Consider the following 40,920-nt stretch of genomic DNA (forward strand, 5'->3'; position numbering starts at 1 on the left):
AACGTCGGCGCTAGGGGAGTGTTTAGAGCGGAGTTGCTCGGTTTTTCCGAGCAACGGCGGAGTTAGAGCAGCGGATAGAGCAGGCGAGGAGCGAAAATAAGGCCGCAGAAGCCGATTAGTCGGCTTTTGCGGCCTTTACTCAATTTCACTTGAACCAGCCCTTCTCCTTGAAGCGGGAGACGGCCTCGATCCGGTTGCTGACGCCGAGCTTGTCGAGGATGACGGAGATGTAGTTGCGGACCGTGCCGCTCGAGAGGTACAGCTGGCTCGCGATCTCCTTGGTGTTTTTGCCGGCGGAGACGAGCTCCATCACTTCCCGCTCGCGTTCGGTGAGCGGGTTGCTCTCGTTGTACACCTCGTCGACGAGCTCGGGCGCGTACAGGCGGCGTCCTTCCATGACGCTGCGGATGGACGTGGCGAGCTCGTCGCTCGAGCTGTCCTTGAGCAGATACGCCTGCACGCCCGCCTTGAGCGCCCGCTCGAAGTAACCGCTGCGGGCGAACGTCGTCAGGATCATCACCCGGCAGCCGCTGTCCTTCAACTGCTCGGCCGCCTCGAGCCCGTTCATGACGGGCATCTCGATGTCCATGATGCAGATGTCGGGCTTGTGCTTGCGCACGAGCGCGACGGCGTCCTCGCCGCTCGTCGCCTGGCCGACGACCTGCATGTCCTCCTCGAGGTCGATGAGGGAGCCGAGAGCGCCCAGCAGCAGCCGCTGGTCCTCGGCAAGCACGATTCGGATCATTGGAAATCCTCCTTTTCTCTGCGGCTGACATTATGCGGCGCAATCATATACAGCGTCGTGCCCGGCCTTCCGACAGCGCCGTCCGCCCCGGCAGCGCGCGTCCCGCCCTTTGAATCGGAGGCTTTCGCGCCGGCGGCCGACTTCGAATCCATACCGGCGCCTTGGCCGATCTGGAGGCTGCCGTTGATGAACTCGAGCCGCTCCTTCATCCCTTGCAGGCCGTTGCCCCGATCCTGGGCGCGCGGCAGCCGCATGCCGATGCCGTTGTCCTGGACGAGCACGCGGAGCAGGTCGGGCTTCTGCTCGATCCGCACGAGGCAGCGGGAAGCCCGGCTATGCTTGACGACGTTCGTGACCGCCTCCTTGACGCACATGCTGAGCACGTTCTCGGTGAACCGGGACGTATGCGCAAGCTTCGGATCGCCGACCAGCTCGAACTCGATCTCGGCCGCGCGCAAAATCTGGCCGACCCGCCCGAGCTCGTCCTCGAGCCGGGCTCCGCGCATATGCGAGACCATGTCGCGCACCTCCTGCAGCGCGATGCGCGCGGTCTGGTGCACGTCGCTCATTTCCGCGCGGGCCCGCTCGGGATTTTTGGAGACGAGCTTGCCGGCAAGGTCGCTTTTGAGGCGGATGAGCGACAGCTGCTGGCCGAGCGTGTCATGCAGGTCGAGCGCGATCCGCTGCCGCTCCTCCAGCACGAGCAGGTCGGCGATGCGTCGGTTGGCATCCTCGAGCTGCCCTTGGAGCCGCTCCTGCTTGAGCCAGTTGTAGCGGCTGAACGGCAGCACCGAGACGCCGATCAGCAGGATCGCGACGAAGGGCGACTGCTGGATGAAGAAGCGGTTATGCATGAAGTAGGCGGTATAGATCGTGGCGGCGACGAGCACGAGATGCACGACATAGAGGCTCGTGAAGCCGGCCCTGCTGCGCGTGTTGCCGATGTAGAACGCCAGGAAGAAGCCGAAGTAAGGGTAGTGGAAATAAATCGTCATCGCCGCCGAAATGGCCATCTGGATCGCGATGCCGGTATACATCCGCCAGCCCCGGCCCTCGCGCGTGAGCCGGTAGCAGATGAAAAAGACGGCAACCATGAGGCTGCCGGCGAGGATGCTGCCCGTATCCGGGTAGCGGAAGATGAAATAGAACGGCAGGACGATGAAGGCCAGCCAGATATACGGTCCGAGCCCGGTGTTGCGGGGCAGGATCTGATTCCATTTTTGCTGCATGCGCTGCTTGCTCCTTGGGCCGGACGGCGGCGCTCAGGCCGCTGTCTTCCGGCAGGGATGGTTAGCCTCATTGTAGCATACTATCCGGCAAAATATCCGTCTCAGGCCGGGCGTCCGGTGGAGCGAAGCGGCGGCTCCGCGGCGCGGCGGATGCCTTCGCGGAACGTGACGAACTGGCGCCGCTCGTCGTCCCACAGGTTGAAGCGCAGCGACTTGAGGCTCGTGAGCAGCGTGATTGTCGTCGCATGCTCGAGCGGCGGCGCGGCTTCATGCGCCTGCTGCAGATGATAGTTCGGCACGCGCGGACTCAGATGATGCACATGGTGGTAGCCGATGTTGCCGGTCAGCCATTGCAGCCAGGCGGGCAGCTTGTAGAACGAGCTGCCTTCTACGGCCGCCTTGACGTAGTCCCACTCTTCCTCATGCTCGAAGTAGGAGTCCTCGAACTGATGCTGGACGTAGAACAGCCAGATGCCGGCGGCGCCGGAGATCCAGAATACCGGCAGCTGCACGAGCAGGAACGACTGCCAGCCGATCGCCCAGATGAGCAGCGAGTAGAGGACGGCGATGCCGGCGTTGGTCAGCCAGGTGTTGCGGCGCTCCTTGAGGCGCGCGCCTTTTTCGTTGAAGCGGTAGGTGATCAGGATGAGCGCGATCGGTCCGACGACGAACAGCACGAACGGGTTGCGGTAGATGCGGTAGCGCAGCTTGGTCCAAGCGGACGCTTCCTTGTATTCCTTGACGGTGAGCAGCCACATGTCGCCCGTGCCGCGGCGCTCCAGGTTGCCGCTGCCGGCGTGGTGGATGTTGTGGCTGTGCTTCCATTGCTCGTATGGGAACAGCGTCAGGATGCCGAGCAGCGTGCCGAGCGCGTCGTTGGCCTTGCGGCTGCGGAAGAACGAGCCGTGGCAGCAGTCGTGGAAGATGATGAAGCTGCGGATGAGGAAGCCGGCCGCGAGCGCGGACAGCAGCAGCGTCAGGGCATACGAGACCTGCAAGCTGGCATAAGCCGCGATCCAGAGCAGGATGAACGGCGGGATCGTATTGAGCAGCTGGCGCACGCTGGCGGTCTTGTCGTTGCGCTCGAAGGGAGCGATCATCTTGCGGAGCTGTTTCGTCTGGTTCATGGCTTCCTCCCGGGTGGCCGTATGGCGCGCGGAGCGCTGCGGCTGATAATTCCAGTATAGGGAAAGGGGCGGGGCGCAGGCAGTCATAGCCGTAAGCGATCCGACATGACAACTGTCATGCCTTGCCGGTCAAGCTGCGATTGGTGTAGCCTTAGGGGAAGAACCTTCATCCCGGAAGCGGGGAGCGTGCATCATGTCCATATTCGACAAAATGAAGCAAGGAGCGGCCGAAGCGGCGAAGGCGGCTCAGCAGACGATGGAGACCGCGCGGCTCAAGTCCCAGGTCGCGCTTCGCCAGCGCGACATCTCGCGGCTCAAGAAAGAGATCGGCGACGCCGTGTTCGCCGCTTATATGAAGGACGACATGGCCGCCTCCCATGAGGCCGCCCATCGGCTCTGCCAGCAGATCGTGTCGGCGCAGGGGCAGATCGACCAGCTCGAGCAGCGCATCCGCGCGCTCAAGGCGCTCAAGGCTTGCGCGACCTGCGGGCGCGAGGCCGACCATGAGGCCCGCTACTGCCCGGATTGCGGCGCCCCCTTCCCCGAAGAGGGCGTGCTGCCGGCGCTGCAGCTCGAGGGCCAGGTGCATGTGCTCTGCGGCCGCTGCAAGGCGGAGAACCGGCTCGACGCCAAGCGCTGCACGCGCTGCGGCAGCGAGCTGGCCTCCTGGCAATAGGCGGCCTCGACCGCAGGCGCTGCGGCGCAGCGCGAGGCTACGAATCCAAGGCAGCCCCCTCTGCCTTGGATTTTTTTTGCTGCCGCCGCGTGGAAAAAACGAGACGTCATCCTGCATAAAAATGGCATATCCAGAGCAGGCTAAGCGGCGTTGCAGGAGGCGGAAAGTGTTGCGCAGAGCCACAAAAAGGCGCATTAGGACAACAATGTTTCTCTAGACCCACTGGGGGATCGGACGGTAAGGTGGGGAGAGTGTTTTTTGAGAGGGGAAAGAAAACGTGTCTACCGAGCAACAATACGCCGATATGCGCCGAGGAGAGCGCGGAGCCTGGATCAGCATCGGCGCGTATGTCGTGCTGTCCATCGCCAAGATCGGCGCGGGCTACCTGTTCGCCTCCAAGGCGCTGTCTGCGGACGGCTTCAACAATCTGACCGACATTGTCGCGTCGTTCGCCGTGCTCATCGGCCTGCGCATCTCGCAGAAGCCGCCGGACGAGGACCATCCCTACGGACACTTCCGCGCGGAAACGATCGCCTCGCTCATCGCTTCCTTCATCATGGCGACGGTCGGCCTGCAGGTGCTGATCAGCTCCGTGCGCTCGCTGTTCGCCGGGCGCGAGGAGGCGCCGAACATCCTGTCCGCCGTCGTGGCGATCGTCTCGGCCGTCGTCATGCTCGGCGTCTATCTGTACAACCGCCGCCTCGCCCGGCAGATCAAGAGCCAGGCGCTGGACGCCGCGGCCAAGGACAATTTGTCGGACGCGCTTGTCAGCATCGGCGCGGCGGTCGGCATCGCCGGCGCTTCGCTCGGCATGCCGTGGCTCGATCCCGTAGCGGCGATCGCCGTCGGCCTCATCATCTGCAAGACGGCATGGGAAATTTTCTACGGCTCGACCCATGCGCTGACCGACGGCTTCGACGACGGCGAGCTGCGCACGCTGCGCAGCTCGATCGAGAAGGTCGAGGGCGTCAAGTCGATCAAGGACCTCAAAGCCCGCGTCCACGGCAGCCATGTGCTCGTCGACGTCATCGTGACCGTCGACTCCAGGCTGAGCCTGGTCGAGAGCCATCGGATCAGCGACGAGATCGAGAGCCGGATGGAGCGCAAGCACAACATCATGAACGTGCATGTGCATGTGGAGCCTTACGAGCCGGAGCCGGCTTGAGCCTGCTTTCCGTCCGTCAGCCCGCTTCCAAGTCCCTTCAGGGACGGAGGCGGGCTTTTTTTTTATGTAAAAAACAGAGCGGCCCTGGAGGCTCGGCGCGGGCGGGCCGCTCGTCCTAGCTTGAGTCCGCGGCGAACTTGGGAGCAGCGGTCCATGCGCTTTTTGCCGGTTTTATTTACAATAGACACCAGAAGCCGCCAGAACATCCCAGCGAGCCGCACGATCGCTCCTCCTTCGACAGAGTCAAGCCTAAATCCGGACAAGCCGGATGCCGATAACCTACCTGTGATCTAGACCATGGACAATCGACATTCAACCAGATGAGGAGTCGTGATCGAATGAGAAAGCCCGTCGCCGCCGTTCTGGCCGCGAGCCTGCTGCTTGCGGGCATGCCCCCGACCGGGGCGGAGGCCGCTCCATCCGCCGCCGCCCAGCTTGCCGTCACCCAGTCCACCGTCAACCTGAGGGAAGAGCCGTCGACCAAGGGCAAGGTGCTCCGCCTGCTCGCCAAAGGGGAGCCGCTCACCGTGCTCGAGCGGGTGGACGGCAGCTGGTACAAAGTCAAGGAACGCGCAGGCAAGATCGGCTTCGTCTCTTCCTCCTCCGCCTACATCAGCCTGATCGAGGAGCCTGCCGCCTCCGCCAAGCCGTCGCTCGCCGCGAACGCGGAGATTGCGGCTACCGTCACGCTGCGCAAGAGCGCCTCCGCTTCCAGCGACCGCATCCGCTACCTGAACAAGGGCGAGCAGGTGCAGATCGTGGCCGTGCCGACCGCGTACTGGTATCTGATCCTGGATGAGCAGGGCAACAGCGGATACATAAGCTCCGACAAGAAATACGTCACCGTAACCGGCGTCTTGCCCGGAGCATCGACGCCGGCGCCGACTGCGACGCCGGCGGCGACGCCGACACCGAGCAAGGCGCCGTCGGCGACCGCGACGCCGACGCCGAGCAAGACGCCGACGCCGACTGCGACGCCGACGCCAAGCAAGTCCCCGGCGCCGACCGCGATGCCGACGCCGACCGCGACGCCGACGCCGAGCAAGACGCCGACGCCGACCGCGACGCCGACGCCGACTGCGACGCCGACGCCGAGCAAGGCGCCGGCGGCGACCGCGACGCCGACGCCAGCAGGCGGCGCGGAGGCGTTCTCGCCGAACGCGAAGGCCGTTTCGGCGGTGGCGTTCCGCGTCGGCCCGTCCACTTCGCAAGACCGCATCCGCTACCTGAAGACGGGCGAGGCCGTGCAGATCGTCTCCACTTCCAATCGCAGCTGGTACCAGATCGTCGACGCATCGGGCCAATCCGGCTACGTCAGCTCCGACGCCAAGTACATCGCCGTGACAGGGACGCTCCCGAGCGCTCCATCCGCGACGCCTGCTCCTGGCGCATCGCCGACGCCGAGCGCGGCTCCCGCATCGCCGACGCCGGCTCCGTCCGGCGATGGGGAAGGCCTCGCCTCGCCGGAGCTGGAGGCGGTCATCGCCGCCGGCCTCAAGTACCTCGGCACGCCGTATGAGTTCGGCTCCAGCCGCAGCGACACGACAACGTTCGATTGCTCGGACTTCGTGCGCCAAGCTTTTCTCGACGCTCTCGGGATCAAGCTGGCAGCCGACTCGCGCGGCCAAGGCCTGCAGGTCAAGAACAAAGGCGCCTATACGCAGGATTGGAACGAGCTGAAGCGCGGCGACCTGATGTTCTTCACGACCACCGCGATCGGCAAGGACATGACGGCCGAGGAGAGCCTCGACGCCTCGCTCATCTCCCATGTCGGCATCTACCTCGGCGACAACAAGATCCTGCAGACGTACTCCAAGGAGTCGGGCGGCGTGCAGGTGACGGACATCCCGCAGAACTCGACCTGGAAGACGCGCTTCATGTTCGGCGGCAGCGCGCTGTAGGGAGCGGAGCTGCTAGTCTGAAAGCCGGCGGGGCTTTCGGATGAAATCGAGCTGGAGGCTTTTTTCCTAAACGGCTGGCACAGACAGATAAGCAAGACATGCAGTGACGAAGAACGTCCTGTTTCTCTTCGAATCTTGTTCTCGGATTCCCTTTACAGGGGACCGGGCAGGAGGCGAGGCATGAAACCGGGCGTTTTTTCGATTTGAATGCGAAGGAGCAGATGGACATGGACAAAAATCGGATGCAAGAATTCGAAGAAGCGCGGAATGCATGGATGGAGCGGCATCTCAGAGCCAGGAGAGGGGAGAGGAAGGATCGTCTGAAGCGCGGGCACGGTCATGGAGAGGCGCTTTTTCTAAAGAACGTCTGGTGGCCGCTGGTCGGGAATTTCGATGATCTGCATCCCGAGTATGAGGTGCGGGATTGGAGAGGCGGGACGCTGTATCTGGATTTCGCGTGGCTGCCGGGCCTGCGTCGTTTCAACATCGATGTGAAAGGCTTCGGCCCGCATGTGCAGCAGGCCGATCGGACGGGATACAGACGAGAGCTGATGCGAGAGCTGTACCTTCACAGCAGAGGGTACACGAATATTTCCATCGCCTATGATGCATTGAAGGAAGATCCGGCGTTGATCCGCGATTTTCTGAAGCCGGACATCATGCGTTATGCGCGTGCCGGCCGCCGGGCCGAGCGTCCATTGGCCGAACAAGCCTTGTTGGATTATGCGAGAAAGCACAGCGAGTGCATCTATCCAAGCAAAGCTGCGGACGAGCTTGGCCTCGATCCTAGGACGGTCATCAAGTACCTGAAGAAGCTGATGCTTGAAGGGAAAGTCCAGTTGATATCCGCAGGGAAACGCGCTCGCCGATATCGTTATGTGCCGGAGCTCGGAGAGCGGGGCTGACCATGCTTAAGCAGAGCCGGGTCCACGGAGTGGAGACGCTTTCGCTAAACGGCAAATTTGGCGTTAAGAAGCGCCGCGACGGGGGAACCGGCCTTGCTAAAGGCAATATTGTCGTTAAGAAGTGCGGCAGCCGGGGAACCGGATGCCGCTGACGGCAAATTTGGCGTTAAGAAGCGCCGCAGCCGCTGGATAGCACGCCCGCTAGTGCTACACGGCCCTAGGACGCGCCGCGGCAGGGGGAAAACGGTCTAGTCCAAAATATACCTGTGCAGATCGGACGTATCTGGTATAAAATGGGCTCCTGTCCGTCCGCGGGCCGTCGCAACCGACCGCCCGTTTGATCATGCGTGCTCTAATCCAAGACGAATTCGTCCGCCCATGTCCAGCATCGATCGTCGCATCCTGTACATGCCAATCCTTCCAAGGTCGGTGAAGCCATGAACCGAATTCAGCTTCTGTTCCGCAGCTACCATCCGATAGTCACGTCGCTGCTCTTCGGCCAGATGATCTCCCGGATCGCGATGTCGATGAGCATGCCGTTTCTCGCCCTGTACCTCGCCAAAAACACCGACATGAGCGCGGCGATGATCGGCTTCGTCGCCGGTGCGGGATCTCTCGCCGGCACGTTCGGAGGCTTCATCGGCGGAGCTTTGTCAGACCGCTGCGGCCGCAGGCTCATCATGTTCATCTCGCTTTTCGCCTGGAGCGCCGTCTTCATCGGATTCGCCTTCTTCATGCAGCCGGCGCTGCTGTTTCTGCTAAGCCTGCTGAACGGCATTTGCCGCTCCTGGTTCGAGCCAGTCTCCCAAGTGTTGATGGGCGATCTCACCGAGCCGGAGCGCCGGTTCAAGCTGTACTCGCTCCGTTATCTGATGGGCAACGTCGGCGTCGCCATCGGACCGCTGCTCGGCGTCTATCTCGGCGTCGGCAGCAGCCCGCTTCCCTTTCTCGTGACGGGACTCATTTTCCTGCTCTACGGCTGCATCCTGTTCGCGATGATGAATGCGTTCGGTATAAAGGAGATCGAGGGCGCAGCCAAAAAGGAGAAGGTCACGATCGGTTCCGCATGGGCCGCCGTCCGCCGCGACCGGGTGCTTCAGCTGTACACGATCGGCGCGATCCTCGTCGCCATCGGCTACAGCCAGCATGCCGTCACGCTCTCGCAACATCTGGAGATGAGCTTCAATCAGGGCGTCTACGTGTTCGGCTGGCTCATGACGGCGAATGCCGTCACGGTCATCGTCCTGCAGATGCCGCTGTCCAGGCTGCTCGAAAAGCATCGTCCCATCTCGGCGATCCATGCGGGCAACATCCTGTTCGCGCTCGGCCTGGTCGGCTTCGGCATCTCTCCGACCATTCCTCTGCTTTTCGTCTCGATGATTCTGTTCACGATCGGCGAAATCCTCAATTACCCGGCAGGCAGCCTGCTCCTGGACCGGCTGGCGCCAGGGGCGCTTCGCGGCACGTATTTCGGCGCGCAGACATTCGGCAACTTCGGTTACTTTCTCGGTCCGCTGCTCGGCGGTTGGCTGCTTGACCGAACCAGCGGCATGATCGTCTTCAGCCTGATCGCCGCGATCCTGCTCAGCTCATCCTTCTTCTATGGAAAGGGAGCGCGGCGCCAATCGAGCCTCGGCTCTACGGAAGCTCCAGCCGCCCGCACGGCCGGCCTCTGACCGCCGGCAAAGCGAAGCGTTCCGCGGCAAGAAAGAAACAAGGCAGAGAGCGAGCTCTCTGCCTTGTTTCTTTTCTAAGGCCAGCCGCAACGGCTGCTTCGTCTGCGCCAGCTGCAGAGCCGCTCTCGCGCGGCGAACCGGCCTTGCTGCCGCCTGCTGTTCCTGCGGATTCCGCCGGGCGACGCCGCTGCCGCGTGCCGCGCGCTATTCCCGCGGATTCCGGCGGGCGACGCCGCTCTCGCGGGCCGCCTGCACGACGCGGCGGCGCACTTCCTCGACGACCTTGGCGTTGAACACGCTCGGGATGATGTAGCTGCGGCTCAGCTCGTCCTCGCCGACGGTGGAGGCGATCGCCTCGGCCGCGGCCAGCTTCATCTCCTCGTTGATCGTCGTCGCGCGGCAGTCGAGCGCTCCGCGGAAGATGCCCGGGAAGCAGAGCACGTTGTTGATCTGGTTCGGATAGTCCGAGCGCCCGGTGGCGATGACCGCGACGATGTCTTCGGCCTCCTCGGGCCGGATCTCCGGCTCCGGATTCGCCATCGCGAACACGATCGGCTGCTCGTTCATCGTGAGCACCATCTCGCGCTTCAGGATGCCGCCGGCCGACAGGCCGATGAATACATCCGCTCCGGCGACGGCATCGGCCAGGCTGCCGGAGACGCGTCCGGGATTCGTATTCGCGGCGTACCAGTTCCACATCGGATGCGCGTAGTCGCGATCCGCCGTCAGGATGCCGTCGCGGTCGACGCCGAGCACGTTGCGGGCGCCGCCGGCGAGCAGCATTTTCGTGCAGGCGGTGCCGGCCGCGCCGATGCCGCAGACGACGATGCGCGCGTCCTCGATCGACTTGCCCGTCAGGCGCAGCGCGTTGAGCAGGCCCGCGTACAGGACGACGGCGGTGCCGTGCTGATCGTCGTGGAACACCGGGATGTTGAGCTCCTCGCGCAGCCGCTCCTCGATCTCGAAGCAGCGCGGCGAGCTGATGTCTTCCAGGTTGATGCCGCCGAAGGCAGGTGCAATCGCTTTCACCGTGCGGATGATCTCCTCGGTATCCTGCGTGTCCAGGCAGATCGGGAACGCGTCGACGTCGGCGAACTGCTTGAACAGCATCGCCTTGCCCTCCATGACGGGCATCGCCGCTTCGGGGCCGATGTTGCCGAGGCCGAGCACTGCGCTGCCGTCGGAGACGACCGCGACCATGTTGCGCTTGATCGTCAGCGTGAACGCCTTGGACGGATCCTCGTGGATGGCCGTGCAGACGCGTGCCACCTCAGGCGTGTAGACGCGGGAAAGGTCGTCGCGGTTGTGGATGGCGGTCTTGGGCTGAACGGTGATCTTGCCCCCGAGATGCAGCAGGAAGGTGCGGTCGGAGGTGTTGATGACCCGGATGCCCGGCAGCTGCCCCAGCGTCTTGCCGAGCCGCTCCGTCGTGCCGGTGTCCTTCACCTTGACCGTCAAGTCGCGCGTCGTGCTGCCTTTGCCCGTCTGGATGACGTCGATGGCGATCATGTCGCCGCCGGCCGCCTCGATGGCGGATACGACCGAGCTGAAGTTGGTGCCGGAGTCGATCTCCAGCCGGACGATGACGGTCTTGCCGTCCAATGCCTTGTTGTTCAATCGGCTCATCTCCTTGGCTTTTGCCTTTAGAGGCGTAGAATACGTGTTGGAGAAAGAAAAGGGGAGGGAGCGTCCTCCCGTCCCCCGTATAGGTATTGCCTCGGCGCATGCGCTCCAAACGCTCGGCGCGCCGTCCGCGCGTCCGTCGCAGTCGCTTGCGCAGATCCTGTCCCTGCGCCTGACGCGGACGTCTCCGCGTCGGCGGTCAGCGCATCAGCCGCAGCACGGCCGACGGGCATTCCTGCGGATCGTACTGCTGGCTGCTCTTGGACTGCAGCCGCTGCCGGCGCCGGCCGGAGCTGTAGGGCTCCTGGATGAGCTGGAACCAGCGGTCGATCGTCGCAGCCGACTGCAGCATCTCGCCGAAGCCGCTGCCGACGAAGTAGTCCAGGTTCTCCTCTTCCTGGCCGGGAATCGGCTTGTAGAACAGCATCGGGATGCCCTTGCTCATGCCCTCGGTGCAGGTCATGCCGCCGGGCTTGGTCACGAGCAGGTCGGAGGCGTCCATCAGCTTGGAGATCTCGCGCGTGAAGCCGAGCACCTGGATGTTCGGATGGTTGAACCGCTCGTCGGCCAGCATGCTCTCCCGCGACTTCTCGTTGGTGCCCGTGCAGAAGATGAGCTGAACCTCCTCGCGCCAGCGGGTCATGTAGGTGAAGAGCTCGTCTTCCTCCTCCATGAGCCCCCAGCCGCCGCCCATGACCAGCACCGTCGGCAGGTTCCGCAAGCCCAGCCCGCTCCGCGCCTGGACCTGGTCCTGGGACTCCCAGAACTGCGGATGGACCGGGATGCCGGTCACCTCGATGCGGCCGGACGGGATGCCGCGGTCCATCAGCTTGCGCTTGACGACCGGCGTGGAGACGAGGTAGTGGTTGACCTCCGGACTGGCCCAGGTGCCGTGCGCGTCGTAATCGGTGATCAGCGTGTAAAGAGGCACGTCGAGGCCGAGCCGCTTGAGCCTGGCGACGGCGGTGTTCGGGCCGGGATGCGTGCAGACGATGATCTCCGGGCGCAGCTGCTGGATGACCTGCTCCGTCTGGGTATAGAAGATCCGGTGAATCGCGAGCTGCGCGAACCGGTTGAACGATCGCTTATAGTTGGTGCGGTACATCATGCCTACCAGCTTGGGCTGCTTGCCGACCGTCTTGCGATAGGCGGACATGATCAGAGGACCGAGCACCGGATTCAGGAATTTGCCCAGCTCCAGCACGCGGGTCTGGACATCCGGAGACAGCTGCCTCAGCCCGGCAGCGAGCGCATATGCCGCTTGGGTGTGTCCGGATCCGAACCCCTCCGATAGCAGCAGCACTCTTTTTTTACGCATGCACTCACCTACTTTTCCACTTCCAATATTACGACGAGCGCCGCCTATAAAACAAGCTTGGCTTGTCCGCTTGTGCTTACCGGCCCGCTTCCTATATTCTTGGGGAAACGATCCGAAGGAGACGATGACCGATGAGCGACGACAATCAGGCCAAGGCCGCGGAGGGCTGGGTGCGCTTCGTCTACAAGACGGGGGAGTATGCGGGCAGGCTGGTCGAGCAGGGCTCGCCAAGAAGCGTCGTGGAGACGCTGGCCGTGCTGCGCCATCCCGAGCAGGGCGACCTGCACCATCCGTACGATCCCGACGTGCCTTTCTTCCATGAAAGGCGGGCGCTGGCCCATCGCGAAAAGGCGCTCGTGCCGAACCGCGACATCCAGCCGCATGCCGCGGCGGAGCTGCCGGAGTACGAAGCCTCCCGCGAGCAGGCCGTCGCCCGCATGCTGGAGGAGCTCGACCGGCTGCAGCGCTGGGCGGCGCGCGCGGCCGACCAGCTGCGGACCGTGTCCGCGGACTACCGGTAGCCGGCGCTCGGCGCGGACTCTCGTCAGTCCGCGCTGTCTGCGCCTCGAGCACGAGTCGCCGCTGTCCTTTGCGCGCGCTCGCGCGGTCTTGTGCCGCTTGGGCACCGTCTGCATCCATGCAGTCTTGCGCCGCCTGCGCCCCGTCTGCGTCCGTGCGGTCTTGTGCCGCCTGGGCATCGATTGCGTCCATGCGGTCTTGCGCCGCTTGGGCATCGATTGCGTCCATGCGGTGTTGCGCCGCCTGGGTGTCGCCTGAATCCATGCAGTCTTGCGCCGCCTGCGCCCTGAGCGCACGCCGCCTGCGTGCATTCGTGCGTTGTCTGCGTTTCGGGCTTGAGTCATTTCCGTCCTTCGCGCGCCCTGTCAGCATCCTGTGACTTCGTCGTTCGCTTCCTCCATGCATCGCCCTATGCAAGTGGACCTACGCCATGCCGTTGTGCGCTGCACCCTCGACAACCCGTATCTGCTGAAGAAGGAGAAGCGGCTGCCGTCTGCTTCTGTTGCGCCGCCCGCACCATGCACAGCGCTAAAGATACTCAGAGACGTTATTTCGCTCCACACCGCCCTTTGGAACTTCTAACGATACTCATAAGCGCTATTGCTCCTAAAACCCGCAAAATCGGCTCTCCAGCCTCCAATAGCGCGTCTCAGTATCGTTACATTTCGAATTGGGCTCTTTTGAGGCCAATAGCGATCGACAGTATCGTTAGCGCTCGGAGCGCTTCGCCTCAGGCGCCCGGCATCCCGTGCCCGCACTCCCGTGTCTGCATCCCGCGCCCGCACTCCCGTGTCCGCATCCCGTGCCCGCACTCCCGTGCCCGCATCCCGCGCCCGCATCCCGCGCCGGCATCCCGCGCCGGCATCCCGCGCCGGCATCCCGCGCCCGCATCCCGCGCCGGCATCCCGCGCCGGCATCCCGCGCCCCGCATCCCGCGCCCCGCATCCCGCGCCCTGCATCCCATGCCCGCGCCCCTGCGCCGGAGCTTCCGGCAAGCTGACAGCGAGACAGCGTTTTCATGAAGCCGCGGCCGCCGCAGTTGCAGTTTTGGTTCAAAAATTTGCATGAGTATACATGTGCCGGCTCACTTTGACCTGACATGGAACGTCATCGTTCGGGCAGATCCGCCATTCCTTAAACTTGGTATACCCAAGCTGCCGAGCCTTGTGATAGGATGAATGCAGAAGCGCCGCTGTGGCGTGGCAAAGCAACGGTTGGACCCGCTTCAATCCCTTGCCGCGCAAGGGAAGGGAGGGATCGGGAGCGAAACTTTTCCTCTCGCGATCAAAAAGATTAAATTGATCTGCGCCGACCCTAGTGATAAAATCGAGGAATAGCTATATAAGCCCCCCTTCCTTTTTCCGGGATCGCCGTCCGGGAGATCCGACCGATTTCTGCCTTTTGAACGACGGGACGGGACGTAATGGATATGTATTAATATGCATCTTTATTCATGAGATGGAATCGGAGAGCTTCCATGCCAGGCGGGAGCCGCTTCCGGAGTGAAGATGTCTATCTAATAGGTAGCCGTTCGCAGCCGTCCGTTCTATATCCATCCTCCGACAGAAAGGTTGCCATCCGATGAACAGGAAAATGACGGGATTGCCGCCGAAACAAGGCCTTTACGATCCACAGTTCGAAAAAGACGCTTGCGGCATGGGCTTCGTCGCGCACATCAAGGGAGTGAAGTCCCATACGATCATCCGGCAGGCGCTGACCGTGCTGGAGAACATGGAGCATCGCGGCGGCCAGGGCAGCGAGCCAAACACTGGCGACGGCGCGGGCATCATGCTGCAGATTCCGCATGGCTTCTTCAAGCGCGAGCTGAGCCGCCAGGACGTCGAGCTGCCCGCCGAGGGCGATTATGCGGTCGGCATGCTCTTCCTGCCGCAGGACTCGGCCGTGCGCGAGGCGCTCGAGAGCAAGCTCGAGGCGATCATCGCCGAGGAAGGCCAGCGCGTCATCGGCTGGCGCACCGTGCCGACCGACGACGCCAAGCTCGGCGAGTCGGCGCTCAAGGCCAAGCCTTACGTGCGCCAGGTGTTCGTGTCGCGTGATGCGGCACTCGCGGACGAGTTGGCTTTCGAGCGCAAGCTGTACGTCATCCGCAAGCGCGCCGAGCTGGCGATCCGCTATGCGGGGCTCGAGGGCGGCGACATGTTCTATTTCCCATCCTTCTCGTCCAAGAAGATCGTCTACAAGGGCATGCTCACGACCGAGCAGGTGCGCTCGTTCTACGTCGATCTCAATGACGAGGCGATGGAGACGGCGATCGCGCTCGTCCACTCCCGCTTCAGCACCAACACGTTCCCGAGCTGGGAGCGCGCGCATCCGTACCGCTACCTGATCCACAACGGCGAGATCAACACGCTGCGCGGCAACGTCAACTGGATGCACGCGCGCCAGTCGCTGTTCGCCTCCGAGCTGTTCGGCGAGGACCTGGACAAGATCAAGCCGATCATCAACCCGGACGGCTCCGACACGGCGATGTTCGACAACACGCTGGAGTTCCTGTACCTGGCCGGCCGCTCGCTGCCGCATGTGGCGATGATGATGGTGCCGGAGCCGTGGTCGAACCACGAGGACATGAGCCCGGAGAAAAAAGCCTTCTATGAATACCACAGCTGCCTGATGGAGCCGTGGGACGGACCGGCCGCGATGGCGTTCACCGACGGCACGCAGATCGGCGCCGTGCTCGACCGCAACGGCCTGCGCCCGGCGCGCTACTACGTCACCAAGGACGACGTCATCATCCTCGGCTCCGAGGCCGGCACCGTGCCGGTCGAGCCGGAGGAGATCCTGTACAAGGACCGCCTGCGTCCGGGCCGCATGCTGCTCGTCGACACCAAGGAGGGCCGCATCGTCTCCGACGAGGAGGTCAAGAGCCTCATCGCCTCCGAGAAGCCTTACCAGCAGTGGCTCGACGACAACCTGATCAGCCTGGCCGACCTGCCGGACGCGCCGGAGCTGCCGGAGCTCGAGCATGCGACGGTGCAGCAGCGCCAGCAGTCGTTCGGCTACACGTTCGAGGACCTGCGCAAGGTGCTCGAGCCGATGGCGTCCTCCGGCGTCGAGCCGGTCGGCTCGATGGGCTACGACTCGCCGCTGGCCGTCCTGTCCGAGCGCCCGCAGCGGCTGTACAGCTACTTCAAGCAGCTGTTCGCCCAGGTGACCAACCCGCCGATCGACGCGATCCGCGAGGAGATCATCACGGCGACCGGCACGTCGCTCGGACCGGAGCGCAACCTGCTCCATCCGGAGCCGGAGAGCGCGCGTCAGATCCGCCTCGACTCGCCGATCCTCTCCAACGAGGAGTTCGCCAAGCTGCGCCACGTGCGCCGTCCGGGCTTCAAGTCGATCACGCTGCCGATCTTCTTCCCGGCGGACGGGGGCGAGGCCGGCCTGCGCCAGGCGCTGCAGACGATGTGCGACGCGGCCGACCGCGTCATCGCCAAGGGGCATAACGTGCTCATCCTGTCCGACTTCGGCTCCGACAAGGACAACTGCCCGATCCCGGCGCTGCTCGCCGTCTCGTGCCTGCATCACCATCTGATCCGCGAAGGCACGCGTACCCGCGTCAGCCTGCTGCTGGAATCCGGCGAGCCGCGCGAGGTGCATCACTTCGCGCTGCTGCTCGGCTACGGCGTGAGCGCGATCAACCCGTACCTGGCGTTCGAGACGCTCGACGACATGATCCGCCAGGGCATGCTGCGCGGCGTGACGCATGACAAGGCCGTCAAGAACTTCATCAAGGCGGCGACCAAGGGCGTGCTCAAGATCCTGTCCAAGATGGGCATCTCCACGATCCAGTCGTACCGCGGCGCGCAGATCTTCGAGGCGGTCGGCCTGCAGGAGTCGGTCATCGACAAGTACTTCACCTGGACGCCTTCGCGCATCGGCGGCATCGGCCTCGACATCATCGCCCAGGAGGCTCTCAAGCCGCATCACCGCGCCTATGCCGAGCAGCAGGGCGGAGAGCGCGAGCTCGACTCCGGCGGCGAGTACCAGTGGCGCAAGGACGGGGAGGACCATCTGTTCAGCCCGCAGACGATTCATACGCTGCAGATGGCTTCCCGCGCTGGCGACTACAAGCTGTACAAAAGGTTCTCGCATCTCGTGCAGGGCGAGGACCGCAAGTTCATGACGCTGCGCTCGCTGCTCGACTTCAAGAAGGACCGCCAGCCGGTGCCGATCGACGAGGTCGAGAGCGTCGAGGCGATCATGAAGCGGTTCAAGTCCGGCGCGATGAGCTTCGGCTCGATCTCCAAGGAAGCGCATGAGAGCCTCGCGATCGCGATGAACCGCATCGGCGGCAAGTCCAACACGGGCGAGGGCGGCGAGGACCCGGCCCGCTTCATTCCGGACGCCAACGGCGATTCGCGCCGCAGCGCGATCAAGCAGGTCGCCTCGGGACGCTTCGGCGTCACGAGCAACTACCTCGTCAACGCCGACGAGATCCAGATCAAGATGGCGCAGGGCGCCAAGCCGGGCGAGGGCGGACAGCTTCCGGGCCGCAAGGTGTATCCTTGGGTCGCCGAGGTGCGCGGCTCCACGCCGGGCGTCGGCCTCATCTCGCCGCCGCCGCATCATGACATCTACTCGATCGAGGATCTCGCGGAGCTGATCCATGATCTCAAGAACGCCAATCCGCGCGCGCGCATCAACGTCAAGCTCGTCTCCGAGGTCGGCGTCGGCACGATCGCGGCGGGCGTGGCCAAGGGCCGCGCCGACGTCATCCTCGTCAGCGGCTACGACGGCGGCACGGGCGCGTCTCCGATGAACTCGATGCGCCATGCGGGCCTCCCGTGGGAGCTCGGCCTGGCGGAGACGCATCAGACGCTCATGCTCAACAACCTGCGCGACCGCGTCGTGGTGGAGACGGACGGCAAGATCATGAACGGCCGCGACCTGGCGATCGCCACGCTGCTCGGCGCCGAGGAGTACGGCTTCTCGACCGCTCCGCTCGTCGTGCTCGGCTGCGTCATGATGCGCGTCTGCCAGCTGGACACCTGTCCGGTCGGCGTCGCGACGCAAAATCCGGAGCTGCGCAAGAAGTTCATGGGCGATCCGTCGCATGTCGTCAACTACATGCGGTTCGTCGCCCAGGAGATGCGCGAGTACATGGCCGAGCTCGGCTTCCGCACGATCAACGAGATGGTCGGCCGCGTCGATGTACTGGAAGCCAAGGAGCTTGTGGACCACTACAAGCTGCGGGGCATCGACCTGACGCCGCTGCTGCATCAGCCTGAGGTGCCGCAGGACGCGGTCCGCTACAACGTGCAGCAGCAGAACCACGGCCTCGAGCTGTCGCTCGACATGCAGTCGCTGCTGCCGGCCGCCCAGAGCGCGCTGGAGAGCGGCGAGCCGGTCAAGGCGACGTTCCCGATCTGCAACACCAACCGCGTCGTCGGCACGATCCTCGGCAGCGAGGTGACGCGCCGCTACGGAGCCAAGGGGCTGCCGGAGGATACGATCCAGATGCACTTCGTCGGCTCCGCCGGCCAGAGCTTCGGCGCGTTCGTGCCGAAGGGCATCACGCTCTCGCTGGAGGGCGACTCCAACGACTACGTCGGCAAGGGCCTTTCCGGCGGCAAGATCATCGTCGCTCCGTCGCCGAAGGCGACCTTCGCGGCGGAGAACAATGTCATCATCGGCAACACCGCCTTCTACGGCGCGACGGGCGGGGAAGCGTACATCCGCGGCATCGCGGGCGAGCGCTTCGCCGTGCGCAACAGCGGCGTCAAGGTTGTCGTCGAGGGTACGGGCGACCACGGTTGCGAATACATGACAGGCGGACGCGTCGTCGTGCTGGGGGGCACGGGACGGAACTTCGCGGCCGGCATGTCGGGCGGCGTGGCGTATGTGCTCGATGAGAACCGCACCTTCTACAAGCAGGTCAACCTGGAAATGGTGCTGCTGGAGCGCGTCGAGGACGAGGCGGACGTGCAGGAGCTGCGCTCGCTGATCGAAGACCATGTCCGCTATACGGGCAGCGCGATCGGCGAACGCGTCCTGGCGAACTGGGAGCAGTCGCTGGGCGACTTCGTCCGCGTCATTCCAAAGGATTACAAGCGGATGTTGGAGCAGATCCGCCATGCCGAGGAGGCGCAAGGCCTGAAGGGCGACGAAGCCCTGCTGGCCGCCTTCGAGGCCAATATGAGAGAGCTGGCGCGAGTCGGAGGCAACTAAGCCTCCGGCGATGCAGCCGGCCGGCATGCAAAGAGCCGCTAGCCCGATTATGGGCTGGCGGCTCTTTGATTTTGTGCTGTTTCTTCGGGGATGCAGCTCGTCCATGCCATACTCACCGTTGGAGAGGGCCGGTCGCGGCGCAACCTTCAAAGGATGATCGAGCCGATCGCTCCGATCAAAAGCAGGAAAGAAACCCCGGCGCAAAGAGAGGCGAGAACGGCCAGGGCAAAGAATTTCCGATCGCTTTCCTTGTTCACGATCGCGCGCATCGCGTAGAGGAAAAAAATGACGCAGAACGTCATCGTGGCCATCGCCAGCAGGTCCATTGATCATGACCTCCTTTCTCGATCAGCATGGCCCCATAACACCGGGAAAATAACCAAAAGACGACCGTATCGGCCGTCATTAAGTGCGGGAGGGCCTATCCTGATGGCTGACAAGCCGGCTCCGTATTGATACAATATGTATCTATACAAGGTGTATCGAGTATGTACCGAGAGACCTTCGAGATGGTAGCGAATGGAGGAAAGCTAGCGGTAGAGATAAGCGATGCCTCGGGTTGGGGGGAGAGGCGTTCAGCGCTTTATTTCTTCGAGGTGCGGTTCTGACGGTCCTCCGAAGGAGGCGGCGAGGTTCGTTCCGGGAACAATTCCTTCAGTGCGGCATCGGGCTGCAACCCCAGCTGTTCGAGCACTTGCCTGACGTCCAATACCTTCACAGGAGATTTTGAGCTGCTTTCTGGTTGATGGCTGTTCATTCCTGTACCCCACTCCCATTTCCTATTTAGTTTCTCTATGTACTGGGAACATAGGATAAAGTATATCCGACTGAAGGTGCAAAGAGTGTCGGAATGTGAAGCGGCAATCAGAGAAAAATAAAGGAGCTTTTGTCGAATCAGGACTATTGGATTAACAAATTGTCTTATTTGATTCCTTTCTCCTACTACCCGTTCTTAAAACAACAAAAAAACCCGCCAACGGCAGGTTTGCAAGCATTACAATATTCCAGATTATCTCATAGACCGGTTCGCCCGAATGAAAGCGATGAACATCTTGGATTCCTCGGGCGTAAGCGGGCTGCCGTCGATGGAGAAGGCGAACTTCTCCAAAAGCTCCTGATCGGACAGCTCGATGCTGCCGGCAAACTCCCTGACGTCCGGATCAAGCGTCGCCTCCGGATTGTCGGTTCTTCCCACCAGGTAGTCGATCGAGACCTGATAGATATCCGCAAATTTCGCAAGCGTATCGGTATCCGGTTCACGCCGGTTCTTCTCATAATGACTCAAGGCTGCGCGGGAAATGCCAAGAACCTGAGACGTATGCTCTTGAGTCCATCCCCGGTCTTCCCTCAGACTTGCAAGCCGTGATCCTATGTCCACTTACGTACCTCCTAACTCCCTCTATATTCAAGTTTAATACGGAAATGCCGCCGCTAAAAGGATTTCTGAAGGCATGATACGAAAAGACGCAATCTTGAAAATTAAGCCTGAAAACCCCTTGACATGTTACGAATTGTATCGTAAAGTTGGAGATGTCAAAGCGATACAAAACGTATCAATTAGTCATCATTCTTCCCCGCCGGAGCTTTTCTCAAACATAGGCCCGGAGGCATTTGTCGGAGGTGAACCGTGCTCTTGCGTCGGAATATGGAGACTTCTGCTGGCGTCATTTCCCGAACCGGCAACAGCCGCGCCTTGCTGGCGGAGCTTGCGATTTCCCAGGTCGGCGGAGAACCGGTCCGATCCGGCGTCCGCAAAGTCTTACTGATTCATATGAACGCAAACGAACTGGAATTCTCCACGACGCTCCGTTTTCCGGTGAACGACCGGTACCGCCTGTCCTTCCAGCTGAAGCTGGGGGAGAAGAGAATCGTCCTCGAAGGCATCGTCGCCTCGCGAGTCAAGCAAGGAAACCTCTATCTGTATGAGCTCCGCATCGCCGGAAGCTCGATTAGCCGCACGGACTGGATCCGGGAGCTGAACGAGTGGCTGCTCCGGCATCAGCCAGCGTTGCCCGAGCATAAAGTCCACTATTTATATCGGAACTGACCACTATACATAACGGGAGGCCCATCACGTGGAGTTGAAAGAGTATCTCAGCATTTTGGCCAAGCGCAAGTGGCTCATCGCCGCGATCGTCCTGCTGGCCTGCGTCGCGACCGGAATCAAAAGCTTCATGTATACGACGCCGATCTACCAGGCTTCGGCCAAGCTCATCGTCAACCAAGCATTCGATTTTCAGGGAACGTCGATGCTGGATCTAAGTACGATGCAGACCAATATTACCGTCATCAATTCCTACAAAGAAATTATACAGTCTTACGCGATCCTGAACAAAGTATCGACCAACTTCCCCGATCTGAAGATGAGCGCCGATGAGCTGCGCAGCGGCCTCAGCATCGGATCCTCTGCGGAATCCCAGGTCATGGACCTGAGCTTCGTCAGCACCTCCTACCCTCAAGCGGCCAAGGCGGTCAACGCGATCGCAGAAACGTTCCGCACGACCAACCCCGACATCATGAAAGTGGACAACGTCACGATTCTCAACAAAGCCGATGTCGAAGCGGCGGCATACAGCATCAACACCAGCCCGATCGTGCTGATCTTCATAGCCTTCGTCTTCTCATTCATGATTGCTGTCTCCATAGTAATTCTGCTCCACTATCTGGACGACACGATCAAGACGGAGCGAGATATCGAAAAAGAGCTTGAGCTGCCGATGCTGGCGCTCATCACCAAAATCGACAAGTACGGCACGCGCTCGAAAAAGCCGTCCGCATCCAAGCCTAAGCCTATAGGGGAGGGATCATATGCCACGCTCAACCAGTGAATCCAGCCTCGTCACCTATTACGATCCAAAATCGCCGATCTCGGAAGCGTATCGGACGCTGCGCACGAACATCCAGTTCTCCTCGTTCGATGAAGCGATCCGGGTCATCATGGTCGCCTCGGCCAATCCGGGCGAAGGCAAAAGCACGACGGCCTCCAACCTCGCGGTGACCTACGCCCAGGAAGGAAAAAAAGTGCTGCTGATCGATGCCGATCTGCGCAAGCCGTCCGTGTTCAAAGTGTTCCAGGTATCCAACCGCGTTGGATTATCGACGGTCGTATCCGGCCAATGCCGCGCCGCGGATGCGGTGCAGGAGACGCTCGTCGACAACCTGTTCGTTCTGCCGTCCGGTCCGGTGCCTCCGAATCCGTCCGAGCTGCTCGCTTCCCAGAGCATGAAGGCGACGCTGGAGCAGTTCAAGGCCGACTTCGATGTGATCGTCTTCGATACGCCGCCGGTGCTGGCCGTCACCGACTCGATCATCGTCTCCTCGCTCTGCCAAGGCGTGCTGCTCGTCGTGCATGCCGGCAAAGTGAAAAGCGAGCTGGTGCGCAAGGCGAAGTCCAGTCTGGAGCATGCGCACACCCGCATCCTAGGCGTCGTGCTCAACAACACGAAAAGCCGCAAAGGCGACAAGTACAACTACTACTATTACGGAGCGGAAGCGAAATAAGTTTTCGAGCCTGCTGAAGGAATCGTATAGGTAATGCCTACTGAACCTTTATCACTGTAGGCACTCGGCCATACTGTGGGTCCGTATGCGGACCTTAGACGCGAGTCGTCGATGGTATGGCGTGAGGCGGGGTTGAATGCCCCACTTTTACCCTTATGGAGAGGGTAAGCATCAAGAAATGCCATAAAAACGGGTTATGTTTCGACAGGGAAACGTAGCTCGTTTTTTTGGCATTTCTTCATGTTAGGGCTGAAGAGCCAGAGAGAAAAAGACAAGGATAGGTGATTGCATGAAAAAAGTGCGCAAGGCCATCATCCCGGCTGCCGGTCTCGGAACCCGATTCCTGCCGGCCACCAAGGCGATGCCCAAGGAGATGCTGCCGATCGTCGACAAGCCGACGATCCAGTACATCGTGGAAGAGGCGGTCCAGTCCGGCATCGAAGACATCATTATCGTGACGGGCAAAGGCAAGCGGGCGATCGAGGATCACTTCGACATCGCGTTCGAGCTAGAGCACAGCCTGATGGAGAAGGGCAAGCTCGGCTTGCTGAGCGAGGTGCAGAAATCGTCCAATGTGGACATTCATTACATAAGGCAAAAAGAAGCGAAGGGGCTGGGCCACGCGGTCTGGTGCGCCCGCAACTTCATCGGCGACGAGCCGTTCGCCGTACTTCTCGGCGACGACATCGTCCAGGCGGACGTTCCTTGCACGCGCCAGCTTATCGAGCAGTATCAAGACACGGGGCGCTCCGTCATCGGCGTCCAGACGGTCGGCATCGAGCAAACGGACCGCTACGGCATCGTCGATCCGATCGAGACGTTGGGACGGCTCGTACAGGTGAAGCGCTTCGTCGAAAAGCCGCCGCTGGGAGAAGCGCCTTCCAATCTGGCCATCATGGGGCGATATGTGTTTACGCCGGAGATCTTCGACTATCTCGGCGAGCACAGCATTGGCGCCGGCGGGGAGATTCAGCTGACGGATGCCATTCAGAAGCTGAATGAGCGGCAAGGCGTCTACGCCTATGATTTTGAAGGCAAACGCTACGATGTCGGCGAGAAGCTCGGCTTCATCCTGACGACGATCGACTTCGCGCTCCGCAACGATGAGCTGAAGCACCCTCTCCTGACCGCACTCGAAGAAATGATCAAAGACCATACGAACCAATCCAATATGATCAAGCTGAGGTGACGATACGATGAGCCTGAACCCGAATGGCAAGGAAGCCGAAGCGGTGCTCGACTCGACCTCCTATTACTCTACTTATGCTGCAGAAGCCAAAAGAAGCCTCAGAGGCTACCTGATGATGAAACGAGCATTGGATATCATCGCGGCATCAATCGGACTGCTGCTGCTGCTGCCGGTTTTTATCGTGCTTGCGGTGCTGATCAAGCTGGAGGATCGCAACGGGCCTGTCTTTTTCTCTCAAGAAAGAGTGGGAAAGGGCGAGCGGGCCTTCCGCATGTATAAATTCCGCTCTATGGTCTCCAATGCGGAGGAGCTGCTGCCGCAGCTGCTCGCTCAGAATGAGATCGAAGGCGCCATGTTCAAGATGAAGGATGATCCGCGCATTACGAGGATCGGCCGTTTCATCCGCAAGACGAGCATCGATGAGCTGCCTCAGCTGTGGAACGTGGTCAGAGGCGACATGTCGCTGGTCGGGCCAAGGCCGCCGCTGCCCCGAGAGGTTGCGGAGTATACGCCATATGACAAGCAACGGCTTAAAGTGACGCCCGGCTGCACGGGGCTTTGGCAAGTGAGCGGACGTAGCAATTTGAGTTTTAAAGAAATGGTGGAACTGGACATCGAATATATCAACACGAGAAACTTATCGAAAGATATTTCCATTGTCCTCAAAACTATTAAAATAATATTTGCATCTTCTGATGCATACTAAAACAGGGGAATGAAATGTGGAAAACAAAAAAGTAATTGAAAGTAAAAGTATTATATCTTTCGTTATAATTTTTTTTCTCTTCAATATACCAAATGTAAAAATATTCAATCTTTCATTTGGCGAGATGAGTATAAATAGATTCTTGATTTTTATTATGTTTGTTGTTTATATTATACAATTTGTATTCGGAAAGAGGAAAATAAATATTTTATCGATTGATCTTGCTATTTGTGCTTTTGTTTTTCTCATAGCAATAAATCATGTAAGTATTGGTTGGCTTGGAAATACAATTTTACTCATTATTATTCCATTCCTTATCGGAAGATTTTTTATGGATGAAGTAAGTCCTAAATTCATTCGAACAACCATTATTATATCAGGATTATTTCAAGCAATGATTGTTCTATTTTCTTCATTTATTAGACCGATCAGGATAGAAATTGAGGGATTCAGACAAATAGAAAATAGTTCTAATGGATTGGCTAATGCTCTACTCGATGGAAGAGCCAGCGGTAGTATTGGTCATCCAGTTGTGTTAGGAGCATTATTGCTTATCTGTTTCATTTCTTGTTTTTATAATATTTTAAGACAAGAAAATCTCTTTTTAAGTACAGCAGCAGCTATTATTGTTGGAACATCTCTCACTTTAACATATTCACGTGGTTCGTGGTTAGCAGCAGCAATAGTATTAACTTTAATGGTTATATTGATTAAATCAAAAAAAGCTTTATTTAAATGGGTGACTGTAGTTCTATCAGTGTTCATTTTTTTGTTTTCTCCAGTTGGAAGTGATGTTGTTGGACGTTTTTCAGGCACGAGCTCTCAGGATTTTTCGGTTAGCCACCGTACTGAAATGTTTTCTTGGACATGGGAAAACATAAATAAAAGTTCTTATCATTTTATATTTGGTAATGGTTTTGGTGGATCATTAGAACTGCTTCAGAAAAACACGCCGAAAGATGGTTTCCCAGTAATCGATAATGTAATTCTCTCCAGCGTTGTAGATTTTGGGTTCATTGGAGTAATCACTCTATTTATTATCATACTCTTCTCTGTTATAAGGAATTTCAATAATAAAAATAGTTGGATTCATTATGTTGTAATAGCTATCCTGTTAAATGGTTTTACATTCGATATATTTTATTGGGAACAAATTTCAATAATTTCATTTTTACTTCTTGGATTCTCCTATCATAAAGTAAGCTATGTTTCGAAGCAAACTAGCTATAAGGAAGTGAATGTATAAGTGAAGATAGCAATTATACACGATTGGCTTGTGACCTATGCAGGAGCTGAAAAAGTTTTAGAACAACTTTTGATTTTATTTCCTGAAGCTAGTTTATATAGTACGGTTAATTTTTTGGAGAATGATGATTCATTTCTAAATGGAAGAAAAGTCAACACGACGTTCATTCAAAAGCTACCTTTTGCAAAAAAAAAATACAGAAACTATCTTGCTTTAATGCCACTGGCTATAGAACAACTGGACTTATCGGAATATGACTTAATTATCTCAAGTTCTTATGCCGTTTCTAAAGGTGTTATAACAGGACCTGATCAATTGCATATATCTTACGTTCATTCTCCGATACGTTACGCTTGGGATTTACAACATCAGTATTTAAGAGAAAGCGGCTATTATGAAGGGGTCAAATCTTTGTTTGTTAAATATCTTCTCCATAAGATTAGGCTTTGGGACAACAGAACAGCGAACGGAGTAGATCATTTTATTACGAACTCGAAGTTTATTTCACGCAGGGTAAAAAAGGTTTATAACAGAAATTCAGTAGTCATATATCCTCCTGTGAATATAAAGGAGTTCGAATTTAATGAAGTGAAAAAAGATTTTTATATGACTGCTTCCAGAATGGTGCCGTATAAAAGAATTGATCTAATCGTTAAATCATTTGTTAATATGCCAGACAAAACACTTATAGTAATTGGGGATGGGCCTGAGTTTAAAAAAATTCAGCATTTGGCGAATGGACATTCAAATATTAAATTATTGGGTTATCAGTCCTTCACTGTTCTAAAGCAATACATGCAAGAAGCTAAAGCTTTTATCTTTGCTGCAGAAGAGGACTTTGGAATTACCCCAGTGGAAGCACAATCATGTGGAACTCCAGTGGTTGCATTTGGTAAAGGGGGAACAACAGAGACTATTATTGATGTGAAATATAAAAATCCAACTGGTATTTACTTTAATGAACAAAACGTTGAATCAATCGTAGAAGCTGTAACTAAGTTTGAGGATCAAATTGATCGTTTTGATCCTATAAATTGCAGAGTAAACGCAGAAAGATTTTCGGTAGAAAGATTCAGAAATGAGATATACGATTTTGTAAAAGAGAAATACAAAGAGCATCAACTTAATATTGGAAAGTCTATTGAAAGTGAGATTCACTATGCAAGATAAAACGGCTATCATACTTTTAAATTGGAATAGTCTAGAGGATACAGTGGATTGCATTAATTCATTAAACAATATGGTTGATTGTTCTTATGATATTTTTTTGGTTGATAATTATTCGACTGATGGTTCTTGGGAGAAGATAAAAACTATTTATAAGGAAAGTCCAAACATTATGCTTTTATCTTCTGTTGCGAACCTGGGTTTTGCCGGGGGAAATAATATAGGAATTAGAGCAGCGATTGAGAGAAATTATTCTTATTATTGGTTGTTAAATGTTGACACAGAGGTACATCCTCTTGCATTGTCTAGACTTGTAATTTCAATTAAGAAAGACAGATCTATTGGAGTGGTTGGATCAAAAATACTGTACCATGGTACTAATAAAATTTGGTATGCGGGTGGGAAAGTCAACTTATTTACAGGTAAAGTATCTCACGTTGGAATGGGAGAAGAGGAAAACAAAGCAAACTATAACCTTGAATCAGAAACAGGATATATCACTGGTTGTAGTTTATTGGTTACTAAAGAGGTAATTGATGAAATAGGATTGATGAGAGAGGATTATTTTCTATATTATGAAGAAACAGATTGGAATATTAGAATTAAGAAAGCAGGATGGAAAACTATTTATTGTCCTGAATCTATAGTCTATCATAAGGTTTCTCAATCAACAGGAGGTGAAAAAAATCCTGCGGGTTTTGTTGCTTACTATACTATTCGAAATGCATTTGCATTAATTATATTTACTCAACCTTTCTATAAATATTTTTCGGCATTATGTTTTTTATTAATTAAATTTTTATACAAACTACTAATTGTTTATCTATTTAATTATAACAAAAAGAAAGAAAGAGTATGGTATATCTATCAAGGCTTAATACACGGATTCAAATTAAGAATGGGAAAGCATCCTATCTATAAGAATTAATAATTTGGGAAGTGATAGATTTGGCAAATAATAATTTGTACGTTGTTCATGAATTTGGGGCACCACGTCATTTCGATTCTTTGCTTTTTTTTAATGAGAGATCTGGAAAATATAAAAAAATAATAATGATTGAGTTTGCTCTTTTGAAAAACTTCTATAAATCAGTTAAGAATTCAGATGTGAAACTTTTTGTGAGAACAGTTAGAAATTTGATTCTGCTATTAAATCTTCTAGTAACACCTAAAAAAGATCTCATTATTGGGGCAGCGCCATATCACCTTTCCATATACTATTTATACCTTTTAAAACTCAAACATAATGTCGTTTACTATTCTTCTTGGCCATTTTGGGATTATTCTCGTTATCCAAGAAAAATTCATCTTAAAAGCCAGCTTAGAGTCTGGGATAAGTTCCTTCATAATATAAAGACAGTTGCAGTTACTGAGGCAGTCCGTATTGGTTTAAACAAATATACTAAAAATGTGATGGTTATTCCTCATTGTATAAATCCTACTATTTTCAACGCTTCAAAGCGAGCGTTAAAGAACAAAAATCAACCTATTAAAATAATATATGTTGGAAGATTAGTACCGGAAAAAGGTATTAATCTACTCTTGAATTTGGCTGGAATACTGAATGATCAATATCCTGAATTATTAATAGAATGGGTGGTTATAGGCGACGGAGAGTTGAAAAGCGAGGTTATAGAATTCTCCAAACAAAATTTGAATTTTTCATATTTGGGCTCAATCAAAGATAATCGGTTACTTGCGAATATATATAATGATGCAGATATTCTTTTGCTTCCATCTGTGATCGGAGACGCTAAATGGGAAGAATTGTTTGGTATAGTGTTAATTGAAGCAATGGCTTGCGGTTGCGTTCCTATTGCGACAGCTTCAATTGGTCCGGCCCAAATTATTGATCAAAATAGATGTGGAATTCTTATACAGGATGCTGAAAATAAAAATGAATTTTTGGATGCAATTATTAGTCTGCTAAATGATGAAGGGAAAAGAGAAGGAATGGCTAAAGAGGCCATTAAAAAAGTTGAAGCTTTTTATACAGAAGAAATTAATTCGGAGCTTTGGAGTGAAGTCTTAACGGACTCTCTTATGATAGCCGATAATAAGGCTGCTCGGGTGATAGGATGAGTCTAAAGCAAGAGGGATTAAAAGGTAGTAAATGGACTTCTTTATCCACTATTAGTGTCTCGGTTATTCAAATTAGTCAACTAATTCTTCTTTCAAGAATTTTGAGCCCTACTGATTTTGGTATTATGGGAATAATTCAAATCGTTTTAGGATTCGCTATGATCTACAGCGATGCAGGAATATCAAATATACTGCTATCTAAAGAAAATCCCTCCAAGGAATTTATATCAACATTATTTATAGGGAATATATTTTTTGGATTTTTAGTAACTTTGGTTTTACTGGCGTTGAATCCTTTGATAGTTTCATTTTATCATGAAGAATCATTAAGAATGCCGTTGTTTCTCATTTCCTTTGTATTTTTAATCATTCCACTCGGGCAGCAATTCCAAGTTCTTTTTCAAAAGAACCTTCAATTTAATGTATTATCAAAGATTGAGATTTCAAGCAATTTCATTGGATTTATTCTTTCATTATCATTGGCTGTTATTCATCCGAATGTTTTAGCTTTAGTATTTGGACAAATAACCATATATACTATGAAAGCTGGTTTGCTTTTCTTTATTGGAAGCAAAAAATGGAGACATGGATTATATTTTTCATTCAATGAATTTAAACAAAGCTTTTCATTCGGTGCATTTCAAATGGGAGAAAAGACAGTTCATTTTTTTAGTACTAATTTAGACAAAATGATTATCGGGAAGTTATTCGGCACAGAAGTACTTGGATTATATAATTTAGCGTATCAAATTATAATCCTTCCTGTTTTAAAAATTAATCCCGTCATCACTAATATAGCTGTTTCATTATTTTCGAGGGTTTCAAATAATAAAGAAAAGTTAAAAAAGGGTTATTTATCTATTTTGGGTTACATATCTTTTATTAACTTTCCTATCTATTTTGGACTGGCATTGGTTTCGCCTTTAATAGTCCCTTTATTCTTAGGTGAAAAGTGGAGTGAATCGATTGAATTAATTCAAGTTCTTAGTATCATGGGGGCGATTCGTTCATTAATTAGTCCTAATACAACACTAACTGTCTCTCATGGGAGAGCAGATATTGGTTTTACTTGGACTATCGTGACTATGATAATCCTGATCCCATCTATAACTGTAGGTGCTTTTATAGGAGGGGCTGTAGCGATAAGTTGGGCGCTTGTTATTTCCCAAGTCATCTTGTTCTTTATAAATTACGGACTAATAATAAAAAGATTTATTAGCCTTACGCTTTACGAATATATCAGAGTTTTCTTTAAACCACTAATGATTTCGTTTGTGATGTTTTTAATTGGATATGGATTGTTGGAATATACCCTTCCCATTAATTATTTTGGGTTATTTTTTTTAATGTCAACCTGTATCTTGTTTTATTTTGTTTTTAATTCAATTCTTAATAAAGAGGTTTTTATGGATTTTTATTCTCTAGTCAAAAAAAATAAGAGGATAAAATTAAACACTTGAGGTGATAGGAAATGAAAGGAATCATTCTCGCTGGAGGAACCGGCTCCAGGCTGTACCCGTTGACCAAGGTGACGAACAAGCACTTGCTTCCAGTCGGGCAGTATCCGATGATCTACCATTCGATCTACAAACTTAAAGCGGCTGGAATCGACGACATCCTCATTGTCACGGGACGTGACCATATGGGCGATGTCGTTAATCTTTTAGGCAGCGGATATGAGTTCGGCGTGAGCTTCTCCTATAAAGTCCAGGATCAGGCCGGGGGCATCGCGCAAGCGCTTGGCCTGGCACGGAGCTTCATCGGTTATGATCCGATGGCGGTCATTCTGGGGGACAACGTTTTCCAGGACGATATGAAGCCATTTGTTGACAACTTCAAGAAACAAGGCAACGGAGCGAAGATTCTGCTGAAGGAAGTTCACGATCCGGAGCGGTACGGAGTAGCCGAGCTGAACGGCTCGCACATCGTTTCCATCGAGGAGAAGCCGAAGCAGCCGAAAAGCAGCATGGCGGTCACAGGCATTTATATGTACGACAACAATGTCTTTGACATCGTCAAGGAGCTGAAGCCGTCCGGTCGTGGAGAACTGGAAATCACCGACGTCAACAACGCTTATATCCAGCAAGGATTGCTGACGTACGATGTGCTGAGCGGCTGGTGGACCGATGCCGGCACGCATGAGTCTTGGGCCCATGCGAACGAGCTGGTCCGTCATGATGCGTTCGATCTGAACTTCGGGCGCAAGCTCACGACGGTATAAAGGAGCCGACCCATGAATCTCATCGAGACAAAGCTTCCCGGAGTCCTGATTGTAGAGACCGACGTGTTCGGCGACAATCGGGGCTTTTTCACGGAGAGCTACAATGAGCAGAAATTCCGGGAAGCCGGAATCGAGCATGCTTTCATCCAAGACAATCATTCCCTGTCTCAGGAAGCCGGCACGCTGCGCGGCCTGCACTATCAGCTCGCTCCCAAGGCACAGACCAAGCTGGTCCGATGCGTAAGCGGGGCTATCTATGATGTGGTCGTTGATCTGCGGCGGCAGTCGACGACGTTCGGCCAGTGGCAAGGCTTCATCTTGAGCGAGTCGAACAAGCGCCAGCTGCTCGTTCCGAAGGGCTTCGCCCATGGCTTTTGCACGCTCGCAGCCCATACACAGGTCATGTACAAGGTGGATGAATACTACTCCAAAGAGCATGACCGCGGCATCCGCTGGGATGATCCTGAGCTTGGCATTGACTGGCCGACGCAGCGTGTGGTCCTGTCCGACAAGGATCGCCAGCATCCCGGCCTGCAGGAAGCGGAACATCATTTTTGACCCCAAGGAGATGTAGAGAGATGAACCTACTGGTAACGGGTGGCGCCGGCTTCATCGGCAGCAACTTTATTCGGCATATGAAGGAAGAGCATCCGGAGTACACGATTGTGAACCTCGACAAGCTCACCTACGCGGGGAATCTGGATAATCTGAAGGATTTGGAGAACGACGCCAATTATCACTTCGTCAAAGGCGACATCTGCAACGAGGCGCTGGTTCGCCACCTCCTCCGTAATCACGCGATCGACGCGATCATCAACTTCGCCGCTGAGTCCCATGTGGATCGCAGCATCAGCGATCCCGGCATTTTCGTCACGACGAATATCTCGGGCACGCAGGTGCTGCTGGAGGCAGCCCGAGCCTACGGCATTCAAAAATACATCCAGATTTCGACGGATGAGGTGTACGGGTCTCTTGGGCCGACGGGCTGCTTCACCGAAGAGACTCCGCTTGCTCCGAACAGTCCGTATTCCTCCAGCAAGGCCGGAGCTGACCTGCTCGTTCGCGCCTACCATGAAACCTACGGCATGAACGTGAACATCACCCGCTGCTCGAACAACTACGGCCCTTACCATTTCCCGGAGAAGCTGATCCCGCTCATGATTACGCATGCGCTGGATGAACAGCCGCTCCCGGTCTATGGCGACGGGCTGAACGTGCGCGACTGGCTGCATGTGCGAGATCATGCGGCGGCGATCGATCTGGTGCTCCATCAAGGCAAGCCCGGCGAAGTCTACAACATCGGCGGGCATAACGAGCGCACCAACATCCAGATTGTCGAGCTGATCCTGGAGCGTCTCGGCAAATCCAAGGAGCTGATCCGCTATGTGGAGGATCGCCTGGGACATGACCGCCGCTACGCGATCGATCCGGCCAAGCTGGAGTCCGAGCTCGGCTGGCAGCCGAAGCATACGTTCGAGACCGGCATCGTCGAAACGATCGACTGGTATCTTGGAAACGAATCCTGGTGGCGGGACATCCAATCCGGCGAGTACCGGAACGCTTATGACAACCGCTTCAGGCAGCCGGTCCATGGATAAGCGGAAGGTCATCGTAACCGGGGCAGGAGGCCAGCTCGGCCGAGATCTGGTTTCTTTGCTGAATGAAGAAGGATGCGAGACGTTTGGGCTGACCCGCTCCGAGCTGGACTTTTCGAAGCGGGAAGAGGTGGACCGGATCGTGTCCCTCTTGAAGCCGGACATCATCATCCATAGCGGAGCTTATACCAAAGTCGATCAAGCCGAATCGGAGCCCGACGTCGCGCACCAGGCAAACGGGAATGGCGCGGGCTACATCGCGGCAGCGGCGGAACGCATCGGCGCGAAGCTGGCCTACGTGAGCACCGATTACGTGTTCGACGGCACCGCCTCCCGGCCGATCCCCGAATCCGCCGCGACAAATCCGGTCAACGTCTATGGAGCTTCCAAGCTGAATGGCGAGGAGCAGTCACAGGCTCATGCCAGCCGTTGCTTCATTGTCCGGACCTCATGGGTGTATGGACTTCATGGAGCCAACTTCGTCAAAACGATGCTCAATCTGGCTCGTCAGGGCAAGCCGCTCTCGGTCGTGGACGATCAAGTCGGCAGCCCGACGTTTACTCGGGATCTGGCCGCTTGCATCCTGCGGTTGATCGAGACGGATCGATACGGCATCTATCATGTCGCGAACTCAGGCGTCTGCTCGTGGCATGAATTCGCGCAAGCGATCTTCGAGGAAGCAGGGCTGAAGGTTGAGCTTAAGCCGGTGTCCAGCGAGCAGTTCGTCCGTCCGGCTCGGCGCCCGGCTTACTCGGTGCTTGAGCAGGGAGCGCTTAGAGAAAATGGATTTCCCGAGATGCGGCATTGGCGGGAAGGCCTGAAGGAATTTGTACGATTGGAATCCGAGGAGGTTGACCATGAAAACCGTTCTACTGTCGGGCGGCTCCGGTAAGCGTCTTTGGCCGCTGTCCAACGATCTCCGGTCGAAGCAGTTTCTGCCGCTGCTGAAGAGGGAGGACGGAGCGGCCGAGTCGATGGTCCAGCGAGTATGGCGGCAGCTGGAGCAAGCGGGACTGGCAAGCGGCAACTATATCGCGACCAGCCGCTCGCAGGTCGAGGTGCTGCAAAGCCAGCTCGGGCATGAGGTGCCGATCATCGTGGAGCCGGAACGAAGAGACACCTTCCCGGCGATCGCGCTCGCGGCGACCTATCTGTACTCGATTGCCGGAGTGCCCCTGGACGAGATCATCGCGATCATGCCGGTCGATCCGTATGTGGACGATGCCTTCTTCGATGTCGTCAAGTCGCTGGAGCCAGCGGTGGCCGCGTCGGATGCCGAGCTGGCGCTGATCGGAGTCGTGCCGGATCATCCCTCGGAAAGCTTCGGCTATATCGTCCCGACCGCCGCCTCCATGCCGCTCGGCCTTAGACAAGTGAATAGCTTCAAGGAAAAACCCCGAAGGGAAGAAGCGCTGGCTCTCATGGAGCTGGGGGCGCTTTGGAACTGCGGGGTTTTTGCGTTCCGGCTGGATCTCATGATCAACCTGCTCATCTCGATGAACCTGCCGATCCAGTACGACGAGATGGTGAAGCAGTACCGCAGGCTGCCCAAGAACAGCTTCGACTACGAGGTCGTGGAGAACTTGAAGCGGCTCGTCGTCACGCCGTACAGCGGCGTGTGGCGCGATCTCGGCACATGGAACATGCTGACGGGCGAGATGACGGAGACGGTCGTCGGCAAAGGCATCGTCACCGAGGACTGCCGCGATACGCATCTGATCAACGAGCTGGACATCCCGATCACGGTGATGGGCGTGTCAGGCCTCGTCGTCGCGGCCAGCCCCGACGGCATCCTTGTCTCGGAGAAGGCGGCCAGCTCCCGCATCAAGGACGTGAACGGCAGCCTCGAGCAGCGTCCGATGTTCGAGGAGCGCCGCTGGGGCTCGTACAAGGTCGTCGACTATGTGAAGTACGACGACGGGCGGGAGGTGCTGACGAAGCGGATCCGCATCGCGGCCGGCAAGAACCTCAGCTACCAGTACCACCAGCGGCGCAGCGAGGTATGGACGGTGACGTCCGGAGAAGGCGAGCTGATCCTGGACGGCAAGCAGCAGCGCCTGCTGCCGGGCGATGTCGTGCTCGTGCCGGCCGGCATGCTGCACAGCGTCCGCGCCGTCCGCGAGCTGGAGATCATCGAGGTGCAGAGCGGCCCGGAGCTGGTGGAGGAAGACATCGTGCGGCTCTGCCTGCACTGGGAAGACATTATGAGCTACGTGCAGCCTATCGGATAAGGAGCGGATAGAGAGATGAAACTTGCTGTGATCGGGACCGGCTATGTCGGTCTGGTGTCGGGAGTATGCTTCGCCGAGCTGGGCAACGACGTGATCTGCGTCGACAAGCTCGAGGACAAGATCGCCAAGCTGCAGGCGGGAGAGGTGCCGATCTACGAGCCGGGCCTGAAGGAGCTGATCGCCTCCAACGCGGCGGCGGGACGGCTCGCCTTCACGACGGACCTGCCGTCGGCGGTGAGGGCGGCGGATATCGTCATCCTGGCCGTGGGCACGCCGTCGCTGCCGAGCGGCGAAGCCAATCTGAGCTACATCAAGCAGGCGGCCAAGGAGATCGGCGAGTCGCTCGACGGCTACAAGATCATCGTGACGAAAAGCACGGTGCCGGTCGGCACGAACGAGAAGGTCGGCGCGATCGTCTCGGAGCATACGATCCATTCCTTCGACATCGCGTCGGTGCCGGAGTTCCTGCGCGAGGGCTCGGCGATCGCCGACACGCTGAATCCGGACCGGATCGTGATCGGGACGGACAGCGACATCGCGAGGGAGCGGCTGAGCGCCCTGCACCGCCCGCTGACGGACAACATCCTGCTGACGGACATCCGCAGCGCGGAGATGATCAAGTACGCCTCCAACGCGTTCCTCGCGACGAAGATCAGCTTCATCAACGAGATCGCCAACATCTGCGAGAAGGTCGGCGCGGACGTGACCCGCGTCGCCGAGGGCATGGGGCATGACCGGCGCATCGGCTCGTCGTTCCTCAAGGCCGGCATCGGCTACGGCGGCTCCTGCTTCCCCAAGGATACGGAGGCGCTCATCCAGATCGCCGGCCATGTGGACTATGAGTTCAAGCTGCTCAAGTCGGTCGTGGAGGTGAACCGCGATCAGCGGTTCGGCGTCATCCGCAAGCTGGAGGCGACGCTCGGCGAGCTCGCCGGCAAGACGGTCGCCGTCTGGGGCCTCGCGTTCAAGCCGGAGACGGACGACGTGCGGGACGCGCCGGCGTTCGAGATCATCCAGACGCTGGTCGACTCCGGCGTCCGGGTGCGCGCCTACGATCCGGTGGCGCAGGAAAACTTCAGCCGCCAGCTCGATCATCCTCGCGTGGACTACTGCGCCAGCGCGGAGGAGGCGGCGGCAGGCGCGGACGCCCTCTGCCTGCTGACGGAGTGGAAGGAGTTCCGCGAGTTCCCGCTCGCCCGGCTCGAGACGCTGCTGCGCCGTCCCGTGCTGATCGACGGCCGCAACCAGTTCACGGAGGAGGAGCTCGCCGGCACGTCGTTCGTCTATTACTCGGTCGGCCGTCCCAATCTGAGCAAGGGCGTCCGCGAGCAGAGCCCGGCTCTGCAATTCTAGCAAGTGGCGGCTGGCCGCCGGAAAGGAGGCGAGGATTCCCATTGAAGCCAAGCGAATCGATGCAGCTGCTGGACCGGATCTATGAGCGAGCCGAGAACGAGCGTTGGGAGGAGGAGAGCTGGAGGCGGGCCTGGGCGGATATCCGCGACTCCTTCACCGGCAGCCAGTTCTACCATCTCCTTCAGGAAAGGGGCTTGCTCCACGAAGCGCCAGCCTGGCTGCAGGCCGAGCTGAAGGCGGAGTCCGAGCGCATTCTGTTCCAGAACATGCTGATCCGCGCCGAGCAGAAGAAGCTGTTCCGCGCATTCGAGCAGGAGGGCATCCCGCTCGTCCCGCTCAAGGGCATCCGCATGGCGGAGCGCTTCTTCGGCCACTTCGCGGCGAGGCCGACGACGGATCTCGACGTGCTCGTCCGTCCCGAGGATCTGCAGCGCGCGTCGGCGCTGCTTCGGCGGCTCGGGTTCGAGGGTGGTGAAATCCCCTATGAAGATCATTTCCATTTACAGTTCAACAAGTTCTACGACAACCCGATGTTCCCGTTCCTGGCCGTGGAGCTGCACTGGAGCCTTCTCCGCTCGCACGGGCATGAGACGGACGTGGAGGCGCTGTGGAGCCGCACGGCTCCGCTGGGCGGCAGCCCGTGCCTGCGCGAGCTGAACGACGAGGACACGCTCTACCACGTCTGCCTGCATGCGTTCAACCATCATATGTCGTCGCTGAAGTACATCGTGGACATCGCGCAGGTGATCGACCGGACCTGGGATACGGTGTCCTACGAGTCGCTGCTCGCCAGGGCCCGCCGGGACGGCAATCTGGCGAAGCTGACGGCGGTGCTGTCGCTCGTCTACCGCCTCTGCCCGTCGCTGCAGTGGGTGAAGCCGCTCGACCGCCGGCGCCGCTGGCCGTTCTGGAGCGAGCGCCTCCTGCGCGAGGCCGGGCTCGGCATCAAAAGCCGGCGGTACTATCTGTTCCGCTTCGCCTCGATCTTCGTCACATACGACAAGCCGTCTGCGATGCTCCGCCATATCCAGTATCTGTTCCTGCCGCCCGCGGATTACGCGCGCTCCCAGTTCCGGGAGGACAAGGGCGGCTCTTTGCTGTCCCTGTACACCCGAATCTACCGGCTGCGGCTGAAGCATCTGCTCGGCAGAAGGCCGCGCGCCGGCGCGAAGGAGCTTGACACCCCATGAGCCTGATTCAGAAACGGGCGCTGATCGCCGTCCTGTCCATCCTGCTGGTGGCGGCGCTGTCGGTCGGCGGCTTCGCCTGGTATTTCTACAGCTCGATCAAAGGCACGGCCCACAAGGTCTACGAGCCGACGCAGCGGCCGGTCTACGTGAGCAAGGATCCTGCCGTCGAGGAAGAAGCGGTGCCGTCCGACAACCTGCCGTTCACGGTGCTTGTGATGGGCGTGGACGAGCGGCTGAACGACGTCGGACGCACCGACACGCTGATGCTGCTCGCGGTCAATCCGCAGAAGAGCGACGTGCTCATGCTGAGCATTCCGCGCGATACGCGCACGACGATCATCGGCCGCGATACGGAGGACAAGATCAACCACGCGTATGCCTTCGGCGGCGTGAACATGGCCGTGCAGACGGTGGAGAGCTTCCTCGACTATCCGGTGGACTACTACGTGAAGGTCAACATGGAAGGCTTCGAGAAGATCGTCGACCTGCTCGGCGGCGTCGAGGTGGACAATTCGTTCGCCTTTACGATCGACGGCCAGACGTACGAAAAAGGCAAGCTGAAGCTCACCGGCGAGCAGGCGCTGCTGTACTCGCGCATGCGCTACGACGATCCGCGGGGCGACTTCGGCCGGCAGAACCGCCAGCGCGACATCATCCAGCAGGTGATGAAAAACGCGCTCACGATCAGCAGCCTGACCAAGGCGAGCGGCATGCTCGAACAGATCGGCAGCAACGTGAAGACGGACATCTCGTTCGACACGATGAAGGACCTGCTGGTGAACTATCGGCCCAAGATCGAGAAGATCACGCAAAAAGAGGTCAGCGGCCAAGGCACGCGCATCGGCGGCATCTACTACTATATCGTCGATCGGGCAGAGCGGGACCGGCTCCACGCGATGATCAAGGAGCATCAGCAGCAAAGCAAGCCCGAGCTCCATTGACGGGCGGATCGCCCGAACCGGGCATGAAGGAGAGAGCGCCGCATGGCAAGCAAAAGCGTGGACGGGACCGCGAGCGGCTCCCGGAACCGGCCTGCGGCCGGACGCGGCACGGCGGCGGAATCGGCAGGCCGGATCGGAGCCGCCCCCGGCTCCGGGCGCGGGACCGTGCCGGCAGGACGGCGTCTTGCCACTTCGACAAGCGCGGCGATGCCGCCTCGCCGGAGCCGGACAAGAGCCCTTTTGTGGGGCTGCCTGCTGTCGTGGCTGCTGCTGATTTTCGTCTTTTCCAGCCAGTCGTATCAGACCCAGTCGATCAAGCCTGCGCTGGAGCGCAAGCTGGATGCGGAGACGGCGCAGAAGTGGCTGCCTCCGATGTCGTTCCATTATAACGGGCAGCTGTACATGCCCTCGTTCAACCCGTATGACGTCATCGAGTTCCTGTTCCGCAAAGCGGCCCATCTGTTCGTCTATGCCGTGCTGGCGGCTCTGGCCTGGGCGCTCGCCCGGCGGTACCGCGTGACGCCCGGCTTGTCGGCGTTCATCGCGCTGTCGCTGACGGCGCTGATCGCATGCCTGGACGAGTACAACCAGCAATTTTCCCTATCGCGTACCCCCAACCCCGAGGACGTGCTGATCGATTGGATCGGCGGCTGCCTCGGGGTGGTGCTTCTATACCTGGTCTCGAAGGCGTTCCGCAGGTCTAACCGCTCGTCCCGGCTCATATCCTAAGGCACGTTATGGGACGAGGAGGGAGCGGATGTTCCGGAGAAAGAGAAGGCTGCCGATCGGCGGACTGCTGCTTGCGGCTTGCTTGGCCGCGCTGCTGTGGCTGACGGTGCGCTCTGCTGCGGGATGGCTCGGAGGCGGCGTCGATTCGGGGGGCGCCCGCGAAGTCGTGTCGGAATTCTACACGATGGAGCGGGAGGGCAACTTCGGAGGGTCCTGGGAACTGTTCCACTCTCAGATGAAGGAGCATTTCGCCAAGGACAGCTATATCCAGAAGCGAGCCCATGTGTTCATGCAGGACTTCGGCGTCGATACGTTCGGCTTCGAGCTCGGCGAGCTTGAGGAAGTCGGCGCTTGGCGGATGGGTGGGGACCAGCCTCAGCTGGAGGAGGTGTTCGCCGTGCCGGTCACGATGACGTATCTCAGCAGCTTCGGGGCGTTCGAGATCAGGCAGGACGTATTCGTCGCGCAGGAGTCCGGTGAATGGAAGGTCCTCTGGTCATATCAAGGGGAATCCGACAAGGAATAACCTTGACATGATACAAAATGTATCGTAAATTGAAGAAAGCGAGGTGGTTTCCATGAAGGCTTACAACCCGCCCAAAGTCATCATGCACGAACAGGTCGAATTCGGCACCGTAAACATCAGCAACAATTTCTTCTACCGCTGGTGCAAGCAGTTCAACTTCCGGCCGTTCATCTGCAGGCTGTTCTTTGGTTCTGGGAGCGTAGGCGGAGGACACGGCTTCAACGAGCCTTTCTCCGGCATCAAGGGAACGCCGAAGTGACGGCCAGTCCTGGCTGAAAACGAGGTGAAGCAGCGTGCTCAAGACCTATGCCGCACCAAGAGTGCTCGTCCATCAGGCGGTTGAATTCGGCACCGTCAATATCAGCAATAATTTCTTTTATCAGTGGTGCAAGTGCTACAACTTCAAACCGTTCATCTGCCGGCTGTTCTATGGCAACATCGGCCCGAGCGGCGGAGGAAAGGGCTTCTCGGCGCCGCTTGACCATCTGGAAGGCTGGACGCCGAAGAAGTAGCAGACTTAGCAGATCCGGATGAGGTGGGTGTCGATGAAGCCGTATTGCGCTCCTGCCGTGCTCGGCCATCAGTCGGTCGAGTTCGGCACGGTCAACATCAGCAACAATTTTTTCTACAAATGGTGCAAAAGCCAGAACTTCGCGCCGTTCATCTGCCGGCTGTTCTACGGGCCGGGCGGACCGGGAGGCCCATGCGGCTGCGGAACGAAGCCGCTCGGCTACCTGGACCGCTACGACGGCGCCAAGTAGGCGCCGTCGCAGGCGGACGAGCGTGGAGGCGTGCGGAGCGAGGTCGAAGCGTGCAAGCCCGCTGCAAGGCGTGCGGAGCGAGGTCGAAGCGTGCAGGCTCGCCGCAAGGCGTGCGGAGCGAGGTCGAAGCGTGCAGGCTCGCCGCAAGGCGTGCGGAGCGAGGTCGAAGCGTGCAGGCTCGCCGCAAGGCGAGCGGAGCGAGGTCGAAGCGTGCAGGCCCGCCGCAAGGCGAGCGGAGCGAGGTCGAAGCGTGCGGGATGGCGGGAAGCTGCCGCCGAGCAAGCGCAGGCAGACTCGAAGAGGGGAACGGGCCTATGGCCGTTCCCCTCTCTCGGGTCGGCGTTGCGGCGAATTGTCACATATGGGGTGATACAATATGTATCTTTATCGAGCAAAAGTAGGCCACCAT

38 protein-coding genes are annotated in these 40,920 nt (G+C 57.2%); 30 read left to right on the forward strand and 8 right to left on the reverse strand.

The window, feature by feature from the left end:
* Positions 1 to 145: 145 nt before the first annotated feature.
* The 3 genes from H582_RS0123150 to desA form a co-directional block, all read right to left on the reverse strand.
* Positions 146 to 745, reverse strand: a complete 600-nt coding sequence (locus H582_RS0123150; protein WP_028600437.1) for a response regulator transcription factor — start codon at positions 743 to 745, stop codon at positions 146 to 148.
* Entirely contained in the window at positions 742 to 1,974 is a 1,233-nt protein-coding gene (locus tag H582_RS29260; RefSeq protein WP_052333586.1) for a sensor histidine kinase, read from the reverse strand. Before H582_RS29260 ends, H582_RS0123150 begins: the two co-directional genes overlap by 4 nt.
* A 101-nt stretch (positions 1,975 to 2,075) precedes the next feature.
* A complete protein-coding gene (desA, locus tag H582_RS0123160; RefSeq protein ID WP_028600438.1) occupies positions 2,076 to 3,101 on the reverse strand; it encodes a Delta(5) desaturase DesA in 1,026 nt (341 codons plus the stop codon).
* 193 nt (positions 3,102 to 3,294) lie between these two features.
* On the opposite strand from desA, the gene H582_RS29265 reads away from it, so the two are divergent.
* The 5 genes from H582_RS29265 to H582_RS29280 all read left to right on the forward strand — a co-directional run bounded on the left by H582_RS29265 (position 3,295) and on the right by H582_RS29280 (position 9,424).
* Positions 3,295 to 3,777, forward strand: a complete 483-nt coding sequence (locus H582_RS29265) for a zinc ribbon domain-containing protein (RefSeq protein ID WP_052333587.1) — start codon at positions 3,295 to 3,297, stop codon at positions 3,775 to 3,777.
* Positions 3,778 to 4,081: 304 nt separating this feature from the next.
* Positions 4,082 to 4,942 carry a cation diffusion facilitator family transporter gene (locus H582_RS0123170; RefSeq protein ID WP_043111868.1) on the forward strand — a complete coding sequence of 287 codons (861 nt, stop codon included), beginning with the start codon at positions 4,082 to 4,084 and terminating at the stop codon, positions 4,940 to 4,942.
* 338 nt (positions 4,943 to 5,280) lie between these two features.
* The gene (locus H582_RS33205; protein ID WP_052333588.1) at positions 5,281 to 6,843 is read left to right on the forward strand and encodes a C40 family peptidase; all 1,563 of its coding nucleotides are present in this window, start codon (positions 5,281 to 5,283) and stop codon (positions 6,841 to 6,843) included.
* 227 nt (positions 6,844 to 7,070) lie between these two features.
* On the forward strand, positions 7,071 to 7,748 hold the full coding sequence (locus H582_RS0123180; protein ID WP_052333589.1) for a hypothetical protein: 678 nt from the start codon (positions 7,071 to 7,073) through the stop codon (positions 7,746 to 7,748).
* Between the two features lie 437 nt (positions 7,749 to 8,185).
* Positions 8,186 to 9,424, forward strand: a complete 1,239-nt coding sequence (locus H582_RS29280; RefSeq protein ID WP_052333590.1) for an MDR family MFS transporter — start codon at positions 8,186 to 8,188, stop codon at positions 9,422 to 9,424.
* Between the two features lie 204 nt (positions 9,425 to 9,628).
* Here the strand turns inward: H582_RS29280 and H582_RS0123190 are convergent, their stop codons facing one another.
* Both H582_RS0123190 and H582_RS0123195 read right to left on the reverse strand, forming a co-directional pair.
* Complete coding sequence (locus tag H582_RS0123190; RefSeq protein ID WP_028600441.1) at positions 9,629 to 11,041, reverse strand: NAD-dependent malic enzyme; 1,413 nt, start codon at positions 11,039 to 11,041, stop codon at positions 9,629 to 9,631.
* A 205-nt stretch (positions 11,042 to 11,246) separates the two neighbouring features.
* Entirely contained in the window at positions 11,247 to 12,365 is a 1,119-nt protein-coding gene (locus H582_RS0123195; protein ID WP_028600442.1) for an MGDG synthase family glycosyltransferase, read from the reverse strand.
* A 131-nt stretch (positions 12,366 to 12,496) separates the two neighbouring features.
* On the opposite strand from H582_RS0123195, the gene kapB reads away from it, so the two are divergent.
* The gene (gene kapB, locus H582_RS0123200; RefSeq protein ID WP_028600443.1) at positions 12,497 to 12,886 is read left to right on the forward strand and encodes a sporulation phosphorelay system protein KapB; all 390 of its coding nucleotides are present in this window, start codon (positions 12,497 to 12,499) and stop codon (positions 12,884 to 12,886) included.
* A 1,579-nt stretch (positions 12,887 to 14,465) separates the two neighbouring features.
* A complete protein-coding gene (gene gltB / locus H582_RS0123205; RefSeq protein ID WP_028600444.1) occupies positions 14,466 to 19,073 on the forward strand; it encodes a glutamate synthase large subunit in 4,608 nt (1,535 codons plus the stop codon).
* Between the two features lie 146 nt (positions 19,074 to 19,219).
* Here the strand turns inward: gltB and H582_RS0123210 are convergent, their stop codons facing one another.
* The 3 genes from H582_RS0123210 to H582_RS0123220 all read right to left on the reverse strand — a co-directional run bounded on the left by H582_RS0123210 (position 19,220) and on the right by H582_RS0123220 (position 20,451).
* Positions 19,220 to 19,399 (reverse strand): hypothetical protein, encoded by a 180-nt coding sequence (locus tag H582_RS0123210; RefSeq protein ID WP_028600445.1) that lies wholly within the window; start codon positions 19,397 to 19,399, stop codon positions 19,220 to 19,222.
* 257 nt (positions 19,400 to 19,656) lie between these two features.
* On the reverse strand, positions 19,657 to 19,830 hold the full coding sequence (locus H582_RS32275) for a hypothetical protein (RefSeq protein ID WP_153783090.1): 174 nt from the start codon (positions 19,828 to 19,830) through the stop codon (positions 19,657 to 19,659).
* A 252-nt stretch (positions 19,831 to 20,082) separates the two neighbouring features.
* Positions 20,083 to 20,451, reverse strand: a complete 369-nt coding sequence (locus H582_RS0123220) for a helix-turn-helix domain-containing protein (protein WP_028600446.1) — start codon at positions 20,449 to 20,451, stop codon at positions 20,083 to 20,085.
* A 393-nt stretch (positions 20,452 to 20,844) separates the two neighbouring features.
* Here H582_RS0123220 and H582_RS0123225 point away from each other — a divergent pair, with 393 nt between their 5' ends.
* From H582_RS0123225 to H582_RS0123310, 23 genes are all read left to right on the forward strand, one after another.
* Entirely contained in the window at positions 20,845 to 21,120 is a 276-nt protein-coding gene (locus H582_RS0123225; protein WP_127464509.1) for a hypothetical protein, read from the forward strand.
* Between the two features lie 28 nt (positions 21,121 to 21,148).
* Positions 21,149 to 21,901, forward strand: coding sequence for a YveK family protein (locus tag H582_RS0123230; protein ID WP_028600448.1), 753 nt, complete (start codon positions 21,149 to 21,151; stop codon positions 21,899 to 21,901).
* Positions 21,882 to 22,574: a CpsD/CapB family tyrosine-protein kinase gene (locus tag H582_RS0123235; protein ID WP_028600449.1), complete on the forward strand. Its 693-nt coding sequence runs from the start codon at positions 21,882 to 21,884 to the stop codon at positions 22,572 to 22,574. Before H582_RS0123230 ends, H582_RS0123235 begins: the two co-directional genes overlap by 20 nt.
* A gap of 289 nt (positions 22,575 to 22,863) precedes the next feature.
* Positions 22,864 to 23,763 carry a UTP--glucose-1-phosphate uridylyltransferase GalU gene (galU, locus tag H582_RS0123240; protein WP_028600450.1) on the forward strand — a complete coding sequence of 300 codons (900 nt, stop codon included), beginning with the start codon at positions 22,864 to 22,866 and terminating at the stop codon, positions 23,761 to 23,763.
* Between the two features lie 7 nt (positions 23,764 to 23,770).
* Complete coding sequence (locus H582_RS0123245) at positions 23,771 to 24,469, forward strand: sugar transferase (RefSeq protein ID WP_028600451.1); 699 nt, start codon at positions 23,771 to 23,773, stop codon at positions 24,467 to 24,469.
* A 16-nt stretch (positions 24,470 to 24,485) separates the two neighbouring features.
* Positions 24,486 to 25,715 carry an O-antigen ligase family protein gene (locus tag H582_RS31455; RefSeq protein WP_084137562.1) on the forward strand — a complete coding sequence of 410 codons (1,230 nt, stop codon included), beginning with the start codon at positions 24,486 to 24,488 and terminating at the stop codon, positions 25,713 to 25,715.
* Complete coding sequence (locus H582_RS30540; protein ID WP_052333591.1) at positions 25,716 to 26,885, forward strand: glycosyltransferase family 4 protein; 1,170 nt, start codon at positions 25,716 to 25,718, stop codon at positions 26,883 to 26,885.
* The gene (locus H582_RS31460) at positions 26,875 to 27,810 is read left to right on the forward strand and encodes a glycosyltransferase family 2 protein (protein ID WP_084137563.1); all 936 of its coding nucleotides are present in this window, start codon (positions 26,875 to 26,877) and stop codon (positions 27,808 to 27,810) included. Before H582_RS30540 ends, H582_RS31460 begins: the two co-directional genes overlap by 11 nt.
* 20 nt (positions 27,811 to 27,830) lie before the next feature.
* The gene (locus tag H582_RS31465) at positions 27,831 to 28,964 is read left to right on the forward strand and encodes a glycosyltransferase family 4 protein (protein ID WP_127464510.1); all 1,134 of its coding nucleotides are present in this window, start codon (positions 27,831 to 27,833) and stop codon (positions 28,962 to 28,964) included.
* Positions 28,961 to 30,424 (forward strand): MOP flippase family protein, encoded by a 1,464-nt coding sequence (locus H582_RS31470; protein ID WP_084137565.1) that lies wholly within the window; start codon positions 28,961 to 28,963, stop codon positions 30,422 to 30,424. Before H582_RS31465 ends, H582_RS31470 begins: the two co-directional genes overlap by 4 nt.
* A gap of 11 nt (positions 30,425 to 30,435) precedes the next feature.
* Positions 30,436 to 31,185, forward strand: a complete 750-nt coding sequence (locus H582_RS0123250; RefSeq protein WP_028600452.1) for a sugar phosphate nucleotidyltransferase — start codon at positions 30,436 to 30,438, stop codon at positions 31,183 to 31,185.
* A gap of 12 nt (positions 31,186 to 31,197) precedes the next feature.
* Positions 31,198 to 31,743, forward strand: coding sequence for a dTDP-4-dehydrorhamnose 3,5-epimerase (gene rfbC / locus H582_RS0123255; protein ID WP_028600453.1), 546 nt, complete (start codon positions 31,198 to 31,200; stop codon positions 31,741 to 31,743).
* A 20-nt stretch (positions 31,744 to 31,763) separates the two neighbouring features.
* The gene (gene rfbB / locus H582_RS0123260) at positions 31,764 to 32,783 is read left to right on the forward strand and encodes a dTDP-glucose 4,6-dehydratase (RefSeq protein ID WP_028600454.1); all 1,020 of its coding nucleotides are present in this window, start codon (positions 31,764 to 31,766) and stop codon (positions 32,781 to 32,783) included.
* Positions 32,776 to 33,672, forward strand: coding sequence for a dTDP-4-dehydrorhamnose reductase (rfbD, locus tag H582_RS0123265; protein WP_028600455.1), 897 nt, complete (start codon positions 32,776 to 32,778; stop codon positions 33,670 to 33,672). Before rfbB ends, rfbD begins: the two co-directional genes overlap by 8 nt.
* The gene (locus H582_RS0123270; protein ID WP_028600456.1) at positions 33,638 to 35,011 is read left to right on the forward strand and encodes a sugar phosphate nucleotidyltransferase; all 1,374 of its coding nucleotides are present in this window, start codon (positions 33,638 to 33,640) and stop codon (positions 35,009 to 35,011) included. Before rfbD ends, H582_RS0123270 begins: the two co-directional genes overlap by 35 nt.
* A 15-nt stretch (positions 35,012 to 35,026) precedes the next feature.
* A complete protein-coding gene (locus H582_RS0123275) occupies positions 35,027 to 36,364 on the forward strand; it encodes a UDP-glucose dehydrogenase family protein (protein WP_028600457.1) in 1,338 nt (445 codons plus the stop codon).
* 41 nt (positions 36,365 to 36,405) lie between these two features.
* Complete coding sequence (locus H582_RS29285) at positions 36,406 to 37,554, forward strand: nucleotidyltransferase domain-containing protein (protein ID WP_052333592.1); 1,149 nt, start codon at positions 36,406 to 36,408, stop codon at positions 37,552 to 37,554.
* The gene (locus H582_RS0123285) at positions 37,551 to 38,495 is read left to right on the forward strand and encodes an LCP family glycopolymer transferase (protein WP_028600458.1); all 945 of its coding nucleotides are present in this window, start codon (positions 37,551 to 37,553) and stop codon (positions 38,493 to 38,495) included. The genes H582_RS29285 and H582_RS0123285 overlap by 4 nt, the downstream gene beginning before the upstream one ends.
* Before the next feature lie 42 nt (positions 38,496 to 38,537).
* Positions 38,538 to 39,224 carry a VanZ family protein gene (locus H582_RS0123290; RefSeq protein ID WP_028600459.1) on the forward strand — a complete coding sequence of 229 codons (687 nt, stop codon included), beginning with the start codon at positions 38,538 to 38,540 and terminating at the stop codon, positions 39,222 to 39,224.
* Positions 39,225 to 39,252: 28 nt separating this feature from the next.
* Entirely contained in the window at positions 39,253 to 39,750 is a 498-nt protein-coding gene (locus H582_RS0123295) for a hypothetical protein (protein WP_028600460.1), read from the forward strand.
* A 52-nt stretch (positions 39,751 to 39,802) separates the two neighbouring features.
* The gene (locus tag H582_RS0123300; protein WP_028600461.1) at positions 39,803 to 40,009 is read left to right on the forward strand and encodes a hypothetical protein; all 207 of its coding nucleotides are present in this window, start codon (positions 39,803 to 39,805) and stop codon (positions 40,007 to 40,009) included.
* Between the two features lie 34 nt (positions 40,010 to 40,043).
* Complete coding sequence (locus tag H582_RS0123305) at positions 40,044 to 40,262, forward strand: hypothetical protein (protein ID WP_127464511.1); 219 nt, start codon at positions 40,044 to 40,046, stop codon at positions 40,260 to 40,262.
* A gap of 33 nt (positions 40,263 to 40,295) precedes the next feature.
* A complete protein-coding gene (locus H582_RS0123310) occupies positions 40,296 to 40,511 on the forward strand; it encodes a hypothetical protein (protein ID WP_028600463.1) in 216 nt (71 codons plus the stop codon).
* Positions 40,512 to 40,920 lie beyond the last annotated feature (409 nt).

Origin of the sequence: Paenibacillus pasadenensis DSM 19293, assembly GCF_000422485.1 — a bacterium.
In the GTDB taxonomy this organism is placed as follows: domain Bacteria; phylum Bacillota; class Bacilli; order Paenibacillales; family Paenibacillaceae; genus Paenibacillus_O; species Paenibacillus_O pasadenensis.

Coding starts and splice junctions, on each gene's coding strand:
- gltB (WP_028600444.1), top strand. CDS start 14,466: ATGAACAGGAAAATGACGGGATTGCCGCCGAAACAAGGCCTTTACGAT.
- H582_RS0123245 (WP_028600451.1), top strand. CDS start 23,771: ATGAGCCTGAACCCGAATGGCAAGGAAGCCGAAGCGGTGCTCGACTCG.
- kapB (WP_028600443.1), top strand. CDS start 12,497: ATGAGCGACGACAATCAGGCCAAGGCCGCGGAGGGCTGGGTGCGCTTC.
- H582_RS32275 (WP_153783090.1), bottom strand. CDS start 19,830: ATGAACAGCCATCAACCAGAAAGCAGCTCAAAATCTCCTGTGAAGGTA.
- H582_RS0123290 (WP_028600459.1), top strand. CDS start 38,538: ATGGCAAGCAAAAGCGTGGACGGGACCGCGAGCGGCTCCCGGAACCGG.
- H582_RS33205 (WP_052333588.1), top strand. CDS start 5,281: ATGAGAAAGCCCGTCGCCGCCGTTCTGGCCGCGAGCCTGCTGCTTGCG.
- H582_RS0123150 (WP_028600437.1), bottom strand. CDS start 745: ATGATCCGAATCGTGCTTGCCGAGGACCAGCGGCTGCTGCTGGGCGCT.
- H582_RS0123310 (WP_028600463.1), top strand. CDS start 40,296: ATGAAGCCGTATTGCGCTCCTGCCGTGCTCGGCCATCAGTCGGTCGAG.
- H582_RS0123250 (WP_028600452.1), top strand. CDS start 30,436: ATGAAAGGAATCATTCTCGCTGGAGGAACCGGCTCCAGGCTGTACCCG.
- rfbB (WP_028600454.1), top strand. CDS start 31,764: ATGAACCTACTGGTAACGGGTGGCGCCGGCTTCATCGGCAGCAACTTT.
- rfbD (WP_028600455.1), top strand. CDS start 32,776: ATGGATAAGCGGAAGGTCATCGTAACCGGGGCAGGAGGCCAGCTCGGC.
- H582_RS0123225 (WP_127464509.1), top strand. CDS start 20,845: ATGAACGCAAACGAACTGGAATTCTCCACGACGCTCCGTTTTCCGGTG.
- H582_RS0123195 (WP_028600442.1), bottom strand. CDS start 12,365: ATGCGTAAAAAAAGAGTGCTGCTGCTATCGGAGGGGTTCGGATCCGGA.
- H582_RS0123270 (WP_028600456.1), top strand. CDS start 33,638: ATGAAAACCGTTCTACTGTCGGGCGGCTCCGGTAAGCGTCTTTGGCCG.
- rfbC (WP_028600453.1), top strand. CDS start 31,198: ATGAATCTCATCGAGACAAAGCTTCCCGGAGTCCTGATTGTAGAGACC.
- H582_RS31470 (WP_084137565.1), top strand. CDS start 28,961: ATGAGTCTAAAGCAAGAGGGATTAAAAGGTAGTAAATGGACTTCTTTA.
- H582_RS0123295 (WP_028600460.1), top strand. CDS start 39,253: ATGTTCCGGAGAAAGAGAAGGCTGCCGATCGGCGGACTGCTGCTTGCG.
- H582_RS29280 (WP_052333590.1), top strand. CDS start 8,186: ATGAACCGAATTCAGCTTCTGTTCCGCAGCTACCATCCGATAGTCACG.
- H582_RS0123180 (WP_052333589.1), top strand. CDS start 7,071: ATGGACAAAAATCGGATGCAAGAATTCGAAGAAGCGCGGAATGCATGG.
- H582_RS0123275 (WP_028600457.1), top strand. CDS start 35,027: ATGAAACTTGCTGTGATCGGGACCGGCTATGTCGGTCTGGTGTCGGGA.
- H582_RS0123235 (WP_028600449.1), top strand. CDS start 21,882: ATGCCACGCTCAACCAGTGAATCCAGCCTCGTCACCTATTACGATCCA.
- H582_RS0123300 (WP_028600461.1), top strand. CDS start 39,803: ATGAAGGCTTACAACCCGCCCAAAGTCATCATGCACGAACAGGTCGAA.
- H582_RS29265 (WP_052333587.1), top strand. CDS start 3,295: ATGTCCATATTCGACAAAATGAAGCAAGGAGCGGCCGAAGCGGCGAAG.
- H582_RS31460 (WP_084137563.1), top strand. CDS start 26,875: ATGCAAGATAAAACGGCTATCATACTTTTAAATTGGAATAGTCTAGAG.
- galU (WP_028600450.1), top strand. CDS start 22,864: ATGAAAAAAGTGCGCAAGGCCATCATCCCGGCTGCCGGTCTCGGAACC.
- desA (WP_028600438.1), bottom strand. CDS start 3,101: ATGAACCAGACGAAACAGCTCCGCAAGATGATCGCTCCCTTCGAGCGC.
- H582_RS0123210 (WP_028600445.1), bottom strand. CDS start 19,399: ATGGACCTGCTGGCGATGGCCACGATGACGTTCTGCGTCATTTTTTTC.
- H582_RS0123170 (WP_043111868.1), top strand. CDS start 4,082: ATGCGCCGAGGAGAGCGCGGAGCCTGGATCAGCATCGGCGCGTATGTC.
- H582_RS0123285 (WP_028600458.1), top strand. CDS start 37,551: ATGAGCCTGATTCAGAAACGGGCGCTGATCGCCGTCCTGTCCATCCTG.
- H582_RS29260 (WP_052333586.1), bottom strand. CDS start 1,974: ATGCAGCAAAAATGGAATCAGATCCTGCCCCGCAACACCGGGCTCGGA.